49 protein-coding genes and 1 other RNA gene (2 of these 50 running past the window's edge) are annotated in these 57,671 nt (G+C 20.9%); 18 read left to right on the top strand and 32 right to left on the bottom strand.

The window, feature by feature from the left end; translation table 11 throughout:
- The 3 genes from pyrH to rpsB form a co-directional block, all read right to left on the bottom strand.
- Window positions 1–5: the start of a UMP kinase gene (pyrH, locus tag D9V81_RS00805; protein ID WP_158349424.1), read on the bottom strand. 715 nt of this gene lie to the left of the window's left edge; the window shows 5 of its 720 coding nt (coding positions 1–5); it begins with the start codon at window positions 3–5; its stop codon lies off the left edge, out of view.
- Between the two features lie 55 nt (window positions 6–60).
- A complete protein-coding gene (gene tsf, locus D9V81_RS00800) occupies window positions 61–855 on the bottom strand; it encodes a translation elongation factor Ts (protein WP_158349423.1) in 795 nt (264 codons plus the stop codon).
- A 96-nt stretch (window positions 856–951) separates the two neighbouring features.
- Window positions 952–1,632 (bottom strand): 30S ribosomal protein S2, encoded by a 681-nt coding sequence (gene rpsB, locus D9V81_RS00795; protein WP_158349422.1) that lies wholly within the window; start codon window positions 1,630–1,632, stop codon window positions 952–954.
- Window positions 1,633–1,878: 246 nt separating this feature from the next.
- Between rpsB and map the strand changes: the two genes are divergently transcribed.
- The 8 genes from map to erpA all read left to right on the top strand — a co-directional run bounded on the left by map (window position 1,879) and on the right by erpA (window position 9,786).
- Window positions 1,879–2,667: a type I methionyl aminopeptidase gene (gene map, locus D9V81_RS00790; RefSeq protein ID WP_158349421.1), complete on the top strand. Its 789-nt coding sequence runs from the start codon at window positions 1,879–1,881 to the stop codon at window positions 2,665–2,667.
- 60 nt (window positions 2,668–2,727) lie between these two features.
- Window positions 2,728–3,552, top strand: a complete 825-nt coding sequence (gene dapD, locus D9V81_RS00785) for a 2,3,4,5-tetrahydropyridine-2,6-dicarboxylate N-succinyltransferase (RefSeq protein WP_158349420.1) — start codon at window positions 2,728–2,730, stop codon at window positions 3,550–3,552.
- A 130-nt stretch (window positions 3,553–3,682) separates the two neighbouring features.
- Window positions 3,683–5,407, top strand: a complete 1,725-nt coding sequence (gene ilvB, locus D9V81_RS00780; RefSeq protein ID WP_158349419.1) for a biosynthetic-type acetolactate synthase large subunit — start codon at window positions 3,683–3,685, stop codon at window positions 5,405–5,407.
- A 1-nt stretch (window position 5,408) separates the two neighbouring features.
- Window positions 5,409–5,897, top strand: coding sequence for an acetolactate synthase small subunit (gene ilvN / locus D9V81_RS00775; RefSeq protein ID WP_158349418.1), 489 nt, complete (start codon window positions 5,409–5,411; stop codon window positions 5,895–5,897).
- 41 nt (window positions 5,898–5,938) lie between these two features.
- The gene (rsmH, locus tag D9V81_RS00770; protein ID WP_187306092.1) at window positions 5,939–6,883 is read left to right on the top strand and encodes a 16S rRNA (cytosine(1402)-N(4))-methyltransferase RsmH; all 945 of its coding nucleotides are present in this window, start codon (window positions 5,939–5,941) and stop codon (window positions 6,881–6,883) included.
- A gap of 141 nt (window positions 6,884–7,024) precedes the next feature.
- Complete coding sequence (gene ftsA, locus D9V81_RS00765; protein ID WP_158349416.1) at window positions 7,025–8,284, top strand: cell division protein FtsA; 1,260 nt, start codon at window positions 7,025–7,027, stop codon at window positions 8,282–8,284.
- A gap of 4 nt (window positions 8,285–8,288) precedes the next feature.
- Window positions 8,289–9,437 carry a cell division protein FtsZ gene (ftsZ, locus tag D9V81_RS00760; protein ID WP_158349415.1) on the top strand — a complete coding sequence of 383 codons (1,149 nt, stop codon included), beginning with the start codon at window positions 8,289–8,291 and terminating at the stop codon, window positions 9,435–9,437.
- Window positions 9,438–9,450: 13 nt separating this feature from the next.
- Window positions 9,451–9,786, top strand: coding sequence for an iron-sulfur cluster insertion protein ErpA (erpA, locus tag D9V81_RS00755; RefSeq protein WP_158349414.1), 336 nt, complete (start codon window positions 9,451–9,453; stop codon window positions 9,784–9,786).
- Between the two features lie 247 nt (window positions 9,787–10,033).
- Here the strand turns inward: erpA and lpdA are convergent, their stop codons facing one another.
- The 7 genes from lpdA to truA all read right to left on the bottom strand — a co-directional run bounded on the left by lpdA (window position 10,034) and on the right by truA (window position 20,104).
- Window positions 10,034–11,446 (bottom strand): dihydrolipoyl dehydrogenase, encoded by a 1,413-nt coding sequence (gene lpdA, locus D9V81_RS00750; RefSeq protein ID WP_158349413.1) that lies wholly within the window; start codon window positions 11,444–11,446, stop codon window positions 10,034–10,036.
- Between the two features lie 94 nt (window positions 11,447–11,540).
- A complete protein-coding gene (locus D9V81_RS00745; protein ID WP_158349412.1) occupies window positions 11,541–12,749 on the bottom strand; it encodes a 2-oxo acid dehydrogenase subunit E2 in 1,209 nt (402 codons plus the stop codon).
- Window positions 12,750–12,762: 13 nt separating this feature from the next.
- The gene (gene aceE / locus D9V81_RS00740; protein WP_158349411.1) at window positions 12,763–15,426 is read right to left on the bottom strand and encodes a pyruvate dehydrogenase (acetyl-transferring), homodimeric type; all 2,664 of its coding nucleotides are present in this window, start codon (window positions 15,424–15,426) and stop codon (window positions 12,763–12,765) included.
- A gap of 138 nt (window positions 15,427–15,564) precedes the next feature.
- Window positions 15,565–16,617, bottom strand: coding sequence for a GMP reductase (locus D9V81_RS00735; protein WP_158349410.1), 1,053 nt, complete (start codon window positions 16,615–16,617; stop codon window positions 15,565–15,567).
- Window positions 16,618–16,688: 71 nt separating this feature from the next.
- Window positions 16,689–18,998, bottom strand: a complete 2,310-nt coding sequence (gene secA, locus D9V81_RS00730) for a preprotein translocase subunit SecA (protein ID WP_261978191.1) — start codon at window positions 18,996–18,998, stop codon at window positions 16,689–16,691.
- On the bottom strand, window positions 18,995–19,156 hold the full coding sequence (locus D9V81_RS02135) for a hypothetical protein (RefSeq protein ID WP_261978189.1): 162 nt from the start codon (window positions 19,154–19,156) through the stop codon (window positions 18,995–18,997). The genes secA and D9V81_RS02135 overlap by 4 nt, the downstream gene beginning before the upstream one ends.
- Window positions 19,157–19,324: 168 nt before the next feature.
- The gene (gene truA, locus D9V81_RS00725; RefSeq protein WP_158349409.1) at window positions 19,325–20,104 is read right to left on the bottom strand and encodes a tRNA pseudouridine(38-40) synthase TruA; all 780 of its coding nucleotides are present in this window, start codon (window positions 20,102–20,104) and stop codon (window positions 19,325–19,327) included.
- A 200-nt stretch (window positions 20,105–20,304) separates the two neighbouring features.
- Here truA and thrA point away from each other — a divergent pair, with 200 nt between their 5' ends.
- From thrA to thrC, 3 genes are read left to right on the top strand one after another with little or no spacing between them, the layout of a single operon-like run.
- Window positions 20,305–22,752: a bifunctional aspartate kinase/homoserine dehydrogenase I gene (gene thrA, locus D9V81_RS00720; RefSeq protein ID WP_158349408.1), complete on the top strand. Its 2,448-nt coding sequence runs from the start codon at window positions 20,305–20,307 to the stop codon at window positions 22,750–22,752.
- A gap of 17 nt (window positions 22,753–22,769) precedes the next feature.
- The gene (gene thrB / locus D9V81_RS00715) at window positions 22,770–23,702 is read left to right on the top strand and encodes a homoserine kinase (RefSeq protein WP_158349407.1); all 933 of its coding nucleotides are present in this window, start codon (window positions 22,770–22,772) and stop codon (window positions 23,700–23,702) included.
- A gap of 5 nt (window positions 23,703–23,707) precedes the next feature.
- Window positions 23,708–24,994 (top strand): threonine synthase, encoded by a 1,287-nt coding sequence (gene thrC / locus D9V81_RS00710; protein WP_158349406.1) that lies wholly within the window; start codon window positions 23,708–23,710, stop codon window positions 24,992–24,994.
- Window positions 24,995–25,051: 57 nt separating this feature from the next.
- Here the strand turns inward: thrC and ychF are convergent, their stop codons facing one another.
- Entirely contained in the window at window positions 25,052–26,122 is a 1,071-nt protein-coding gene (ychF, locus tag D9V81_RS00705) for a redox-regulated ATPase YchF (protein WP_158349721.1), read from the bottom strand.
- A gap of 83 nt (window positions 26,123–26,205) precedes the next feature.
- Between ychF and rnt the strand changes: the two genes are divergently transcribed.
- The gene (rnt, locus tag D9V81_RS00700; RefSeq protein ID WP_158349405.1) at window positions 26,206–26,835 is read left to right on the top strand and encodes a ribonuclease T; all 630 of its coding nucleotides are present in this window, start codon (window positions 26,206–26,208) and stop codon (window positions 26,833–26,835) included.
- A gap of 22 nt (window positions 26,836–26,857) precedes the next feature.
- Here the strand turns inward: rnt and grxD are convergent, their stop codons facing one another.
- Window positions 26,858–27,172: a Grx4 family monothiol glutaredoxin gene (gene grxD, locus D9V81_RS00695; RefSeq protein ID WP_158349404.1), complete on the bottom strand. Its 315-nt coding sequence runs from the start codon at window positions 27,170–27,172 to the stop codon at window positions 26,858–26,860.
- 92 nt (window positions 27,173–27,264) lie between these two features.
- Between grxD and ssrA the strand changes: the two genes are divergently transcribed.
- Window positions 27,265–27,629, top strand: a transfer-messenger RNA (tmRNA) gene (gene ssrA, locus D9V81_RS00690).
- Window positions 27,630–27,728: 99 nt separating this feature from the next.
- On the opposite strand, the gene nadK is transcribed toward ssrA, so the two are convergent.
- Window positions 27,729–28,604: an NAD(+) kinase gene (gene nadK, locus D9V81_RS00685; protein ID WP_158349403.1), complete on the bottom strand. Its 876-nt coding sequence runs from the start codon at window positions 28,602–28,604 to the stop codon at window positions 27,729–27,731.
- A 114-nt stretch (window positions 28,605–28,718) separates the two neighbouring features.
- Between nadK and grpE the strand changes: the two genes are divergently transcribed.
- Complete coding sequence (gene grpE, locus D9V81_RS00680) at window positions 28,719–29,042, top strand: nucleotide exchange factor GrpE (protein WP_158349402.1); 324 nt, start codon at window positions 28,719–28,721, stop codon at window positions 29,040–29,042.
- 232 nt (window positions 29,043–29,274) lie between these two features.
- On the top strand, window positions 29,275–29,865 hold the full coding sequence (locus tag D9V81_RS00675; RefSeq protein WP_158349401.1) for a redoxin domain-containing protein: 591 nt from the start codon (window positions 29,275–29,277) through the stop codon (window positions 29,863–29,865).
- A 76-nt stretch (window positions 29,866–29,941) separates the two neighbouring features.
- On the opposite strand, the gene D9V81_RS00670 is transcribed toward D9V81_RS00675, so the two are convergent.
- Complete coding sequence (locus D9V81_RS00670; protein ID WP_158349400.1) at window positions 29,942–30,658, bottom strand: DUF2076 domain-containing protein; 717 nt, start codon at window positions 30,656–30,658, stop codon at window positions 29,942–29,944.
- 133 nt (window positions 30,659–30,791) lie between these two features.
- Between D9V81_RS00670 and gyrA the strand changes: the two genes are divergently transcribed.
- Complete coding sequence (gene gyrA, locus D9V81_RS00665; protein WP_158349399.1) at window positions 30,792–33,317, top strand: DNA topoisomerase (ATP-hydrolyzing) subunit A; 2,526 nt, start codon at window positions 30,792–30,794, stop codon at window positions 33,315–33,317.
- 24 nt (window positions 33,318–33,341) lie between these two features.
- Here gyrA and pta read toward each other — a convergent pair whose 3' ends face one another.
- The 4 genes from pta to prfA all read right to left on the bottom strand — a co-directional run bounded on the left by pta (window position 33,342) and on the right by prfA (window position 38,693).
- Entirely contained in the window at window positions 33,342–35,429 is a 2,088-nt protein-coding gene (gene pta / locus D9V81_RS00660) for a phosphate acetyltransferase (protein ID WP_158349398.1), read from the bottom strand.
- A 73-nt stretch (window positions 35,430–35,502) separates the two neighbouring features.
- A complete protein-coding gene (locus D9V81_RS00655; protein ID WP_158349397.1) occupies window positions 35,503–36,708 on the bottom strand; it encodes an acetate kinase in 1,206 nt (401 codons plus the stop codon).
- Window positions 36,709–36,782: 74 nt separating this feature from the next.
- Window positions 36,783–37,610, bottom strand: coding sequence for a peptide chain release factor N(5)-glutamine methyltransferase (gene prmC / locus D9V81_RS00650; RefSeq protein WP_158349396.1), 828 nt, complete (start codon window positions 37,608–37,610; stop codon window positions 36,783–36,785).
- Between the two features lie 6 nt (window positions 37,611–37,616).
- On the bottom strand, window positions 37,617–38,693 hold the full coding sequence (prfA, locus tag D9V81_RS00645; RefSeq protein ID WP_158349395.1) for a peptide chain release factor 1: 1,077 nt from the start codon (window positions 38,691–38,693) through the stop codon (window positions 37,617–37,619).
- Between the two features lie 181 nt (window positions 38,694–38,874).
- Here prfA and D9V81_RS00640 point away from each other — a divergent pair, with 181 nt between their 5' ends.
- Complete coding sequence (locus tag D9V81_RS00640) at window positions 38,875–39,852, top strand: ribose-phosphate pyrophosphokinase (RefSeq protein ID WP_158349394.1); 978 nt, start codon at window positions 38,875–38,877, stop codon at window positions 39,850–39,852.
- Window positions 39,853–39,867: 15 nt separating this feature from the next.
- On the opposite strand, the gene folC is transcribed toward D9V81_RS00640, so the two are convergent.
- From folC to ndhC, 14 genes are all read right to left on the bottom strand, one after another.
- Window positions 39,868–41,139 carry a bifunctional tetrahydrofolate synthase/dihydrofolate synthase gene (folC, locus tag D9V81_RS00635; RefSeq protein ID WP_158349393.1) on the bottom strand — a complete coding sequence of 424 codons (1,272 nt, stop codon included), beginning with the start codon at window positions 41,137–41,139 and terminating at the stop codon, window positions 39,868–39,870.
- A 58-nt stretch (window positions 41,140–41,197) separates the two neighbouring features.
- Window positions 41,198–42,646, bottom strand: a complete 1,449-nt coding sequence (locus tag D9V81_RS00630; protein WP_158349392.1) for a proton-conducting transporter membrane subunit — start codon at window positions 42,644–42,646, stop codon at window positions 41,198–41,200.
- Between the two features lie 37 nt (window positions 42,647–42,683).
- Window positions 42,684–44,162: a NuoM family protein gene (locus D9V81_RS00625; protein WP_158349391.1), complete on the bottom strand. Its 1,479-nt coding sequence runs from the start codon at window positions 44,160–44,162 to the stop codon at window positions 42,684–42,686.
- Window positions 44,163–44,271: 109 nt separating this feature from the next.
- Window positions 44,272–46,110, bottom strand: a complete 1,839-nt coding sequence (locus D9V81_RS00620; RefSeq protein ID WP_187306091.1) for an NADH-quinone oxidoreductase subunit L — start codon at window positions 46,108–46,110, stop codon at window positions 44,272–44,274.
- 2 nt (window positions 46,111–46,112) lie between these two features.
- Window positions 46,113–46,415: an NADH-quinone oxidoreductase subunit NuoK gene (gene nuoK, locus D9V81_RS00615; RefSeq protein WP_158349389.1), complete on the bottom strand. Its 303-nt coding sequence runs from the start codon at window positions 46,413–46,415 to the stop codon at window positions 46,113–46,115.
- Between the two features lie 31 nt (window positions 46,416–46,446).
- On the bottom strand, window positions 46,447–46,929 hold the full coding sequence (locus D9V81_RS00610) for an NADH-quinone oxidoreductase subunit J (protein ID WP_158349388.1): 483 nt from the start codon (window positions 46,927–46,929) through the stop codon (window positions 46,447–46,449).
- A gap of 10 nt (window positions 46,930–46,939) precedes the next feature.
- On the bottom strand, window positions 46,940–47,467 hold the full coding sequence (gene nuoI / locus D9V81_RS00605; protein ID WP_158349387.1) for an NADH-quinone oxidoreductase subunit NuoI: 528 nt from the start codon (window positions 47,465–47,467) through the stop codon (window positions 46,940–46,942).
- Between the two features lie 13 nt (window positions 47,468–47,480).
- Complete coding sequence (gene nuoH / locus D9V81_RS00600; RefSeq protein ID WP_158349386.1) at window positions 47,481–48,452, bottom strand: NADH-quinone oxidoreductase subunit NuoH; 972 nt, start codon at window positions 48,450–48,452, stop codon at window positions 47,481–47,483.
- A gap of 9 nt (window positions 48,453–48,461) precedes the next feature.
- Complete coding sequence (nuoG, locus tag D9V81_RS00595; RefSeq protein ID WP_158349385.1) at window positions 48,462–51,164, bottom strand: NADH-quinone oxidoreductase subunit NuoG; 2,703 nt, start codon at window positions 51,162–51,164, stop codon at window positions 48,462–48,464.
- Between the two features lie 69 nt (window positions 51,165–51,233).
- Entirely contained in the window at window positions 51,234–52,568 is a 1,335-nt protein-coding gene (gene nuoF, locus D9V81_RS00590; protein ID WP_158349384.1) for an NADH-quinone oxidoreductase subunit NuoF, read from the bottom strand.
- Window positions 52,568–53,047: an NADH-quinone oxidoreductase subunit NuoE gene (nuoE, locus tag D9V81_RS00585; RefSeq protein WP_158349383.1), complete on the bottom strand. Its 480-nt coding sequence runs from the start codon at window positions 53,045–53,047 to the stop codon at window positions 52,568–52,570. Before nuoE ends, nuoF begins: the two co-directional genes overlap by 1 nt.
- Window positions 53,048–53,079: 32 nt before the next feature.
- Window positions 53,080–54,819, bottom strand: coding sequence for an NADH-quinone oxidoreductase subunit C/D (gene nuoC, locus D9V81_RS00580; protein ID WP_158349382.1), 1,740 nt, complete (start codon window positions 54,817–54,819; stop codon window positions 53,080–53,082).
- 113 nt (window positions 54,820–54,932) lie between these two features.
- Window positions 54,933–55,604 (bottom strand): NuoB/complex I 20 kDa subunit family protein, encoded by a 672-nt coding sequence (locus D9V81_RS00575; RefSeq protein ID WP_158349381.1) that lies wholly within the window; start codon window positions 55,602–55,604, stop codon window positions 54,933–54,935.
- Window positions 55,605–55,649: 45 nt separating this feature from the next.
- Window positions 55,650–56,060, bottom strand: a complete 411-nt coding sequence (ndhC, locus tag D9V81_RS00570; protein ID WP_410051736.1) for an NADH-quinone oxidoreductase subunit A — start codon at window positions 56,058–56,060, stop codon at window positions 55,650–55,652.
- 287 nt (window positions 56,061–56,347) lie between these two features.
- On the opposite strand from ndhC, the gene dnaK reads away from it, so the two are divergent.
- On the top strand, window positions 56,348–57,671 hold the 5' portion of the coding sequence (gene dnaK, locus D9V81_RS00565; protein WP_158349380.1) for a molecular chaperone DnaK. The gene runs 590 nt beyond the window's last position; only the first 1,324 of its 1,914 coding nucleotides appear in the window; its start codon is at window positions 56,348–56,350; its stop codon lies beyond the right edge, outside the window.

Genomic DNA, 57,671 nt, shown 5'->3' with positions numbered 1-57,671 from the left:
TTCATTTTTAATATCACAATTTTATTTTTAAAATTATATTATTATATTATAAAATATTTTTTAAAATTCTTCACCTAATTCAAAACGAATAAAATTAAAAATTTTTCCATTATTTTCAAAAATGAAATCTTTAATTTTTTTTTCAATATTAAAAACACATTGTTGTTCTAATAAACATATTTTTTTAAAAAATTTTTCCATCCTTCCATCAACTATTTTTTTTGCTATAGATAAAGGTTTACCTGAAGATAAAGCTATTTCTAATTGTATTTTTTTTTCTTTTTTAATAACTTCACTTGGAATATCATTACGACTTAAATAATCTGGATTATTAGCTGCAATATGCATAGCAATTTTTTTAATATTATCTTTATTTTTAAAATTTGATTCTACTAATACACCAATTCTATTTCTATGAACATAAGAAGTAATTTTATTACTAAAAAAAGCTTGAAATCTACGAATAATAATATTTTCACTAAATTTAGAAACTAACATAATTCTTTGTTCTTCAAATATTTTTCTTAAATTTAATAAATCTTTAATTTGTTGATTATATGCTATTAATAATATTTCTTTTGAAAATTTAATAAAATCAATATGTTTTTCTACAAAATCAGTTTCACAATTTAATTCTAAAATACAAGAATATCCATTATTTATAGATGTTGAAATTATACCTCTTAATGCAATATTTTTAATTTTATTTTCTGCTTTAATATTTCCATTTTTTTTTAAAATAAAAATTGCTTTTTGAATATCTCCATTAGCTAATAATAATGCTTTTTTACATTCCATAATACCAATTCCTGATTTTAATCTTAATTTTTTTATAAGTTCAGAATTAATATGCATTATTGATTCCTTAATTTAAAAATAAAAAAGTTAATTAATTAAATTAATATAAATTATTAAAATTTGATATTTAATTTTATTAATTTATATTATATTTTAAACATTATTTTTAAATATAAATTTTATTATAGTATTTAAATATAAATTTACAGCACGAATAGCATCATCATTTCCTGGAATTACAAAATCTATACCATCTGGATCAGAATTAGTATCGACAATAGAAAAAATAGGAATTCCTAAATTATTTGCTTCTTTAATAGCAATACGTTCATGATGGGCATCAATGATAAAAAGAACATCAGGTAAACTACCCATATTTTTAATACCTCCTAAACTATTTTCTAATCTTAATAATTCTTTTGTTCTTAATAAACCCTCTTTTTTAGTTAATTTAGATAATGTTCCATCTTTTATTTGAATTTCTAATTCTTTTAATCTTTGAATAGATTGACGTACAGTTTTCCAATTAGTTAACATTCCTCCTAACCATCTTTTATTAACATAAAATTGATTACAACGTATTGCTACTTTTTTAATCATTTCACTAGCAGATTTTTTAGTTCCAATAAATAATATTTTTTTTTTTTTTAAAAAAATTTTTCGTAATTCTAATAATGCAGTATTAAACATAGAAATAGTTTTTTCTAAATTAATAATATGTATATTATTACGTTCTCCAAAAATAAATGGTTTCATTTTAGGATTCCAATATCGAGTTTGATGTCCAAAATGTACACCAGCTTTTATCATATCATTAACAGTAATTATATTCAAAATTATTACCTCATAAATTTTTAAATTTTTTTATTTTAATTAATTATTTAAAAAATAATATTATATATTTTATATAAAAAATATAATATATTATAGAAAAATATTATAAAATACTATTATATAATATATTTAATTTTATTAAAATATTAATTAATATAATAAAAATTTTTAAATATAAAATACTAATTTTATTGTAAAAAAATAAATTATTATTTTTTTATTAATCATAACTTAAATAAAATAAAAATGAATATTTATATAAAAAATAATCAAGAAATTGAAAAAATGAGAATATCTGGATATTTAGCTAGTGAAGTATTACAAAAAATTAAACCATATGTTGTTTCAGATATTACAACTTCAGAATTAGATCGTATTTGTCATAATTATATTACTAAAGAACAAAAAGCTATTTCAGGTTGTTTAGGATATAATGGATTTCCTAAATCAACTTGTATTTCTGTTAATGAAGTGGTATGTCATGGAATACCAAATGAAAGAAAATTAAAAAATGGAGATATTGTAAATATTGATATTACAATTATAAAAAATAAGTACTATGCTGATACTTCAAAAATGTTTATTGTTGGAAAAACAAATAAAATAGCAAAAAAATTATGTCAAGTAGCAAAAAAAAGTTTATATATTACATTTTCAGTAATAAAACCAGGATTACCATTAAATGTTATTGGTAAAACTATAGAAAATTATATTAAAAAAACACCTTTTTCTATTGTAAAAGAATATTGTGGACATGGTATTGGAATGAATTTTCATGAAAAACCTAATATTTTACATTATGATAATTATGATGATAATATCATTTTAAAAAAAGGCATGATATTTACTATTGAACCAATTATTAATGCTGGAAGTCAAGAAGTGTTTTGTATGGATGATCATTGGACTGTTTGTACTAAAGATAATTGTTTATCAGCACAATATGAACATACTATTTTAATTACTCAAAACGGATGTGAAATTTTAACAAAAAGAATAAGTGAAAAAATAAAAAAAATATATATTAATTTATAAATAATAAAAATTTATTATTTATATTTAAATAAATAATTTAATAGGAAAAAATTAATATTTATGGAAAAATTAAAAAATATTATTAATGAAACATTTAAAATAAAAGATAAAATAAATAATAAAAATATTGATATTAATATTTACAATGCAATAGAAGAAACAATTCATTTACTTGATTGCGGAATACTAAAAATATCAGAAAAAATATCCAATAATTGGATCACAAATCAATGGTTAAAAAAAGCTATTTTATTATATTTTTGTATTAAAAAAAATAAAATTATTCCTGGAATAAAAAATAATTTTTATGATAAAATTGATTTAAAATATAAAAATATTCAAAAAGATAAAATAAAAAAAAATAATATTCGAATTGTACCTCCAGCAACAATAAGAAAAGGATCTTTTATTGGCAAAAACAGTGTATTAATGCCTTGTTATGTCAATATTGGAGCATATATTGATGAAAATACTATGATTGATACATGGGCTACTATTGGTTCATGTGCACATATTGGAAAAAATGTTCATATCTCTGGAGGAGTTGGAATAGGAGGAGTATTAGAACCAATACAAAATAATCCAACTATTATTGAAGATAATTGTTTTATTGGAGCAAGATCAGAAATTGTAGAAGGGGTAATTATAGAAAAAGGATCAGTAATTTCTATGGGTGTATACATTGGACAAAGTACAAAAATTTATAATAGAGAAACCGATGAAATTACTTATGGAAGAATTCCATCTGGTTCAGTTGTTGTTTCTGGAACTTTACCATCAAAAAATAAAAAATATAATTTATATTGTGCAGTAATTGTAAAAAAAGTAGATGAAAAAACATTAAAAAAAGTAGGAATCAATCAATTATTACGCGATATTAAATAATTTAAAAAAAAGAATTCAGATCCAAAAAAAATATGGATCTGAACATATTATACAGATTATATTAAGATAATTATTAATATAATATATTTAAAATAAAAGAATATTTATTTATAAAAATTAAGGAAAAATAATGAAATTATTATCAGGATCAGAAATGGTCATTCATTCATTAATTGATCAAGGAATAGAATATATTTTTGGTTATCCTGGAGGAGCTGTTTTAGATATTTATGATGCATTAAAAGATAATAAATTCATTAAACATATATTAGTACGACATGAACAAGGTGCTACGCATATGGCAGATGGATATGCTAGAGCAACAGGAAAAATAGGAGTTGTTTTAGTTACATCTGGACCAGGAGCAACAAATGCTATTACAGGAATTGCAACAGCTTATATGGATTCTATTCCTATGGTAATTATTTCTGGACAAGTAGATGCGTCATTAATTGGATATGATGCATTCCAAGAATGTGATATGTTAGGAATTTCTAGACCTATTGTTAAACATAGTTTTTTAGTTCAAAAAACTGAAGATATTCCAATAATATTTAAAAAATCATTTTGGTTAGCTTCTACAGGCCGACCAGGACCAATTGTAATAGATTTACCAAAAAATATTTTAAATCAAAATAATAAAAAAATATATCATTGGCCTAAAAATATTTATATTAGAGCTTATAATCCTACTGTAAAAGGACATAAAGGACAAATTAAAAAAATAATACAAATTTTAATGAATGCAAAAAAACCAATTATTTATATAGGTGGAGGTATAATTTCTTCTAATAGTACTAAAGAAATAACTAAAATAGCAGAAATTTTAAATATTCCAGTAACTACTTCTTTAATGGCATTAGGTGCATTTCCAGGAAAACATCCTCAAAATTTACATATGTTAGGTATGCATGGAACTTATGAAGCAAATATGGCTATGCATCATTCTGATGTAATTTTTGCTATTGGAGTACGTTTTGATGATCGTACAACAAATAATTTAAAAAAATATTGTCCAAATGCAAAAATTTTACATATTGATATTGATCCAACTTCAATATCAAAAACTATAAAAGCAGATGTACCAATTGTAGGTGATGCAAAAAAAATTCTAAAAAATATACTCACAATATTAAATAAAAAAAAAAATACTATTATTTCAAATAATTTAAAAAAATGGTGGGATAATATAAAAATATGGAGAAAAATCAATAGTTTACAATATAATAAAAAACATATAAAAATTAAACCACAATATGTAATAGAAACTTTATGGAATTTAACAAAAGGAGAAGTATATATTACTTCAGATGTTGGACAGCACCAAATGTTTACAGCATTATATTATTTATTTAATCAACCAAGAAGATGGATTAATTCAGGTGGATTAGGAACAATGGGATTTGGATTACCAGCAGCTTTAGGTGTCAAATTAGCATTTCCAAATGAAATTGTTATTTGTATAACAGGAGATGGAAGTATACAAATGAATATACAGGAATTATCAACAGCGGTGCAATATAAATTACCAATATTAATATTAAATTTAAATAATAATGCTTTAGGAATGGTAAAACAATGGCAGGATATAATTTATAAAGGCAGACATTCACATTCATATATGAAATCATTACCTAATTTTATTAAATTATCCGAATCATATGGACATATTGGAATTTCTATTAAAAATAATAATGAAGTAGAAAAAAAATTAAAAAAAGCTATAAAAAAATTATTATATGGATATTTAGTATTTGTAGATATTATAGTTGATCCTTTAGAAAATGTCTATCCTATGCAAATAAAAGGTGGAGGAATGAATAAAATGAGATTAAGAAAATTAGGAAATACATAATATGAAACATATATTATTAATACTATTAGAAAATGAACCAGGTTCTTTATCAAGAGTAATAGGATTATTTTCACAACGAGGATATAATATAGAAAGTATTACGGTATCTCCAACAGAAGATACAACACTTTCTAGTATGACAATACAAACTAATGGAGATAAAAAAACAATTGAACAAATTGAAAAACAATTGCATAAATTAATTAATGTATTAAAAGTTATTCAAATTAATCAAAATAATTATATAGAAAGAGAAATTGCATTAATTAAAATAAAAAATTCAGGATATATATCTAAACAATTAAAACTTATAATTGATGTTTTTAATTCAAAAATTATAGATATAACATCTAATATATATATAATTGAAATTATTGGTTCTAGTAAAAAAATTAATAATTTTTTAAATATTATTAAAAAAATATCTAAAATTATTGAAATATCAAGATCAGGAATAATTGGAATAATAAAAGAATCAACAAAATTTTAATTTTTAAATAATATATTTATAATTTATAAGATAATAGTATTATGAATAAAAAAATACATGAAACAGTTTTATTAAATGAATCAATAAATTCTTTAAAAATAAAAAAAAATGGTATATATTTTGATGGAACATTTGGATGCGGGGGACATTCTAAAGAAATTTTAAAAAAATTAGGAAAACATGGAAAATTATATGCAATTGATAGAGATCCTCAATCCATTGAAATAGGTAAAAAAATATCAGATCCTAGATTTTATATCATTCATGGAAATTTTTCTAATATAGATATATTATTAAAAAAATATAATTTAAAAAATAAAATTGATGGAATGATATTGGATTTAGGAATTTCATCACTACAAATTATGTCTAAAAAAAGGGGTTTTTCTTTTTATTTAGATGGTCCATTAGATATGCGTATGAATCCAAATGATAAAATCTCAGCATTTAAATGGATTAATTCCAGTAATACAAAAGATATTTATTATGTTTTAAAAAATTTTGGAGAAGAAAGATTTGCAAAAAAAATTGCTCATAAAATTTCTATAATTAAAAAAAAAAAATTAATATCTACAACAAAAGAATTATCACAAATTATTGAATCTATAGTACCAAGAAAAAATAAACACCCAGCAACTAAAAGTTTTCAAGCAATTCGTATTTTTATTAATAAAGAATTAGATGAATTAAATATATTTTTAAAAAAATCATTAAATTTCTTAAATCATAAAGGTAAAATATCAATTATTAGTTTTCATTCTTTAGAAGATCGTATAGTTAAAAGATTTATTAATAAATATAATAAAATACCTAATATTCCAGTTGGATTACCTATATCAGAAAACCAAATTAAAAAAATGTATAATATAAAATTTAAAAATATTCATAGAATCTTTCCAAGCTTAAAAGAAATTAAAAAAAATATTAAATCTAGAAGTGCTATTTTAAGAACAGCTACATTTAAATCACAAAATATTAAAAAATAAAATAAAATATTTTTTTAAATAAAAAATTTTATTATTAATATAATTAATATATTTAAAAATATTTTAATATTAATATTATAAATAATATTATTAATATGAAATATATTACATATTTTACATTATAAATAGGTTAAAGATATCATGATAAACAATAAAAATAAAATATTAATTGCTGGTTTAGAAATAGGAACAACTAAAATAGTTGTTTTAGTAGGAGAAATATTATCTAATAATATGATACATATTATTGGAATAGGACAATGTCCTTCTAAAGGAATAGATAAAGGAAATATAAATAATTTAAAATCTGTTATTTCTTGTATAAAACAAGTTATACATGAAGCTGAAATTATTGCAGAATGTAATATTAAATCAATATATTTAGCTTTTTCAAATCAATATATAAAATGTAAAAATGAAATTGGTATCGTACCCATTAATAAAAATGAAGTTACAGAAAGTGATATAAAATATGCTATATATACAGCAAAATCTATTAAATTAAATCATGATTATAATATATTACATATTATACCTCAAGAATATTCTATTGATCAAAATCATGGAATAAAAAATCCAATTGGATTATCTGGTTATAGAATGCAAGTCAATATACATCTTATTACTTATAAAAATACTTTAAAAAAAAATTTAATTAAAGCTATTCAAGAATGTAATCTTAAAATAAAAAAAATTATATTTTCTGGATTAGCATCAAGTAAAGCAATATTAACTATAGAAGAAAAAAAATCTGGTGTTTGTGTTATTGATATAGGTAGTGGAAATATTAATATTGTAATATATATTAATGGATCTATTCAACATAGTGAAGTTATACCATATGCAGGTAATACTGTTACTAATGATATAGCATATGCATTTAATACATCTTTTCGAAACGCTGAAATAATTAAAAAAAAATATGGATCAATTATATTTTCATCTCTTACAGCATCAGAATTAATTGAAATATCAAATCTTTATGGTATTAGTACAAAAAAAATTCAAAAAAATATTTTAATAGAAGTTATTGAATCAAGATATTCAGAACTATTAAATATTATTAAAAATATTATTCTTAAAATACAAAAAAAATTACATAATTTAGGAAAACCGCATATTATTGGATCAGGAATTGTTTTAACAGGAGGAGGAGCAAAAATAACATCATTAAAAATTCTTGCAAAAAAAATTTTTAATATGAAAATTCGAATTGCAAATCCAATTCAAATTAAAACATACAATGATCATATTATTGATCCTAGTTATTCAACAGTAATAGGATTATTAAAGTACGGATTAGAAATATATTATAAAAAAAAAAAAAATATAAATAAAAAAAAAATATTAAAAAAATGGTTTTATTATCTTCAAAATTGGATTAAAAAAATAATAGGATAATTTTATGTTTGAACCCATTGAATTAAGTAATGATGCAATAATTAAAGTATTAGGAATTGGAGGTGGAGGTGGAAATGCTGTAGAACATATGGTAAGAGAAAAAATAGAAGGAGTAGAATTTTTTGCAATAAATACTGATGCTCAAGCATTAAAAAAAATTGAAGTAGGGCAAACAATTCAAATTGGAAGTAATATTACAAAAGGTTTAGGAGCTGGATCAAATCCAGAAATTGGTAAACATGCTGCAGAAGAAGATCGTGAAACAATTAATGCTGCATTAGAAGGAGCAGATATGGTATTTATAGCTGCTGGAATGGGGGGAGGAACTGGAACTGGAGCTGCTCCAGTAGTTGCATCTATTGCAAAAGAAATGGGTATCTTAACAGTAGCTGTAATTACTAAACCATTTATTTTTGAAGGAAAAAAAAGAATGATATTTGCTGATCAAGGTATTCTAGAATTATCTAAATATGTTGATTCTCTTATTATAATACCAAATGATAAATTATTAAAAGTATTAAATCGAGGTATTTCTCTTTTAGATGCATTTAGTGCAGCAAATAATGTACTTAGAGGTGCTGTTCAGGGAATTGCAGAATTAATTACTAAACCTGGATTAATGAATGTAGATTTTGCTGATGTTAGAACAGTAATGTCTGAAATGGGTTATGCAATGATGGGAACAGGATTATCTTCTGGAGATAATAGAGCAGAAGAAGCATCAGAAATTGCTATTTCTAGCCCATTATTAGAAGATATTGATTTATCAGGAGCAAGAGGAGTTTTAGTTAATATTACAGCTGGAATAGATTTAAGATTAGATGAATTTGAAACTGTAGGTAATACTGTAAGATCATTTTCATCAGATAATGCGACTGTAGTTATTGGAACATCTCTTGATCCTGATATGAATGATTCATTACGAGTTACAGTAGTTGCTACTGGTATTGGATCAGAAAATCAAAATAAAAATAATATTTTTTCAAATAAAAATATTTCTAATAAAGAAAAAAAATCAACAGACTATCGATATCAAAATTTCAATTTAGGGATAAAAAAAAATAATCAAAAAAATATAGAAATTAAAAAAATAAAATCAAATTATTTAGATATTCCGTCTTTTTTAAGAAAAAATAATATTCTCAAAAAATGAAAAAATTTAAAATATGATAAATTCAATAAATTTAAAAATAAAATTTACTCAATCAGCAAATTATAAAATTTTAAAATTAATAAAAAAAAATCAAACATTAAAATTTCGAATATATATTATTGGTGGGGGATGTAATGGATTTCAATATCAATTTAAAATAGATAATAAAATTAATAAAAATGATATCATAATAAAAAAAAATTTTAATATTATTATCGATGCTATTAGTTTACATTATATTAATGGAGGAATAATTGATTATCAAGAAACATTATCAGGATCAAAATTTATAGTATATAATCCAAATGCAAAAACAACATGTAGTTGTGGTTCATCTTTTGGTATATAATATAATTTATATTAAAATAAAATGTTAAAAATGAAAATTATTAATAATATAAATAATATATTTAACTTAAAAAATTTTAAATTTATTATAATAAATAAAATATATAATAATATTTTATTATTTTATATTAAATAATTGAATATATGAAAATAAAATAATTGTATAAAATATTATAAAGAATTATTTGAATAAAATTACAAATAATTCTTTATTATATAATATAATTATTTCAAATTAAAATATTAAATTAAATTTTTAAATTCATTAAATCTGTAACAGTACCTTGTAAAATTTGTGCTGTTAAACCAATTGATTCACATAATGTTGGATGAGGATGAATAGTTAATGAAATATCTTCTATATCACAACCCATTTCAATAGCTAATGTAATTTCAGATAATAATTCACCTGCTTGTCTACCAACAAGTATTCCTCCAATAACTTTACGATTATCTTTATTAATAATTAATTTAGTTATACCATTTGAACAATTTGAAACAATTGCACGTCCAGAAGCATTCCAGGGAAATGTTGCAACTTCATAATTTATATTTCTTTTAATTGCTTCATTTTCATGTATACCTACCCATGCAATTTCAGGATCAGTATAAGCTACTGATGGGATTGCAATAGGATCAAAATAATGTTTATAACCAGAAATAACTTCTGAAACAATATGACCTTGATGGATTCCTTTATGAGCTAGCATTGGTTGACCAATAACATCACCAATAGCATAAATATTAGGAATGTTAGTTTTAAATTGATCATCTACTATAATAAAGTTATTTTTATCAACGATAACTCCAATCTTATCTAATGATAATTCTTTTATATTTGGAATTCTTCCAACTGCTATTAATATAGCATCATATATTTTTTTTTCTTTATTAATTTTATTAGATAAAGTAACAAAAACTTGATTATCTTTTACAAAGATATTATCAATATTAGTTCCTAATAAAATATTAAAATTATTTTTTATTTCTTTTAAAAATATTTTAATAATATCTTGATCTAAAAATGGTAAAACTTGATCACACCGATCAATAACATCAACTTTTGAACCAATTGCACTATAAAAAGTAGCCATTTCTAAACCAATAATTCCTGACCCAATGATTAATAATTTTTTTGGAATAGTATTAAGAGATAATGCTTGAGTGGAATTCCAAATATAATTAGAATCATTAGGTATATTAGGTAATGTAATAGGTTTAGATCCAGTAGCAATAATTACATCTTGAAAATGAATATGTATATTTTCTTTATTATTTTTTACTAATACTGTTTTTGAATCTATAAAAGTACCTATTCCATTTATAATATCTACTTTTCTCATTTTTGATAGTGATTTTAATCCATTAGATAAAGTATTAATTATTTTATCTTTATTTTTTTTTATTAAATTAAAATCAATTTTTGGATCACTAAAAACAACACCTTGTTTAGATATTTCTTGTGATTCTTTAATTACTTTAGCAATATGTAATAAAAATTTTGATGGAATACAACCAACATTTAAACAAACACCACCTAATTGATTATATTTTTCAACTAAAATTGTACTTAATCCTAAATCAGCACTACGAAAAGCTGCTGAATATCCTGCAGGACCGGATCCAAGAACTAATACTTGAATATGAATATCTCGAATCATTTTCACCCTTAAAAATAAAATAATAAAATATATTATATTAATATAAATATAATTATAAAATTAAATATTAAATTATTAAAAAAATTTAAAAAAATTATATTAATAATAATCTAATATCAGATAATAATGTATTAATAAATGTAATAAATTGTGCACCTTCTACGCCATCAATAATACGATGATCATAAGATAAAGAAAGCGGTAAAATTAATTTTGGTATAAATGATGTTCCATTCCAAACTGGCTTATAAGTAAATTTAGAAACTCCTAAAATTGCTGCTTCAGAAGAATTAATAATTGGAGTAAAATTTATACCTCCAATACCACCTAAACTAGAAATAGTAAAACACCCTCCTTGTAAATCAGATATTTTTAATTCACCTTTACGGGCTTGATTAGATTTTTCTAATATTTCAATAGCAATATCAGATAATGTTTTTTTATTAACATGTTTTATAACAGGAACAAGTAATCCATGAATAGTATTAACTGCTATACCAATATTAATATATTTTTTTAAAAAAATTATCTCATCTTCTATAGAAATCGAACTATTGAAGTAAGGAAATTTTTCTAATCCTTTAGAAACTGCTTTAATAATAAAAGTTAATAATGTTAATTTATTATTTTTTTTATGATTTATAGTTTTATTATATTTAATTCTAAAGTTTTCTAAATCGGTAATATCTACTTCATCAAATTGTGTAACATGAGGAATAGTAGTCCAATTTTTTGATAATAATTTTCCAGATATTTTTTTTATTTTATTTAATTTAATTATTTCAACTGAACCAAATTTACTAAAATCAAAATTTTTTGAAATATTATTATTATTATTATTAAATGTACTTGAAATATTATTTTTACTAATATTTTTAATATATTTATCAATATCTTGTTTAATAATTCGATTTTTTCTACCACTTCCAGAAATATTCTTCAAATCAATATTTAAAGAACGTGATAATCTTCTAATTAAAGGTGAAGCATGTATTATATAATTAGTATTATTTAATTCTAAAGATTCATTAACGACACAATTAGATGCATCTTGATTAATAATAGAATTATTAATATTTTCTATTATCATAATAACAGAATCTTTTTGTACAATATCAGAAACCTTTACTTTAATTTCTTTTATTTTACCTTCATAAGGAGACGGAATCTCCATAGAAGCTTTTTCACCTTCTATAACAATCACACTTTGTTCTTTTTTAATGATATCATTAACGCTGACTAAAATATCTACTATTTCAGCATGATCTATACCAATATCTGGAATTTTAATTTCAGTATCCACTAAATTTAACCTCTTATGCTAAACGTGGATTAATTTTTCTTATATCAATATTAAATTTTAATATTGCATCAAGAATAATTTTTTTATCTATTATATTACAATTTAATAATTCTGTTAATGCAGCAATAACAATATAATGAGAACTTATTTCAAAATAATTACGTAAATTTTCACGACTATCAGAACGTCCAAAACCATCAGTTCCTAAAACACGATATTTTATAGCAGGAATATAATTTCGTACTTGATCAGCAAAAATTTTCATATAATCAGTAACAGCAACAGCAGGAGCAGAATTCATAATTTTTGTAATATAAGGAATTTTAGATTTTTTATCTGGATTTAACATATTCCATCTCTCACAATCTTGTCCATCTCTTGCTAATTCTGTAAAAGATGTGACACTATAAACATCAGAACCAATTTGATAATTTTTATATAAAATATCAGCTGCTTGTCTTACACTTCTTAATATTGCTCCTGAACCCATTAATTGTACTTTTCCTTTTGTGTTAGTTAATGAATATAACTTATAAATTCCTTTTTTTATACCTTCTTCAACATTTTTAGGCATTGCAGGCATAAAATAATTTTCATTCATAGTAGTAATATAATAATAAATATTTTCTTGATTAGGTCCATACATTCTTTGTAATCCATCTTGAATAATTACAGCCATTTCATAAGAATATGATGGATCATAAGAAATACAATTAGGAACAGTTAAAAAATGAATATGACTATGACCATCTTCATGTTGTAAACCTTCTCCATTTAAAGTTGTTCTTCCTGATGTTCCTCCAATTAAAAAACCGCGCGCTTGTTGATCACCAGCAGCCCAACACAAATCTCCAATTCTTTGAAAACCAAACATAGAATAATAAATATAAAATGGAATCATTGGAAAATTATTACTACTATATGAAGTAGCTGCAGCTAACCATGATGCAGCAGCTCCTAATTCATTAATACCTTCTTGTAATATTTGACCATTTTTATCCTCTTTATAATATGATAATTGATTTTTATCTTGAGGAATATATTTTTGTCCATTAAAATTATAAATCCCAATTTTTCGAAATAAACCTTCCATACCAAATGTTCGAGCTTCATCAGCAATAATTGGAACAATTCGATCCTTTAAAATAGGTAAATTTAATAATATATTTAATATACGAACAAAAACTATAGTAGTAGATATTTTTCTTTTTTGTTCTAAAAATAATGATTTAAAATCTTGCAACGTTGGTAATATTAAATTTTCAGTAAATTTTTCAATTCTAGATGGAAGATAACCACCTAATTGACTTCTTTTTTGATGTAAATAAATATATTCAGGAGAATTTTTAGGAAATATAATATATGGAAGAGAAGAAATATTTTTCTTTTCAATAGGTACATTGAATCGTTTACAAAAATATATTAAATCTTCTGTATTCATTTTTTTAACTTGGTGTGCAGTATTTTTTCCTTCTGCTATATTTCCCATTCCATAACCTTTAATTGTATGTACTAAAATTACAACAGGTTTATCTTGTGATTGTTTTGCTTTTTTAAAAGCAGAAAAAATTTTTTTCGGATCATGTCCACCGCGATTTAATGACCAAATATCTTGATCAGACATATTTTTTACTAATTCTAATGTTTCAGGATATTTTCCAAAAAAATGTTTTCTAATGTATGCTCCATTTTTTGATTTAAAATTTTGATAATCTCCATCTAAAGTCTCATTCATTAATTTAATTAATTTACCACTACAATCTTTTTTTAATAAAGAATCCCAACGATCACCCCAAATAACTTTAATTACTTCCCAACCTGCACCATAAAATAAACTTTCTAATTCATTAATAATTTTACCATTACCTATAACTGGACCATCTAATCTTTGTAAATTACAATTTATTACATAAATTAAATTATTTAATTTTTCTCTAGAAGCAATATTAATTGCACCCTTAGATTCAGGTTCATCCATTTCTCCATCACCTAAGAAAGCATATACTGTTCTATTTTTAGTATCTTTTAAATTTCTATTCTCAAGATATTTTAAAAATTTAGCTTGATAAATAGAACTAATTGGACTTAAACCCATAGAAACAGTTGGAAATTGCCAAAAATTAGGCATAAGTTTTGGATGAGGATAAGAAGATAAACCATTACCTGAAATTTCTTGACGAAAATTATTCATTTGTTCTTCAGTTAATCTACCTTCCAAAAAAGCTCTAGAATAAATTCCAGGTGAAATATGTCCTTGAAAATATATTAAATCACCATCAAAATTTTTATTTGCAGCTTTAAAAAAATGATTAAAACAAACTTCATAAATAGTAGCAGAGGATTGAAAAGAAGATAAATGTCCCCCAAGTTCTAAATTTTTATTTGAAGCACGTAATACCATAACTATAGCATTCCATCTTATAGCTGATCGTATTTTTTTTTCAATATCTAAATCTCCAGGATATTTAAATTCTTGATCAACTGGTATGGTATTAATATAATCTGTTACAAAATTATCGATAATATAATTTATATTATGTTTTTTCATTTTTTCTATTAATTTTTGTATTATAAATTTAGCACGATCTTCTCCTTCCCTTAAAATAATTGATTCGATAGAATCTATCCATTCAATTGTTTCAATAGGATCAATATCATACTGAGAATAATTAGACATTCTTAATATTCCTTTATTTATTTTAAATTAATGTTAAATTGATTATATGAATAATAATTTTATAATAATACAAAAAATAAAAAATTAAAAGCTTCTATACATATAGTATTTCATATAATAATCATGTCAAGTAACATATTAAAATAATTGATTATTATTGAAAATTTTATTCTCTTGTTCTAAAACACGAATAAATGTAGTACGTTTAGTTAATTCTTGTATTTTTTTTGCACCCACATAAGTACAAGATGATCGTAAACCTCCTAATATATCAAGCACTGTTTTGTTTACTGATCCTTTTAATAATAATTTTACTGATTTACCTTCATCAGTTCTATAAACTTCAACTTTACCCATATGTAATTTCATAGCATTTTTTGAACTCATTCCATAAAAAATCATAAATTTTTTATCATTTTCTTCTATGATATTACCTTCACATTCATTATGACCTGCAAAAATTCCACCCAACATAACAAAATCAGCAGCTGCGCCAAATGCTTTAGCTATATCTCCAGAATTAGTACAACCACCATCACTAATAATTCGACCATGTAATCCATGTGCAGCATCTGCACATTCAATAACTGCAGATAATTGAGGATAACCAATTCCTGTTTTGGATCGAGTAGTACATACTGAACCTGGTCCAATACCAATTTTAACAATATCTGCTCCAGAAAGAATTAATGCTTCTACCATTTCTCCTGTTACTACATTTCCAGCACAAATTATTTTTTCTGGAAAATCTGTTCTTACTTTTTTTACAAAATCTAAAAAACATTCAGAATATCCATTTGCTACATCAATACAAATATATTTTAGTAAAGATGATAATGAAAGTATTATTTTTAATTTAATATAATCTTGATCTGAAATTCCTGTAGAAACCATAATATAATCAAAAACATATTTAGATGTATTAAAAATAAAATTTTTCCAATTTTGAATACTATAATATTTATGTATAGCTGTTAAAATATTAAATTTTGATAATTTAACTGCCATACTAAATGTACCTACAGTATCCATATTTGAAGCAATAATAGGAACTCCTAAATAATTAAATTTAGAGTATTTAAAATTTATATTTCTAAATAAATTGACTTCTGAACGACTTTTTAATGCAGATCTTTTAGGTACAATTAAAACATCTTTAAAACCTAATTTAATATCTTCTTCAATACGCATAATTATATTCCAAATAATATGATAATTTTATATATTTAATAATTTATACAAAAATAAAAATTAAATAAAAATCATAAATAAAATATTTTCTTTATTATATTTGAACTAATTTCATATTTTAATATATTTAACATATTTGAAAATATAAAAAATGATTCTTTAATATATTCTTGTTTAGGATCTTTTTGCGAATATCCTCTAAAATGTATTCCTTGACGTAAATATTCCATAAATAATAAATGTTCTTTCCAAAAAAAATCTAAAATATTTAATATAATTTTTTTTTCAATTTTTCTAATATTATCATATCCAATTTTTTTTTCTATTTTTTTATAATTATATTGTATTTTTTTATATATTTTATTTAAAATTAATTTTTTAGAAATTAATAAATTATTTTTTAATAATTTTTTAAATGAAAATATTAAATTAAAATCATTTTTAAAAATATTTTCTAAATTTATAATATCATTATGATAATTATTATAATTATCTAAAATATTTTTAATTATATCAATTAAATTTTTTTTTATAAAATATTTAATATTTTTAATTTTTAAAATATTATTTCGTATAAGGTAAAAAATATTTCTTTGTGTATTTAAAATATCATCATATTCAATTAATTGTTTACGAATTTCAAAATGATAATTTTCTACTTTTTTTTGAGCAAATGATATTGCACTTGTGATCCAATGATGTTCTATTGGTTCTCCAAATTTTAAATTAAAATTTAAAATAATTTTTTTTATATTTTCTGAAATAAAAATACGTATTAATGAATCTTCTAACGATAAATAAAATCTAGAAGAACCAGGATCTCCTTGTCGTCCTGTTCGTCCTCTTAATTGATTATCAATACGACGAGATTCATGTCTTTCAGTTCCAATAACATGTAAGCCTCCTAATAAAATAACTTCATTATGTTCTTTCTGCCATTTTTTTTTTATATCATTTAATTTATATTTATTTATTTTTTCATTAATTACACCGCCTAATATAATATCTGTACCTCTTCCAGCCATATTAGTAGAAATTGTTACAGCTTTTAATTTTCCAGCTTGTGAAATAATAGATGCTTCTTTTTTATATGATTTAGCATTTAAAATATTATGTTTAATACCTAAATTAAATAATTTTTTAGAAATTATTTCAGATTTTTTTATTGAAGTTGTACCAACTAATACAGGTTGTTTTTTTAAAAAACAATTTTTAATATCTTCAATAATAGCATTTATTTTTTCTTTTTCAGTCATATATATTAAATCAGGTAAATCTTTACGAATCATCGGATTATTTGTAGGTACAACTATTGTTTTTAAACCATAGATTACTTGAAATTCAAAAGATTCAGTTTGCGCAGTTCCTGTCATACCAGAAATTTTTTTATACATTTTAAAATAATTTTGTAAAGTAATTGATGCTAATGTTTGACTTTCATCTAAAATATTTACATGTTCTTTTGCTTCTATTGCTTGATGTAAACCATCTGACCATCTTCGATCTAACATCATTCGTCCAGTATGTTCATCAATAATAATAATTTTATTATCTTTTATTATATAATCAATATCACGATTAAAAATAAAATGAGCACGTAAAGCAGCAATAATATATTGAATAAAAATAAAATTTTGAGTTGAATATAAAGATTGATCTTTATTAATAAAATTAAATTTTAATAATAAAAATTCAAATTTTTTTAAACCATTTTCAGTTAAAAAAACTTGTTTATTTTTCTCATCAATAAAAAAATCACCATCTTTAGATGAATAATTTATTTTTTGTGTTTTTTGTTTAACAAAATAAGGAACCATTTTATTAAAAATATTATATACTTCAATATTTTCTTTTGAAGACCCAGAAATAATTAATGGAGTACGTGCTTCATCAATTAATATTGAATCTACTTCATCAATTAATACATAATGTAAAGTTTTTTGAACTTTTTTTTTAGAAGAAAATACCATATTATCACGAAGATAATCAAAACAAAATTCATGATTTGTACCATAAACAATATCAGAATGATACGCCTTTTGTTTTTCTATTATAGACATACCTGATAAATTAATACCAACTTTTAATCCTAAAAATTCAAATAATGGTTTATTTTTTTTAGCATCACGTTGTGCTAAATATTCATTCATTGTTACTATATGAACTCCATTTCCACTTAAAGCATTTAAATATGCAGGTAAAGTTGAAGTTAAAGTTTTTCCTTCACCAGTACACATTTCAGCAATACAATTTTGATGTAAAATCACTCCTCCCATTAATTGAACATCAAAATGTCTCATATTAAAAATTCTTTTACTAACTTCTCTTACTGTTGAAAAAGCTTCAGGTAATAATTCATCTAATGATTTTCCATTTTTTATACAATTTCTAAAAAATTGAGTTTTTTTTTTAATTGATCATTTGTTAATTTACTAAAATAATTTTCTAAATTATTAATATTATATACAATGTTTTTGATTTCTTTTGATATATAATTATTTTTTTTATTAAACAATTTTTTTATTATTTTTAAGAACATATTATTAATCTCATATAATTTTATTAATATATAATTTATTATAAAAATATATTATAAATAAAAAATTAAAATTTATAATTAATTATATTATAAAATAAAATATAAAAATACAATTAAAATAAAATGATTTATTATTTATTTTTAATAATATTGTATTTTATAATAATTTTAAAAATTATATACAGGAATTTTAAAACAATTAGGATATTTAATTGATAAAAGATATAATCCATAAGGATTAGCAGTAGAAGAACAAAAAGAACGATTTTTTTTTTTTAAAACATATATTATCCATTTAAAATTTTTTTTCATCTTACCAATATCAATTAAACAACCAATAATATTTCTTACCATATATTGTAAAAAAGAATCAGCCTCTATATCAATAAAAATAAATTTTTTTAATTTAAATATATTAATATTAATAATTTTTCTATATGGAGAATTAGATTGACAATAATTAGATCTAAAAGAAGTAAAATCATATTCTCCAATAATACATTGACTAGCTTTATACATTTCTTTTATATTTAATTTTTTACTAATATAATTAACACGATTATTAAATAATGCAGATCGAAATTTTGAATTATAAATAATATATCTATAAGAACGAGATACTGCACTATATCTTGCATGAAATATACTTGGAACATTTTTAATCCATTTAACAGAAATATTTTTAGGTAAATAATTATTTATTCCAAAAATCCAAGAAAAATTTTTACGAATTGCAGTAGTTTCAAAATGAATTACTTGACCAAAACTATGTACTTTAGAATCTGTTCTACCAGCACAAAAAATAGATACATTATGATTTGCAACTATAGAAATTGCTTTTTCAACTTCTGTTTGTACATTTAAAAAACCTGATTTTTGACTTTGCCATCCATGATAATAACTACCATCATATTCTAATCCTAAAGCAAATTTTATAACTTTGATCATAAATAACCTTTATTAACAAAAAATAAATATAATATAATTTATATCATAAAAATAAAAAATTATTTTTAATATTTAAAATCAATATTAAAATTATATAATATAAATTATGTAATAAAAAAATTAATTATTTAATTTTAATAATAAAAAAATATTAATATAATAAAAAATATAAATTTTAAAATAAGGAAAATATAAATTCAATGAGAATACTTAAATTTGGAGGAACATCATTATCTAATTCTAAAAAATTTTTAGAAGTATCAAAAATCATTGAAAAAAAATTTAAAAATGATAATATTGCTATTGTTTTATCTGCACCTGCAAAAATAACTAATTATTTAGAACAAATTAATAAAAATATAACATTTAATAAAAACTCAAAAAATATATTTCAAAAAATAGAAACAATTTTTTATGAATTAAGTAATGGAATAAATAAACAACAAAATAATTTTCCTAATAATAATATTAATAAATATATTACAAATACATTTGATGATTTAAAAAATAAAATTAAAAAAATAAAATTATTAAATGATAATTCAAAAAAATTATTTTCAGAAATTATTTCAAAAGGTGAAATAATTTCTATTAAAATTATGCAACAATTATTAATTTCTAAAAATTATTTAACATTTTATATTGATCCAATAAAAAATATTGTTACTAATAATGATTATTTTGAATCAGATGTAAATATTTCTAAAACAAAAAAAAATATTCAAAAAATAAAAATACCAAATAAACATATTATTTTGATGCCTGGATTTATTGCTGGAAATAAAAATCATGAATTAGTAACTCTAGGTAGAAATGGATCTGATTATTCTGCAGCAATTTTAGCAGTTTGTTTAAATGCAAAAGTATGTGAAATTTGGACAGATGTTGATGGAATTTATACATCAGATCCTAAAATTATTCCTACTGCAAAATTATTAAAATCAATTTCATATCAAGAAGCTATAGAACTATCATCATTTGGAGCCAAAATTTTACATCCAAAAACCATACTTCCGTTATTTAAATCAAATATAAAATGTATAATTAAAAACACATATTTTCCAGAAAAAACAGGAACTATTATTCAAAATATTTTTGAAGAACAATCTACAAATATTAAAGGTATTACATATTTAAATAATATTGTAAATATTGTTATTAAAATTAATATATTTAAAAATATAAATTTTATAATTGAAAAAATATTTTCAATATTTTTAAATTTTGATATTCAAATATTATTTCATGTAACATCTTATTTAGAAAATAAAATTTATTTTTATATAATACAAAAATATAAAGATCAAATTAAAAATATTTTAAAAAAAAAACTACAAAAAGAATTAATATATGATATTATTAATATAATTAATATTGATCAAACATTAAAATTAATAAATATTGTTGGTAACAATATTAATAATAATATTAATGTTCAAAAAAAAATTTTTTTATCATTAAAAAATACAAATTTAAATATTATTTCTACAAATACTACATTTTCAAAAAATTCTTTTATAATAATAACAAATAATAATAATATTCATGAAAATATTAAAATTATTCATAATAAATTATTTTATAAAATAAATATTATTGAAATTTTTTTAATTGGAATTGGAGGAGTAGCAAAAGCATTATTAAAACAAATTCAAAAACAAAGTCAAATATTAAAAAATAAAAATATAATATTTAAAATTTGTAGTATATCAAATTCAAAAAAAATGTTAATTAATTTAGATGGTATTAATCTAATCACTTGGAAAGAACAATTTCATACTACTCATAAAAAATTTTGTATAAAAAAAATTATTAAATATGCAAAAAATATTTCTTTATTTAATCCCGTAATTATAGATTGTACTGCAAGTCAAGAAATAGCTAATTTTTATTATGATATTTTAAAAAATAATATAAATATTGTAACTCCAAATAAAAAAGCTAATACAAATACTTGGAAAGAATATGCAAACATTAGAAATATTGCAATAAAAAAAAATAAAAAATTTTTTTATGAAACTAATGTTAGTGCTGGATTACCAATTATAAAAACATTAAAAAATTTATTTGATTCAGGAGATGAATTAATTAGTTTTGAAGGTATATTATCTGGATCTTTATCATTTATTTTTGGAAAATTAGAAGAAGGATTATCTATTTCAGAAGCTACTATTATGGCAAAAAAATTAGGATTTACAGAACCAAATCCAAAAGATGATCTATCTGGATTAGATGTCGCAAGAAAACTACTTATATTAGCTAGAGAATCAGGATATAAATTAGAATTAGAAGATATTAAAATTATACCAATATTACCAAAATATATGTTAAAAATAAAAGATAAAAACACTTTTATATCTGAATTATCAAAATTAAATGAATATTTTTACAACAAAATAAAATTAGCAAAAAAATATAAAAAAGTATTAAGATTTATTGGAACAATAAAAAAAGGAGGATTATGTAAAGTAGAATTAACAGAAGTTGATAAAAAAAATCCTTTATATAATGTTAAAAATGGTGAAAATGCATTAATAATATATAGTAAATATTATCAACCAATACCATTGGTATTAAAAGGATATGGTGCAGGAAATAATGTTACAGCAGCTGGAATTTTTTCTGATTTATTACAATTATTACCATAATAATTAGGAAATTAAATATGATAAAAATTTATGCACCTGCTTCTATTGGTAATATTAATGTTGGTTTTGATTTATTAGGTGCAGCAATTTCACCAAAAAATGGAAAATTATTAGGTGATACTGTTACTATTAAATCAAATAATACTTTTAATTTAAATAATACAGGAAAATTTGCATTCCAATTACCAAAAAATATTAAAAAAAATATTGTTTGGAAATGTTGGAATCATTTTTGTAAAATTATTGGAAAAAAAATATTAATCTCTATTACTTTAGAAAAAAATATGCCAATTGGATCAGGTTTAGGATCTAGTGCTTGTTCTATTGTTGCAACATTAGTTGCTATTAATAAATTTTGTAATAAACCATTGAATTCACGACAATTATTATATTTAATGGGTGTAATAGAAGGTGAAATATCTGGAGACCCTCATTATGATAATGTAGCTCCATGTTATTATGGAGGTTTACAACTTATTATTAATGAAAACAATTATATCAGTCAATCAATTCCCTTTTTTAAAGATTGGATATGGATTGTTGCATGGCCAGGTATTAAGATATCTACATCATCAGCTAGATCAATTTTACCTTTAAAATATGATAAAAAAATATGTATTGAACATAGTCGATTATTAGCAGGTTTTATACATGCTTCATATACTCAACAATCAAAATTAGCTTTAAAATTAATGAAAGATATTATAGCAGAACCATATAGAATGCAATTAATTCCAAATTATTTAAAAATAAAAAAACAAGTATTAAATCTTGGAGCTATAAATTTTGGAATATCTGGATCAGGTCCAACAATTTTTGTAATTTGTAATAATGAAATTATTGCTAAAAATATATCAAAATGGTTATCAAAAAATTATTTAAAAAATAATCAAGGATTTGTTCATATTTGTGAATTAGATACAAAAGGTACTAGAATTATAGGAGAATAATTGATATGAAATTATATAATTTAAAAAATTATTGCGAACAAGTAGATTTTTTAAAAGCTGTAAAAATGGGATTAGGAAAAAAACAAGGATTATTTTTTCCAATCGATTTACCTATAATACCAAAAAATCAATTAGAAGAAATTATTGAAATGGATTTTTTAACGCGTAGTATTAAAATTCTTTCTATGTTTATAGGAAATGAAATTAAAATTAATGATTTAACAAAATACGTACATAATGCTTTCTCTTTTTCTAAACCTAGAATTATTCCAGTAACAAAAAATATATCTTGTTTAGAATTATTTCACGGACCAACATTAGCATTTAAAGATTTTGGAGCTAGATTTATGGCTCAAATAATATCACATTTAAATAAAAATAATGATATTACTACTACAATACTTACTGCAACTTCAGGAGATACTGGAGCAGCTGTAGCACATGCTTTTTATAAAATCAAAAATGTTAAAGTAATAATATTATATCCTAAAGGAAAAATAAGTAAACTACAAGAATCATTATTTTGTACTCTTGGTGAAAATATTACAACAATAGCTATTAATGGAAGTTTTGATGAATGTCAAGAATTAGTAAAAAAAGCTTTTAATGATGAAAAATTAAAAAAAAAAACAGGTTTAAATTCAGCTAATTCAATTAATATTAGTCGATTATTAGCTCAAGTATGTTATTTTTTTGAAGCTTACGCTTTACTTTCAAAAGAAAATCGTAAAAAATTAATTATTTCTGTTCCATGTGGAAATTTTGGAAATTTAACCGCAGGATTGTTAGCTAAATCTATGGGTTTACCAATTCAATCATTTATTGCAGCTACTAATATTAATAATACTGTACCAAGATTTTTAAAATCCAGAAAATGGAAACCTTATAATTGTATTTCTACTATTTCTAATGCCATGGATATTAGTAGACCAAATAATTGGCCAAGAGTAGAAGAATTATTTTCAAGAAAAAAATGGAATCTTAATACATTAGGATTTGGAAGTGTATCAGACCAAATTACTACTGAAACTTTATTAAAATTAAAAAATATAGGATATATTTCTGAACCACATGCAGCAGTGGCATTTCAATTATTAGAAAAAAAAGTAAAAGAAGACGAATTTGGACTATTTTTAGGAACAGCACATCCATCAAAATTTAAAGATGTTGTTGAAAATGTATTAGATATTAAAATAAAACTACCAAAAAAACTCAAAAAACCATCTAAATTACCTATATTATCACATTATATGAAACCAAATTTTGAAAAATTAAAAACATTTTTAAAATAATAAATATATTATTTATTACTTAGAGGAGAAAATGATATTTTCTTCTCTAATAAAAAATTATACTTTAAATAAAAATTCAATAATATCACCATCTTGTATTATATAATTTTTACCTTCAATACGAATTTTACCAAATTTTTTTAACTCATGTTCATTTTTAAATTTAATAAAATCAACATAACTAATTATTTTAGATCGAATAAATCCTCTTTGAAAATCTGTATGTATTTTTTTAGCAGCTTGAATACTTGTTGTACCTATAGGTATAGTCCATGATCGTATTTCTTTTTTTCCAACTGTAAAAAAATTTTGCAATTTTAAAATTTTATATCCTGTTTGAATAATATCATTAATTTTAGATTTATCATTTTTTACTAAATTTAAATAATTATTATTTTCTAATTTTAAATATTCATTTTGCATTTCTTCTAATATTTTTATTGTAATAAAAATATTATTTCTTTTATTCATATAATTTAATAATTTATCAAAATAAGATTCTTGTTTACTATCTTCAGAAATATTAAATATATATATTACAGGTTTTAATGTAATTAAATTAATATCATATATAATTTTTAATTCTATATTACTTAAATTCAAATCTCGTAACATATTACCATTTTGTAAAAAATGTATACAATTTTCTAAAATAATAATTTTATCATTATGTACTTTTTTTTTTTTTAATTTTAATATTTCTTTTTGACATAATTGTAAATCTGATATTATTAATTCCATATTAATTATTTCAATATCATATATTGGATTTACATTATTATGTACATGAATAATACTATCATTATTAAAACATCTAACTACATGAATAATTAAATTAGTTCTTCTAATATTATCTAAAAATTGATTACCTAATCCTAATCCTTTTGAAGCTCCTTTTACTAATCCAGCGATATCTACAAATTCCATAAATGTAGTTGTAATTTTATTTGGATTAACAATACTTGAAATGACATTTAATCTATCATCAAATACTGGAGCAATACCAAAATTAGATTTAATAGTACAAAATGGAAAATTTTTTGCTGGAATGTTAGAATTAGTTAAAATATTAAATAAAGTTGATTTACCTACATTAGGTAAACCAATTATTCCACAATGAAAACCCATATTATACTCCAAAAAAATATATTAATAATAATTATTTATTTCAAATAAAATATAATTTAAATTCATAAATTAAAAATAATAAAATGAAAGCTCAATATAATAATTTAAATAAAAGATTTAGAAATTTTTATCCTGTAGTAATAGATATTGAAACTACTGGATTTAATCATAAAATTCATGCTTTAGTTGAAATAGCAGTGGTTACATTAAAAATGGATACAAATGGTTGGTTAAAAAAAGCAAAAACAATACATTTTCATATTAAACCATTTCCAGGATCGTTAATTGAAACATCCTCTTTTTTATTTAATAAAATTGATCCATTTAATCCTTTAAGACAAGCTGTACATGAAAAAGAAGCTTTAAATTGTATATTTGATATCATATATCAAGAAATGAAAAATAATAATTGCAAAAAAAGTATTATTGTAGCTCATAATGCAAATTTTGATTATAATTTTCTCATGGAAGCTATAAAAAGATGTAATATTATTAATCATCCTTTTCATCCATTTGTCACTTTTGATACAGCAACATTAAGTGGATTAGCTTTAGGACAAACTGTTTTAGCAAAAGCATGTAAAGCTATTGGATTATCATTTGATAATCAACAAGCACATTCTGCTTTATATGATACTTTACAAACAGCAAATTTATTTTGTACATTAATTAATAAATGGAAAAAATTAGGAGGATGGCCTCCTAAAAAATAAAAATTTAAAAAATTAAAAAAAATTATTTAATTGCATCATTTAAAATTTTTTTTAATTCTCCATTCTCTAACATTTGTATAATAATATCACATCCACCAATTAATTTACCTTTAACCCATAATTGAGGAAATGTTGGCCAATTGGCATATTTAGGTAATGTAAAACGAATTTTTTCATTTTCTAAAACATCAACATATGAAAATCGTACCTTACAATGAGATAATGCTTCTACTGCACGAGCAGAATAACCACAACTTGGAGAATCAGGAATACCTTTCATATATAATAAAATTGGATTATCTTTAATTTGTTTTTTTATTATTTCTAAACAATTCATATGTATCCTTATTATTTAATATATTTATATAAAAAAAATATTTTACAAGTATTATTATATAATATAATATATATTTTATAAATATTAAATTTGGGGCTGATATTGGATTCGACAAAATTTTTGAAAACTATTAGTTCATGCCGAGGTTCGGTTGCCTCGATAAAAACCGAAAATTTAATAAATGCAAAACAAGAACAATACGCTTTAGCAGCTTAATAAACTATTAAAGTCCTTTTTTTATTCTTATTTATTCTTTTAAAAGAATAAAATATTTAAAGGTTAAAAAAAAGAAATCCAATATAGGAATTTCTCATATCTTATATGGAAAAAAAATTGAGATAGGTATTTAAAAAAGTATTGTCTTTTATACTAAAATACTAAAAAAAATAAAAGAATAAGCATGTAATACTATAGTTGTAAATATTTTGGACGCGGGTTCGAATCCCGCCAGCTCCAAAAAATTTTTTATATAAAATATATTATTTAAAATAATAAAATATTTTAAAAATTATTAAAAAAAAATAAAAATGTATTTAATAATAAATATCATTTAAAATTAAAAAAAATTTTTTGACCAATTTAATTTTTTTCTTAATACATTTAAATAATGATAATTATTAGGATGAATAAAATTTACAAAATATTTACTTTTATAAATATAAATTTTTTTTTCATTAAAAATAGATAATTTTACTTGACCATCACAACTAATTTTTAATTTATTTTCTAAATTAAATAATTTTAATTTAATAATATCATTATTGCTAATAACAATTGGACGAGCAGATAATGTATGAGGTAACATAGGAACTATAACAATTGATTTTGAAGATAATGATAAAATTGGACCACCAGCAGAAAGCGCATATCCAGTAGAACCAGTCGGAGTAGAAATAATTATTCCATCAGATCTTTGATAAAATGCAAATTTTTTACTAATATAAACTTCAAATTCTATCATTTTTGATATCTTTTCTGGATGTAAAACTATTTCATTAATAGCAAAACTTTTTTTTTTTATTTTTTTATCAAAAATATTTACTTCTAATAAAAATCTTTTTTCTATATAATAAAAACCAGATAAAATTTCTGATAATTTTACAATCATATCATCAGGATTTAAATCTGCTAAAAATCCTAAATTACCACAATTAATACCAATAATTTTAATTGGATAAGAAAATAATTTTTTTAAAACACATAACATATTTCCATCTCCACCAATTACAATACCTAATTCACATTTTTCTCCAATTTGTATTAATGTTGCAATATTTGGATTTTTTAAATTAAGAAATTTAGAAATACTTTTTTCAATAACAACATTATATCCTTTTTTTATTAACCAATCATATAAAATTTTATGATTTAAAAATAAATTTAAATCACGAGGATATCCTAAAATTGCAATTGACTTAAATTTTATTGTCATTATTTGAATATTCCTTAAATAAAAAACAAAAAATAATAATATATTATTGAATAAACTATAAAAATATTTATAATAAAATTATCAATATTAATATTAATAACATTATAAAATAACATGTTGAATAAAATAAATATAGAAGAAATTAATAAATTAAAAAAAAAATTAAATCATCTGATTAAAAAAAAAAAAGAAAAAAAATTAAGAATACAAGCCAATATTGAGAATATTAAAAAAAAATCTGAAGAAACGATAAAAAAAATTAAATATGATAACTTAAATAATTTTTTAAAAGAATTATCTAACATAATAAATCAATTTGATAAAATATTTGAAATACCAAAAATAAAATTATTAAAAGAAGATTCCATTATAAAAGGAATAAAATTAATTCAAAAATCTCTTTCTAATACTTTTCAAAAGTTTAATATTAAAAAATAAATTTTTAATAAATTGAAATAATAATATTAATTAAAAATAAAAAAAATAAAAAATAAAATTCATTATTTATAATATTTAAAAAAAATAATATATTAATTGTAATTAATATATTTATTATAAAATATTTAATATTTTTTTCTTTATTAAAAAATAATTATAATTAAACATTATATAATTAATAATATAAAATTAAATTATAATATAAAAAATAATTCATTAATAAGGAAAAAAAATGAATTTAGTTTCTCAATATGCACCAAATTTTATTGCTCCAGCTATTTTAAAAGATGGATCTATTATTGATGAATTTAATTTTAAAGAAAACATAAAAAATAAAATAGCAATTTTATTTTTTTGGCCAATGGATTTTACATTTGTTTGTCCAACAGAAATTATTTCATTTAATAAATTATATAATGAATTTAAAAATAAAAATACAGAAATTATTGGTGTATCTCGTGATTCAGTTTTTGTACATCAAGCATGGCAAAATATTGAAATTAAAAAAGGTGGAATAGGAAAATTAAAGTATACTTTAATATCAGATATTAAAGGAGAAATTCAAGAATCCTATGATATTGCTCATCCTACATTAGGAATTTCTTTAAGAGCATCTTTTTTAATTGATACTAAAGGTATTGTTAGACATCAAGTAGTAAATGATTTACCATTCGGAAGAAATATTAAAGATATGTTAAGAATGATAGATGCAATACATTTTTATGAAAAACATGGAGAAGTATGTCCAGCAAATTGGACAAAGGGAAAAAAAACTATGCATCCATCAAAAGATGGTTTAATAAAATATTATCATAATAATTAAAAAAAATAAAACCAGCAAAATATTAAAGCTGGTTTTATTAAAAAATATAAAAAATTAAAAATAATAACACAATATATTAAAAATTATCATTAAAATCATTTGTATCATCAATATCATCTATATTTAAATCTTGAGAATTATCATCATGAACATTATTATCTACATTAAAATCATCTGATGTATCAGGATTTAAAAAATTATTATGAATAGAATTATCAATATGATCTTTAGTATCTATATGATCTGAATTATTTTCATGATTTGATATATCATGTTCTTTATCATGATTTTGAAAAAAATCTGTTATCATATTTCCAGCAACCATACCTCCTGCTACACCGACTGCTGTTTGTAAAGCATTACCAAGAAAACTAGATATACCACCGCCACTAGTATTACTTCCAGAATAATTATTTTTATTATTTAAATAATTAGTATCTAAAATATTAGATTCAAATTTTTTATAAGTATCATATTTATTATTATATAATGAATTATTTTGAATAGGCATATCTAAAATTTTATTTTTTAAATGATCAGATAAAAAACTAGAAGATTGTGAAAAAGAATTATTTGTTTGATTTTCTATTTTTTTTATTTTATCATTTAATTCCTGAATAATTATTTCTTGTACTAAAATTGTTTGTACCATATAATAAACTGCATTATTTTGATTATTTAATAAAAAATTAATTAATTTTTCCGCTTCAATATCTTTATTAGGTGTTTGTAATTCTACATTTTTTATTTTCTTAAATAAATCAATAATTAATTTTTTTTCTGTTTCTTTCATATAAATCCTATTTTAAAAGATATTTTTAAATATTATAAAAAAATAAAAATATTATTTTAATACCTTTATATTATTTTAATATAATATATTTTTATATTAAATACAGTTATATTACTTTATGAGAAATAAATATATGAATAAATTTTTAAAAAATATTCATCAAATTGATATTGAAAAAGAATTAAAATCTTCTTATCTTGATTATGCAATGTCAGTAATCGTAGGAAGAGCATTACCTGATGTAAGAGATGGATTAAAACCGGTACATAGAAGAATATTATTTGCTATGAAAATTTTAGGAAATGATTGGAATAAACCTTATAAAAAATCTGCTCGAGTTGTAGGTGATGTAATTGGAAAATATCATCCTCATGGAGATTCAGCAGTATATGAAGCAATAGTCAGAATGGCTCAATCATTTTCTTTGCGATATGTATTAATTGAAGGACAAGGAAACTTTGGATCAATAGATGGTGATTCAGCAGCAGCTATGCGTTATACAGAAATAAGAATGTCAAAAATAGCACATGAATTATTAGATGATTTAGATAAAAATACTGTAAAATTTTTACCAAATTATGATGAAACAGAAAAAATTCCTGAGGTATTACCAACAAAAATACCAAATTTATTAATTAATGGTTCTTCTGGTATTGCAGTTGGAATGGCTACAAATATTCCACCACATAATTTAAATGAAGTAATTAATGCTTGCCTTGCATATATTAATAATAAAAATATATCATTAAAAGAACTAATGAATTATATACCAGGACCAGATTTTCCTACTTCTGGAATTATTAGTGGATATCAGGGAATCGAAAATGCATATCGTACTGGTAAAGGAAAAATTTATATTCGTGCTAGACATAAAATAGAAAAAAATATTAAAAATAAACGTGAAACTATTATAATATATGAATTACCATATCAAGTTAATAAATCTATATTAATTACAAAAATTTCAGAATTAGTAAAAGAAAAAAAAATCGAAGGAATCCATGCTTTAAGAGATGAATCAGATAAAGATGGCATGAGAATCGTTATTGAAATTAAAAAAGATGTAATTAAAGAAATATTATTAAATCAATTATATGTATTAACACAAATGCAAATATCTTTTGGTATAAATATGGTAGCATTATATTATGGACAACCAAAAGTAATGTCATTAAAAAATATTTTAAAATGTTTTTTATTACATAGAGAAAATATTATTACAAAAAGAAGCATATTTGAATTAAAGAAAACAAAAAAAAAAGTACATATATTACAAGGACTAGCTATTGCATTAAATAACATAAATAAAATTATTGAAATTATTAAAAATTCTGTTCAACCAAAATTTGCAAAAGAAAAATTATTATCTGAAAAATGGAAACTTAATTCTCAATTATATAATAATTTAAAAATAAAAAATAAAACATTACAAAAAGATAAAAAACCTTATATAGAATATCAATTTACTGAAAAACAAGTACAATCAATTCTTGATTTAAAATTACAAAAATTAACTACATTAGAAAATGAAAAAATTTTTAATGAATATAAAAAATTATTAAAACATATTCAATTATTATCAAAAATTTTAAATAATCATAATTATATGTTAAAAATTATTAAAGATGAATTAATAATTATACAAAATAAATTTGGAGATAAAAGAAAAACAGAAATTATAGAACATAATACTGAAGTTGAAATAGAAGATATGATTACTAAAGAAGATGTAATTGTAACTTTATCATATTCAGGATATGTAAAATATCAACCATTATCAGATTACGAAACACAACATCGAGGCGGTAAAGGTAAATCTGCTGCTAAAACTAAAAAAGAAGATTATATACAAACTTTATTAATAACAAATACTCATGATACTATATTATGTTTTTCAAATAGAGGTACTCTATATAGAATTAAAGTATATCAATTACCAGAATCTAGTAGACATGCCAGAGGTAAACCCATTATTAATTTAATTCCATTAAATAAAAAAGAACGTATTACAGCAATTATAAATTTAAATAAAACAAAAAATAATAAAAATATTTTTATGTTAACAGCTAATGGTGTTGTTAAAAAAACTGCATTAAATGTTTTTAAAAAACCAAGATCTACAGGAATTATAGCTATTCATTTAAAAAATAAAGATGAATTAATTGGAGCTGAAATTACAAATGGTAAAAATAACATTATGTTATTTAGTAAAAAAGGAAAAGTTGTACATTTTTCAGAAAAAGAAGTAAGAAAAATGGGACGAACAGCATATGGTATTCGGGGTATTAATATTAATAAAGATGATCAAGCGGTATCATTACTTGTACCTCAAAAACATGGTACAATTTTAACAGTTACAGAACATGGTTATGGAAAAAGAACCAAAATTGAAAATTTTCCTATTAAATCACGAGCAACTAAAGGAGTAAGATCAATTAAAATTACAAAAAAAAATGGAGGAGTGATTAGTGCAATACAAGTTTCTGAAAATGATCAAATTATGATGATTACTAATGCAGGAACATTAGTTAGAACAAATGTATCAGAAATTAGAATATTAAGACGAAATACTCAAGGAGTAATTTTAATCCGAACAACAAAAAATGAAAAAGTAGTAGCATTACAAAAAATTTCTCACAATAAATTTAATACACCCTAATTCATAAAAATAAAAAATATAAAATTAACTAATATTTGATTGAATAATTGTAACAAGAATAGTATATACAATATCATCAATCGTTGCTCCTCGAGATAAATCATTAACTGGTCTATTTAAACCTTGTAAAATAGGACCAATAGAATATGCATTTGCAGATTGTTGAACAGCTTTATAAGTAATATTTCCAGAATTTAAATCAGGAAAAATAAAAATATTTGCGTTTCCTTTTAAAGGAGATAATGGGGCTTTAATATTTGAAATTACTATATTACTTGCTGCATCATATTGAATAGGACCATCAATAATAAAATTTGGTTTTATTTTTTTGACTAAATTAGTAGCATGTTTAACTTTTTCAACTGTATCACCAGACCCGGAACACCCGGTCGAATAAGAAAGCATAGCTATTTTAGGTTTTATATTAAATAACATAGATAAATTAGCAGTTTCAATGGCAATATTAGCTAATTGATGTATATTAGGATTAATATTTACAGCACAATCACTATATATTAAAACTCGATCTTTTAATAACATAAAAAAAGAAGATGATACTAAAGAGTTAAAATATTTTTTTTCAGTATCTTTTATCCCAATTATTTGTATAGCAGTACGTAAAACATCAGCAGTAGTATATTTAATACCACAAACCATTCCATCTACTTGACCATAACGTAATAATAATGATCCTAAAATCATATTATCTTGAACAAGATGTTTAGCTGATTTTAAATTCATTCCTTTGTGAGATCTTAATAAAAATAATTTCTCAATATAATCTTGATAAATATCTGTTGGATTAATAATCGTAATATTTTTTGAAATATTTATTTTATTATTTTTAGCAATATTATATATAATATTAGAATTTCCTAATAATGTACAATGTGCAATATTTAAATTTGATATTATATTTGCAGCATGTATAATACGCTCTTCATTTCCTTCAGGTAACAAAATATTACAATTAATATTTCTTGCTTTTTCTATTAAATTTTTTTTAAATAAAATAGAAGAATAATGAGTATGAATAATTTTATTTTTAAATGAATTATCTAAAAAAATAATTTTATTAATATATTTACTAATATAATTAGTAATATATTTAATTAATATTTGATCATTTTTTAAAGAATTAATATTAAAATTTTTAATAATATTCATTACTTTTCTAAATATTAAAATAGTGTAAAAAAATGGAATATGAATATTATATTTTTTCTTTATTTTTTTTAAAATGCATATGTTATATTTATTACAATTTGTAAATATAATAGAATGAAAAATATTATTATTTAATATAAATTTTACAAATTTATCATATTTTTGAATAAAAATATTTGAAGAAAATAATATAGAAAAATTATTTATATAAATAAAATTATTTAATAATTGTTTTTTATATAAAATAAATGATTTTATTAAATGTATATTATATTCTTGTTTTATCTTATTTATTATTTTAATAGATTTAAATATTTCATGTATTGGAAAAAATATTAATTTTTTATTCCATGGAATATTTATTAAATTAATTTTATTTTTATAAAATATATATTTATCAAAATATTCTTTTTTAAAAATAATATTATTATATAACTTGCAATTAGAATTACAAAAATTATTAATAATACCTAAAATATTATTAAATATATTATTTTTTTTATAAAATTCAATTTGTTGAATAAAATGAGAAATATTATTATTAGAATTATAAAATAATAATTCAACATTAATTTTATTAGAAAATATTATATTTAAATTATGAATATAATAATTATTATTATTATTTTTTTTACCTTCAATAAGAATAATATCATATTTTTTTTTATATGAATAATATAATTCTAAATTATCTTTAATAATTTTTTTAATATATATTTTTTTTGATAAAAATTTTTCTTTTTCATGTAAAATAGGTTGAATAGAAGAAATAGAAAAATATTTTTTTAAAATATAAGTAGTATTATAAATATTATGAGAAGAATCAGGAAAAGGTTTAAAAAAAATAATTTTCTTCTTAGGATAAAATAATTTTACTAAACTTAAAATAACAGATGTTAGTCCAAAACTATTTCCTAATGGAATTACCATAATAGTTCTTGTCACAAAAAAATTCCTAAAAATAATTGTTAATAATATAATTATATTATAATTAATTATTATTTATAAATAATTAAAATTATAAAAATAATTTTTTTGTTTCTTTTGCAATTACTAATTCTTCATCAGTTGAAATAACTAATATTGGAATAGTATTATTTTTATTAATAAAAAAATAATCTTGTGAATGTTTTTGATAATTTAAAATATTATTAATTTCTACACCTATTAATTTTAATTTTGATAAGGTTAATTCACGAACTAAAGCAGAATTTTCACCAATTCCACCTGTAAATATAATAGCATCTAATTTTCCATTTAAAGTAGAAGTATATGCACTAATATATTTAGATAATCTATAACAAAAAACATTTACAGCTCGATATGATTCAATATTAGAATAATATGTTTTTTCAATATCTCGAAAATCACTAGTAATACCATTTGTTAAACCTAAAATACCAGATTGATTAATTAAAATTTTTTGAATTTCATTTATATCTTTTCCTAAAATATTATGCATAAAAAATATTATTGAAGGATCTATATCACCACTTCTAGTTCCCATAACTAAACCCTCTAATGGTGTTAAACCCATAGATGTATCTACACAAATACCATTTCGAATAGCACTAATTGATGAACCTCCACCTAAATGACAAGTAATAACATTTAAATTATTTAATTTAATATTTAAAATTTTAGATGTTCTTTTAGAAATATAATAATGACTAATTCCATGTGCTCCATAACGTCTAATACGATACTTTTTATAAAATTTATAAGGTATTGCGTATAAATATGCAAATTCTGGAATATTATGATAAAAAGAGGTATCAAAAACAGCAACATTATTTTTTCTTAATTTTGGAAAATATTTAATGGCAGCATCAATTCCTAATAAATTAATTGGATTATGTAAAGGAGCAAAAATACTATTTTTTTTAATTTCTTTTATTACAATATCATTAATAATAATTGGTTTAATAAATTTTTCTCCACCATGAACAACACGATGTCCTATATATTTAATTTTTGAAATTAAATTATTTTTATTATTAATAATAATTTTTATAATAAATTTTAAAGATTTGATATGAGAAATATAATCTCCAATAAGTATTTTTTTTTTTATTTTATTCTCAAACCAAATGATATAAGAATTAGATAAATATAAACGATCAACTAATCCAAATAAATATTTTTTAGAATTTTTAGGATCTAAAATTGAAAATTTTAAAGATGAACTACCACAATTTAATACTAAAACCAAATTATTTAACATAAAATATACCTAACTTTCAATTTAAAAAAAATAAAAAATTAATTAAATATTAAATTTATATAATATATTATAAATTAATATTTTTTTTGACCTAATGTTATTCTATTATAACCTAAATAATCTTTATAAGATCTAATATTATAAAAATTATTTTTTTTAAATATTTTTTGAACAATATTTTTTTGATTCCATCCATGTTCTATTAATAACCATCCATATACAAATAAATATTTTTGAGAATGATGAATAATATATTCAATTTCTGATATACCATTTTTTTTTGCAAATAAAGAATTATAAGGTTCAAAAAATAATTCTTGTGAAATATAAAATTTTTCATTTTTACATAAATAAGGTGGATTACTAACAATTAAATTAAATTTTTCTTTAATACAAGAAAACCAATTACTATAAAAAAAATAAGCATTTTTTATATTTAATTTTTTTGCATTTTTTTTTGCAATTTTAATTGCTTGATGATTATTATCAATACCAAAAACTTTACATGTTAACATTTCAAATGCTATAGATAAAGATATAGCTCCGCATCCTGTACCTAAATCTAAAATAAAATCTTTTTTATTTAATAAATTTAAGGCATGATAAACTAAAATTTCTGTTTCTGGTCTTGGAATTAAAGTATATTTTGAAACAAAAAATGATAAAGACCAAAATTCTTTTTTATTAATTATATAAGCAATTGGTTCACCATTTAATCGACGAAATAATAATTTCTTAAATAATACCACTTGTTTATTTGTTAATTCAAAATTATTAAAAATATTAATCCAAGTTCTTGTTTTTTTTATAACATAACTCAATAATAATTCTGCATCTAATCGAGGAGTATCATAATTATATAATATTTTTACTGCATAATCTATTAAAGAATAAATCTTCATAATTATTTATTTTACAATTTGTAATAATAATTTTGTATTATATTCTTGCATTATTGGAGTAATTAAAATATCTAAATTACCATTTAAAATGTCATTTAAGCAATATAAACTTAAATTAATACGATGATCAGTTACTCTATTTTTTGGAAAATTATATGTTCTATTTCGATCTGAACGATCTCCTGTTCCTAATAAATTTTTTCGAATAAGAGAATTTTTTTGATTTTGTTTTTTAATTTTATTAGCATGAATTCTAGAATATAAAATAGACATTGCTTTAGATTTATTTTTATGTTGCGAACGTTCATCTTGACATTCTACTACTGTTCCTGTAGGAATATGAGTAATTCGAATTGCAGAATCAGTAGTATTAACATGTTGTCCCCCAGCTCCAGAAGAACGAAAAGTATCAATTTTTAAATCAGAATTATTAATTACAGTTTTTATTGATGATTGTACTTCTGGAATTACAGCTACAGTACAAGTTGAAGTATGAATTCTACCTTGAGATTCTGTTTGGGGTATACGTTGAACACGATGCCCACCAGATTCAAACTTTAATTTACTACATGATCCTAATCCAGTAATTTTTAAAATAATTTCTTTAAATCCACCTTTTTCTCCTTCATGACTACTTATTATTTCTGTATCCCAATTATTATATTCTGCATATTTACCATACATTCTAAATAAATCACCAGCAAATATTGCCGCTTCATCACCTCCTGTTGCAGCTCTAATTTCAATAAAACAACTCTTTATATTATTAAAATCATCCGGTAAAAGCATTGTTTTAATTTTATTTTTTAAAGTAATTTTTTCAAGATTTAATATTTTTAATTCATCTTGTGCTATTTCAAACATATCAGGATCATTTAATAAAATTTTTGTTGATTTTATTTCTTTTTTTATTTTTTTCCATTTTAAAAATATAGAAATTAAATTAAATAATTTTAAATGTTCTTTTGAATATTTTTTTAATTTTTTTTGATTAGAAATTATTTTTTTAGAAGATAATAATTTTTCAAGTCTAGTTAATTTAATTTGTAATTTTTCTAATTTATCTATAATAGATTTTTTCAAATTTATTATTCCTATATTAATTAAATTATTTAAATAATATTTATAAAAATTTAATTTTCTATTATAATTTTATTATCTTTTAATATAAATACATATATTATAAATTAATATTATTTTATAATAATAAATATAATTATAAAAATAAAGATATATTCTTTAAAAAATCATATATGAGATTTTTATGTTAAATATGAAAATATTTTCTGGTAATTCTATTCCAATATTATCAAAATTAATTGCAAATAAACTATATAGTAATCTTGGAAATGCAACAGTAAATCGTTTTAGTGATGGAGAAATTAGTGTAAAAATTAATGAAAATGTTCGAGGATATGACATATTTATAATTCAATCTACATGTTATCCTACTAATGATAATATTATTGAATTAGCAGTAATTATAGATGCTTTAAGACGGGCATCAGCTGGAAGAATCACAGCAGTAATTCCTTATTTTGGATATGCTAGACAAGACCGAAGAGTTAGATCAACAAGAGTACCAATAACAGCAAAAATAGTTGCAGATTTTTTATCTAATGTAGGAATTGATCGTATTTTAACAGTAGATTTACATGCAGAACAAATACAAGGTTTTTTTGATGTACCAGTAGATAATGTATTTGGAAGTTTTGTTTTATTAGAAGACATGTTAAAATTAAATTTAAAAGATCCAATTATTGTATCACCTGATATAGGGGGGGTAATCAGAGCACGAGCTATTGCTAAATTATTACATGATTCTGATATGGCAATAATAGATAAACGAAGACCAAGAAAAAATATTGCTCAAGTTATGAATATTATTGGAGATGTTGAAAATAGAAACTGTATCTTAGTAGATGATATGATTGATACAGGAGGCACTTTATGTAAAGCTGCACAGGCATTAAAAAACCATGGAGCAAAAAAAGTATTTGCTTATGCAACACATCCTGTTTTTTCTGGAAATATTTTAAAAAATATTCAAAAAAAATATATTGATGAAATAATTGTATGTGATACTATTCCATTATCAAAAGAAATACAAAAACAAAAAAAAGTAAGAACATTAACATTATCAACAATGTTGGCAGAAGCAATTAGAAGAATTAGTCATGAAGAATCAATTTCAGCAATGTTTGAATATAAAAAATATACAAATTTTAATTTAAAAAAATAAAATACTAAATAAATATTACAAATTTAAGGTACGCATTGCTGTTATTGCTTCAGAAACAGTAAAAAATGAACCAAATATTAAAATAATATCATTTTTTTGAACTTTTTGAATTAATTGATATAATGCTTTTTTTACACTAATGCAATAAATAGCATTTTTTGGTAAATGTTTTTTTAAATCATTTATTGTAGCTGTTTGATGAGTATTTAAAATAGTATAATACCAATAATCAATAATATTAATTAAACTAGAAATAGTACCCTTAATATCTTTCTTAGATAACATACCAATTAAAGCATATAATTTAATATTACCTTTAATATAAAGTAATTTTTTTAACCTCTGTGATAAATAAAAAGTTGCATCTGAATTATGTGCAACATCAACTATAATAATAGGTTTTTTATAAATAATCTGAAATCTACCCATTAAAAAAACTGTATTAATAGATTTTAAAATAACATTTTTATCAATTTTAAAAGAAGAAACTCTTAATGCTGCTATTGCAATGGCAGCACTTAAAAAAGAAACTTTAGGAATAGGAATATTATTTAATATTCCATATTGATCATAAAAATTCCAATAATTTTTCAATTCATACCAATTCCATTCATAATTTTTTCGATATAAAATCACTTTAAAAATATATGCCATTTTATAAATTGAATTAGGAATATTATCATCTCCAATAATAACTTTTATACCTTTACGAAATATTCCTGATTTTTCATATCCTATATCATCTCTACTATTTCCTAAAATAGATGTATGATCTAAACCAATATTCGTAATAATAGCTATATTTGGATTAATAATATTTGTTGCATCTAATCTACCACCTAAACCTACTTCTAAAATAATAACATTTAAATTTCTTTCTTTAAATAATAATAATGCAGAAAGAGTAATAAATTCAAAATATGTTAATTGATTATTTTTTCTAGCTAACTCTACTTTTAAAAATGCATTAATATGCATAAAAGATTTTTTTATATATTTTCCATTTATCCGTATTCTTTCATAATAATTAAATAAATGAGGTGAAGTATATAATCCTACTGTATAACCAGAATTTAAAAAACATCTTTCCAAAATAGCACATGTACTACCTTTACCATTTGTTCCAGATACTGTAATAACAAAAGAAGATAATTTTAATATATTTAATTTTTTTGCAACTTTTATAATATTAAACATAGAAAAATTATATTTTTTTTTACAATTTTTTTTAATATATTTTAACCATTTTATTAATAATATATCTTCATTAAAAAAATATTTTTTCATAAAATATATCTATTATTAATTATTAATATATTAAAATATTATATGTAATAATAAATAATTATATTTTTATTTTAAAAAAATCAAAAATAATTTTTGGATAAATTCCAATAAATAATATTATTATACTAATTAAAAAAATAAATATTTGAATTACTGTATATGATTTTTTATTTGAAATATTCTTTGATAAATTATTTCTATATAAATTTAATATAATTTTTAAATAATAATATATAGAAAATCCAGAATTAATTAAAATAGCATATAATATCATCCATAATTTTGCATATAAAATAATAAAAAAAATACAAAATTTAGAAATAAAACCAAATGTAAATGGAATAGATAAAAAAGAAAAAATAATAATAAAAACAGAAATATGAAAAATAATTTTTTTCCATAAAACAAAATTATAAACAAATAAATTATTTAAATTAAAATTTGTATTATGATCTAGTAATAATAATAAACTTAATAAACTAAATATTCCAATATTACTTATAGTATAATTTATTAAATAAATTAATGCGATACTATTATTAAAATGATAATTATTTATTGAAAATAAGGTAATTAAAATATAACCCATATGTACAATAGAAGAATAACCAAATAATTTTTTTATATTATTTTGAAATACTGTCATAAAACTACCAAAAATAATAGAAGATATAGAAATTAATTCTATTATTAAATATAATACCTTAGATTTTTCATAAGGAATATACATAAAAATTTTCATTAATACTGAAAAAGTTGCAACTTTTATCACTGTAGTAGAATACATTAATAAAAATGGAGATATATTTTTATAAATATCAGAAATCCAAAAATGAAATGGAAATAATGATAATTTAAAAAATAATGATATCAATAATAATCCTAAACCAATCAATAAAATTTTATTATTTTGTATATCATTAATTAAAAAAGAAATTTTAATATTATTTAAATTTAAATTACCACATATCAAATATATTAATGAAATTCCTAAAAATGAAAATATAGTAACAATACTAGATAATATTAAATATTTTAATATTATTCTAATATTTGTATGTTTTTTTAAAGAATATAACATTAAACCTAAAATAGGAAATGACATTAATTCTATTCCAAATAATATAATAAATATATGATTTGCTTCTATTACAGTAATAGCTCCAATAATAGAAGATAAAATTAATAAATAAAATTCTTCTTGATAAAAAAAATATTTTTGTAAATAAAAATAATTAATGAAAATTGTAAAAATACTAGAAAAAATAATAATATATAAATATATAATAGAATAAAAATTAATACATAGTAATGTCGAAAAATAAATAGGAATATATTTATAAATAAAAAAAAAAGATAATAAAATAAATATTAAACTAAAAAATGATATATAAAAAGAAAATAAATGATTCCTTTTGAAAATAATAGATAAAATAATACAAATAATAGATGTTATTAAAATAAGAAATGGAATTAAAATCATTACTTTAGGATTTAATATAAACATATTTAATAACCTTATAAAAATTGTAAAATAATCTATTTTATGACATCAAAAATAATATATTATGTAAGATGATATTAGGAAAAAAACCAAAAAATAATAATAATAAAGATAAAATAAATATAATTGAAAATTCAAGATAATTAATTTGTTTATTATTATTAATATATTCTTTTTTTAAAGATCCATAAAAAATATTATGCATCATATGTAATGAATAAATTACTGAAAATAATAAACTAAAAATTAATATACATGCAATATAAGGTTTATTTATAAAAATTCCATTTAATAAAATTATTTCTCCAACAAAATTTATTGTTCCTGGAAAATTTAAATTCGAAAATAAAAAAAATAAAAAAAAACTAGGAATCCAATTAATACAAGAATATAAACCACTAATCTCAGTAATATTTTTAATATTAGTAATACGATATAATTGACTAAATAAAATAAATAATGCAGATGTAGTAATAGAACCAAAAATCATTTGAATAATTGATCCTGAATATGAAAAAATATTATTACAATATATTGCTACTAAAATAAAACCCATATGAGATATAGAACTATAAGCAATAATTTTTTTTATATTTTTTTCTATAAATGCCATCCAAGAACTATAAAAAATCGTTAATATTCCTAAAAAAATCGCAATATAAGAAAAATTATAAGAAGAATTTTTAAATAAATTTATATTAAATCTTAATAATCCATAAGCAGAAACTTTAATTAACATACCTAATAAATCTACAGAACTATCAATTGGAGCATGATTATGTGCATTAAGTAACCAACTATGAAATGGAACAATAGGTAATTTTACTGCAAACGCAATAAAAAAACCTAACATAATAATATATTCTAATGATATAGGAATAAAACAATGAAGTAAATTATTGTAATCAAATGTCCAAACATTTGTTTGATTATAATAAATAAATGAAAGTAATATAATTGAAAATAACATTATCATACTAGATAATTGTGTATAAATTAAAAATTGATTAGCAGTATATATTCTTTCTTTTTTTTTATATCTTTGATTACCCCAAAAAATTATTAAAAAATACATTGGAAATAACATAATTTCCCAAAAACAAAAAAATAAAAATAAATCAATAGATATAAAAACACCAATTGTTCCAAATAAAATAATTAATAAATTTAAATAAAATAAACCTTCATTTTTCTTTTTTTGATTAAAAGAACATAAAATAGAAATAAAACCTAAAAAAATTGATAATGTTATCATCATTAATGATAATTTATCTATAGCTATATGAAATGATATTCCTAATTGAGGTATCCATGGAAATATAAATTCTTCATTCCAGTGATCATGATATAATATAGTATTATTAAAATAACAAATTTTTAACCAAAAAAATAAAGATAAAAAAATCATTGATATAATAGAAAATAATGCAATAAATTTACAAAATTTAAAATATTTAAATTCAAAAAATAAACAACAAAACGCACCTAATAAAGGAATAATAAGAAATAAAATTAACATATTATAAATCCCATAAATTTATTATTAAATGTAATATGTAATTTAATATTAAAAATAATGAATAAAAATTTATAATAATTTATCATAAGAATATTAATAAATGTTTATATTAATAAAAATTAATCATCATTATTAAAATAAATACACTAAAAATTATTATAAAAATTTGTAAATTAATTAAACTATTTTCAGTATATAAAAAAAATAAATTAATTTTTTTTATTAAAAATAATAAAAAGATATTAATTTTTTTAAATAATTTTAAAGATAAAAAATCTGCTATTTTTAAATATAAATTAATAAATATTAAATTGTAAAAATAAAAAAAACCAAAACCATCATTTACTATTTTTATTGGAAAATATACAATTTTTAATAAATTAATTTTTGATAATAAATCAGTATTTAAAATATTTAAATAATATGATATAAATATTCCTAAAAAAACTAATATACTTGAAATTATTTCTAAATATAATTTAATATAATTTTGATTAATTATAATCTTAGGAAATATATTAGATATATCAGGAATAATATAAATACCAATAATAGTAGACAATAAAGATAATATACTTAATGGAATATATTGTAAAAAATTTAAAGAGGAATATAAAATATTCTTATTAGATTTACTATGAAATACTATAAAAATAAGACGAAAAATATATAATGTTGTTAATAATATTGATAATATTGCAATCATAAAAAATAATATATTATGACTTTGATATATATAAAATAAAATACTATCTTTACTATAAAATCCTGCAGTTAAAATTGGAAACCCTGATAATGAAAAACCACCAATTAAAAAACAAAAATATAAAAAAGGAAATTTTTTATATAATTGATTACCCATATAAAAAATATTTTTTTCATTATTACAATTAACAATTAATATACCAGCAGATAAAAATAATAAAGCTTTAAAAAAAGCATGTATTGTTAAATGAATAATCGCACTATTCCACGCACCTATACTTAAAGCTATAAATATATATCCAATTTGACCAATTGTAGAATATGCTAAAATTTGTTTTATATCCGTTTTAATTAAAGCTAAAAAACTAGACAATATTAAAGTAATACTTCCTATAATACCTATCATATATAAAATATTTGGCGTTAAAGTAAATAAGTTATAATTTCGAGTAATTAAATAAACTCCTGCAGTAACCATAGTAGCAGCATGAATTAATGCAGAAACTGGAGTTGGACCAACCATTGCTTCAGGTAACCAAATATGTAAAGGTATTTGTGCAGATTTTCCAATAACACCAAATAATAATAAAATATTAATTATATTTAATAAAAATGTATATTTAATAATATGAATTTTAATTAAAAATTGAATATCATAAAAATTTAAAGTATGATAATGAATATATAATAATATTATTCCTGCTATAAGAAATAAATCGCCAATTTTAGTAAAAATAAAAGCTTTAAAAGCTGATATATTAACATCAGATTTTGAAAAATAAAAATTAATTAATAAATATGAACAAATACTAATTCCTTCCCATCCTAAATACATTAAAACAAAATTATTAGATAATACTAAAATTATCATACTTCCTACAAATAAATTAATTAATGCAAAAAAACTTGCATTATCGAATTTATTTTTCATATACCAAATAGAAAATAAACAAACTAAACATGAAATAATTGTAATCATATTTAAAAATAAAAACGTTAAATTATCTAATAAAAAACAAATATTAATATTAAAATCCTGGAAATTCCACCAATTCCATAATATTATTTCTATAATATCATTATGATGATATAAAAAAAGTATTCTTAATAAAATAACTACTATAGTAGACAAAAATATTGAACTAATACCAAATAAAATAGTTAATTTATATGATAAAATATTTTTAAAAAAAAATAAAAAAATAAAACTAATTATTGGAAATAATACTATCAAATAAATCATGTTCATTCAACAATCTCACTTAATTTATTAATATTTAAGGTATATACTTTTTTAAAATGTTGTATTAATAATGCTAAGCTAATACTAGCTTCTATTGCTGATAAAGTTATTATAAAAATATACATTATTTGTCCATCTATATGATTCCAATAATCACTAATAAAAACAAATAATAAAGAAATAGAATTTATCATAATTTCTAAACCAATAAGAATAAATAATAAATTTTTATTAAAAAGAATAGCGCTTAAACCTAATAAAAATAATAATATAGATAAAAAAAAACAATTTAATAAAGAAATCATATATTATGTACCTAAATAATAAATTAAAAAATTATTTTTTATTTTTTGTAATTAAAAATACTATTAAAACAATAGATAATAATAAAATTGAAATTAATTCAATAATAAAAAGATAAGGTTTAAATAAATTTATTCCTAAAATATGTAATGTATCTGTAATATGAACAATATATTTTATTTTTAAAATAAAAAATATTTTATATAATACACAAAAAAATAAAGAAATTAAAAATGATAAATATAAATAATTAAATTTCATATTATGAATTCCATTTTTTACTACATCATAATTTAATAACATAATAACAAAAATAAATAATACTAAAATAGCTCCAGAATAAATAATAATTTGTAATGAACCTATAAAATAATTACCTAATAAAAAAAATATAAAAGAAGTAGTTAATACTGACATAGAAAAATAAAATAATGAATACATTAAATTACTTTGTATAATAGTTAAAAATGTAAAAAGTATTGTTAAAAAAGAAAAAAAATAAAAAATTAAATACATTATATTAATCCTAAGGTAATAAATCTTTTACGTTAATTGGTATATTATACATATATTTTTTTTTTATTGATACACCACAATGATCATAAAAATTATATTTATGATCTTTTCCAGTTCCAGATATAGTTAAATATTTTTTTTTATATAATAAATTTTTTCTATCAAAATCGCTTAATTCAAAATCTGGTATTAATTGTATTGCAGAAGTTGGACAAGCTTCTTCACATAAACCACAAAATATACAACGCGAAAAATTAATTTTAAAAAATTTAGAAAACCAACGACCATATTTATCTTGTGATTTTTGTAAAGAAATACAACTTACTGGACATACAACTGAGCATAAATTACATGCTACACAACGATCTTTTCCATTTGGATCTTTTGTTAATACTACTCGACCTCGATATCTTGGAGATAAATATATTGGATTTTCTGGATATAATCTAGTTTCTCTCATATCAAACATATGTTTAAAAGTAATAAAAATACTTCTAATTTGAGTAAAAAAATCAAAAATAATACTTTTAATATTCATAAATTTCCTAAAATTAATATAATAGTATTAAAAAAGCAGTAAATATTAAATTTAATAAAGTAATTGGAAGACATATAATCCATCCAAAATATAATATTTGATCATAACGAGGTCTAGGTAAAGATGCCCTTAATAAAATAAAAAATAATATTAAAATAAATGTCTTGAAAAAAAACCATAAAAATTTAGGTAAATATGGACCATACCACCCACCTAAGAATAATACTGTTATCATAGAAGCAATAACAATCATAGATATGTACTGTCCAATAAAAAACATACCAAATTTCATTCCAGAATACTCAATATGATATCCATCAGCTAATTCTTGTTCTGATTCAGGTTGATCAAAAGGATGACGATGACATAATGCTAATCCAGCAATAAAAAATGTAATAAAACCAAAAAATTGTGGAAAAATATTCCATATTTTTTTTTGAGAATATACAATATCAAATAAATTAAATGAATGAGATTGCGCTACTACCCCCATTAAAGATAAACCTAAAAAAACTTCATAACTTAAAGTTTGTGCTATAGCACGTATTGATCCTAATAAGGCATATTTATTATTACTAGACCATCCAGCAAATAATATTGAATATACTGATAAAGCAGACATAATTAAAAAAAATAAAACTCCAATATTTAAATTAATAATAAATTTTTGATCAGTAAATGGAATAATAGACATTACTAATAATAAAGAAATAAATGAAATAATTGGAGCTAATATAAAAAGAAAAGATTTACTAAAACTGGGAACCCAATCTTCTTTAAATAACATTTTAATCATATCAGCAACTATTTGTAATAAACCAAACCAACCAACTCGATTTGGTCCATACCTATTTTGAAATAAAGCTAAAACTCTACGTTCAATAAAACTTAACATTGCTCCACAAAAAACTATAATAAAAACAATAAATAAAGTTTTAAAAAAACAAAAAATAATATTAATAAAATTATAATTTATACTTGTCATAATATTTTTTTATATTACACCTCTAATATTTTTTACTGTACAACCTAATAAAATACGAGGAACATTAGGAAATCCTATAGGTAATCCTAATTGTTTTAAAGGAATTTTAACAGAAAACTTTACAGATAATTTAAAAAATTCACCTAAACATTTAAATTCAATTGTAGAATTATTTTTTAAACCTAAAATTTTTTTATATTTAATATTAATTAAAGCATAAGTAATAAAACATTTTTTTTTTATAATTTCAGATTTTTGACTTAATTCTTCACTTCCAAATAAACAATAATACGGAATAATTTTCCAATAATTAGATAATTTATTAGAATAATTTATATCATTTTTAAAAAAATATTTTGTTTTTAAATGATATGAATTAAAAATACGAACCCCAGAATCATAATGATCATTATTCATTATATATTTATTCCAAGACTGTATAGAATTCCAACCAGGAAACCAGGTAAATGGTAAATATTCAATATCTTGATTAGGTTGCTGAATACCTTCCATAGAAAAAGTAAACATTGTATTATTATCATATTTTTGCTTTGGTTCATGAATATTTAATTCAGAAAATATTGCAGTTCTACTACTTAATCGATGAGGCGATCTAGCAATTTTTTTACCCATAATTCTATATTTTGAATTTGGAGCAACATTGTTTATAACATTAAATATTGGAAAAATTTTTATATAATCTTGAATTACATTATCTAATGTAATATTATGATTAATTTTATGTAATTTATTATAAACTTTATACATCCATTTCCAACCTTCCAAAATACAAGAATTAGAATCATAAATACTAGTATTAAAAACAGAAAAAAATCTTTGTGCTCTACTTTCGTAATTAATAACTGTTCCTGAACTTTCAGAAAAATTTGCAATTGGAAATAAAATATTTGCTTTATTAGTAGTTAATGTATATTGATGATCAAAAACAATAATATTTTTTAATTTATTTATTATGAAATCAATTTTATTTTTAATATCATGACGATATAAATCATTTTCTAAAATAATTAATGTATCAACTTGATTATCATTAATTTTATTAAATACTTTTGTTAAAGATAAATTAGATAATATTCCAACACCAATACTATTTACAGATGAAGTTAATAACATTAAACCTACATCTTTTTTTAAAAATTTTAAACCCATAGCAATATTAGTAGTAGATTTAATTAAATTCATACTTCCAGAATGTACACCAGAAATAATTAAGGGTCTTTTACAAGATAATAACACATTATAAATAATAGATATTTTTTTTAAAATATCAGGTTTTATATTTTTTATTGTATTTGATACATTATTAATTTTATCAGAAAGAATAGAAGAAAATATTTCTTGATCTTTAATTGAAGCATAATAATTTAAAGACGAAATATCATCTAATTTAGTTTCATGAGTATGTATAATATAAACAAAATTTTTATTATTAGATATGCTTAACATTGCTGAACTATTCCATTCTGGAATATTATGTACTTGATTAATATCTCTTCGTTGTTTTTTATTTAATTGTCTAATAGCTAAATCTAATCTTGGAGATGTTTGAGTAACATCTTCACCTATAATTAAAACAACATCATAATTTTCTACTTCAAATAATGTTGGTATATAAATACCGCTATTTTCTAAAATATTAATAATTAATTTTATACAATTATGATCATTTTCTAACATACCACTAGAAAAATTTTTTTCTCCTACTAATTTTCTTAACGAAAAATTATTTTCTAAACTAGATCGAATTGATCCTATTCCAATAGTACGATTTTTTTTTAATATTTTTGATAATAATTTAATAGCATTATTTTTATTTAAAAATATTTTTTTTTTTTTATCAAATTGAATTGGTTGTTTTAAACGATTATTATTTAAATAAGTATATCCAAAACGACCTAAATCACATAAAAAATAACGATTAATATTTTTATGATATCTATTTTCTATTTTACTAATTAATCCATACTTTTCTCCAACAATAATATTACATCCTATATTACAATGTTGACAAATACTAGGAGCATATTGTAAATCCCATTTTCTGTTATAATTTTCAGAAGATAGTTTATCTGTAAAAACACCAGTAGGACATATTTCAATTAAATTACCTGAATGTTCACTTTCTAAATCACCATCTTCAAATCGACCAAAATAAATATTATTACTTATTCCATATACTCCAAAATCAGTACCACCCGCATACTCCTGATAATATCGAACACATCGATAACAACCAATACATCTATTCATTTGATGCGATATAAAATCTCCTAAATATTGATTATAATGTACTCGTTTAGAATATTTATAACGACGTAAATTATGACCAGTTAATACTGTCATATCTTGTAAATGACAATTTCCACCTTCTTCACATACTGGACAATCATGTGGATGATTAGTCATTAATAATTCTATAATTCCTTTACGAAATTTTTTAATTTCTGAATCATCTGTTGAAATAATCATATTTTTTACAATAGGTGTTATACACGACATAATAATTCTTCCTGAAGATTCATTAAGATTATTATGTTGCTTAACAGCACATAATCTACAAATTCCAGCACTTCCTAAATCAGAATGCCAACAAAAATATGGTATATTCATATTTAATGATAAACATATTTTTAATAAATTTTCTGATTTACATACATTATATTTTTTTTTATTAATATAAATATTCACCATATAATTTATTCCAAAATAATATATAATTTATATTAATAAATTATATAAATTAATTTATTAAAATTAAGATTATAAATTTAACTTAAACATATTTTTTTTATTTATCATTTCAATATTACTAAAAGAATTTTTTCTAATACATTGTTCAAATTCTGATCTAAATAATTTAATTGCACTTTGTAATGGTTCCATTGCTCCAGGAGCATGAGCACAAACAGTTTTTCCTGGACCTAATTGCACACATAAATCTTCTAAAATATTAATATCTTCATTTTGTGCAAAACCATCTTCAAAAGATTGTAAAATTTTAACAATCCAGGGTAATCCTTCACGACATGGTGTACATAAACCACAAGATTCACGAGAAAAAAATTTTTCTAGATTTAATACTAATGATACTATATTCACAGTATGATCCACTGCCATTGCAATACCAGTTCCAAATCTACTACCAACCTTTGAAATACTATCAAAATCCATTTTTACATCAAGATTTTTTTCAGTTAAAAAATCCGTTCCTGCTCCTCCAGGTTGCCATGCTTTTAAACGAAATCCTTTTTTCATACCTTTAGCATAATCTTCTAGTAATTCTCGTGCAGATATTCCAAAAGGAACTTCCCAAACACCAGGATTATTTACTCGTCCAGAAAATCCCATTAATTTTGTTCCTCGATCTTTACTTAAAGATATTTTTTTATACCAATTAGATCCATTTAAAACAATTGCTGGAATATTTGATAAAGTTTCAACATTATTAACACATGTTGGTTTACCCCATAATCCAACAATAGCTGGAAAAGGTGGCTTAATTCTTGGATTTGCACGTTTTCCTTCTAAAGAATTAATTAATGCTGTTTCTTCTCCACAAATATATCTTCCAGCTCCTGTATGTAATACAATTTTAAAAGTAAAATCACTACCTAAAATATTTCTCCCTAAATATCCACAATTTTCAGCTTCTATAATTGCTTTTTTTAAATTATTTTCAGCACTTATATATTCTCCTCTTAAAAAAATATATGCCATAGTAGCTTCTATAGCAAAACCAGAAATAATCATACCTTCAAGTAATTGATGTGGAAGTTGTTCTAATAATAACCTATCTTTATAAGTTCCAGGTTCCATTTCATCAGCATTACATAAAAGATATCTTGGTATATTATTTTTTTTAGGCATTAAACTCCACTTTATACCAGTATAAAAACCAGCACCTCCTCTTCCTCTTAATTCAGAATCTTTTACTAAATTAATAACATCTTTAGGCGTCATATTATTTAACATAAATTTTAATGCAGAATATCCATTTTTTTTATGATATTCATTTATCCAAATTGGATTTTTATTAATTGTATCTAAACGCCATGTTAATGGATGAGTTTCAGGATACTTAATAATATGATTCATTAATATTTCTCTAATAAAATAGGTATATAAGAAATTTTAATATTTGAATAAGTTTTATTATTAATCATTATAACAGGAGCTTTATCACAATTTCCTAAACATGAAATCGGTAATAAAGTAAATTTATTATCATTAGTAGTTTGTCCAATTTTAATCTTTAATATATTTTCTAATTTACATTTTATATTATCAGATCCCATCATATAACAAACAACACTATCACAATATTTTATAATATTATAACCAACAGGTTTACGATATATTTGACTATAAAATGTTGCTATTTCTTCAAGTTGACTTTCTGAAATATTTAATATTTTAGAAATTTCTGTTATTAATTCATCAGAAACCCAACCTCTTGAACTTTGTACAATTTTTAATGCTTCAATAGATATAGATTTATTATCTTCATAATTTTTTTTTTCTTCTTCAATTTTTTTTAATTCTAAATCATTTAATTTATTTTTCATCATATTCATAATATTAGTTAATATTAATATTTAAAAAAAGATTATCGATCTACATCAGACATAACAAAATCAATACTACCTAAATATACAATTAAATCTGATATTAAACTACCACGAATTACATATGGTATTTGCTGTAAATGAGGAAAACTTGGAGTACGAATTCTAGTACGATAACTCATTGTATTTCCATCACTAATTAAATAATAACTGTTAATACCTTTAGTTGCTTCAATCATTTGAAAACTTTCATTAGCAGGAATTACTGGACCCCAAGAAACATTTAAAAAATGAGTAATCATAGTTTCAATATCTTTCAATGTTAATTTTTTATTAGGAGGTGTAGTTAATGGATGATCAGATTTAAAAGGTCCTTCAGGCATATTATTTAAACACTGTTTTAAAATGATCAAACTTTGTTTTATTTCTTCTACTTTTAAACATACTCGAGTATAACAATCACTAATACCGCTACCAATAGGAATTAAAAAATCAAAATTTTCATAACCTGAATACGGTCTTTGTTTTCTAACATCAAAATCAATTCCTGTTGCACGTAATCCAGCACCAGTAATACCCCAATTTAATGCATCTTCTTGATTATAACAAGCAATACCTTTAGATCTTTTAATTAAAATACTATTTTTTAAAGCAACATTAATATATTCATTTAATCTTTTTGGCATCCAATTTAAAAAATTTAATAATAATTTATCCCAACCATTAGGTAAATCATTAGCTAATCCACCAATTCTAAACCAAGCTGGATGCATTCTAGCCCCAGTAATTGATTCAATTATATCATATATTTTCTGTCGATCTGTAAATGCTAAAAAAACTGGAGTCATAGCACCTACATCTTGAATAAATGTTGAAATATATAATAAATGACTATTAATTCTAAAAAGTTCAGATAACATTACACGAATTACTTGAACTCGATCAGGTACAACAATATTAGCTAATTTTTCTACTGCTAATATATAAGGCATTTCATTAACACAACCACCTAAATATTCAATACGATCTGTATATGGAATATAACTGTGCCATGATTGTCTTTCTGCCATTTTTTCTGCACCTCGATGATGATATCCAATATCTGGAACACAATCTATAATTTCTTCACCATCTAATTGTAAAATCATTCGAAAAGCACCATGTGCAGAAGGATGATTAGGACCAAGATTTAAAAACATAAAATCTGTATCTTTTCTACTAGTTGACATACCCCATTGCTCTGGATTAAAAGATAAAGATTCCATATAAAGATCTTCTTTTATTTTATTTAAAAAAAAAGGTTCAAATTCAGTTGCTCTAGCTGGATAATCTTTTCTTAAAGGATGACCAGACCATGTTTTTGGCATAATAATTCGAGTTAAATTAGGATGTTTATTAAAAACTATTCCAAACATTTCCCATGTTTCTCTTTCATACCAATTTGCATTTGGAAAAATATTTGTTATAGTTTCTACATTTAAATTATTTTTTAATAATGGAACTTTAATTAAAATATCTTTATTATATGTAATAGAAATTAAATGATAAAATACTGAAAAATCAGAATTAGGTAAATTATCTTTGTTTTTTCTAAATCGTTCATCAATACCATGTAAATCAAATAACATATTATATTTTGTAATACTCTTTTTTAAAAAAGATATAACTTTTAATAATATTACTCGATCTACCCAAATTACTGGACAATTAATTAATGTATTTTGTATAGTAAAATATTCACTTGAAAAGTGATTACATAACTCTCTAAAAACAGTATTCATAATCAAAATAACTCAATAATAAACAATAAAAATATAAAATATATAATATAAAAATTAAAAATTAATAAAAAATTATTTAATTAATAAATATTTATTATAAATAAAGATTAATATTAAATATCATTTGGCATTCGTAATTCATATACTTGTAATCTATCAGAATATTTTTTCTTTCTTTGTGATTCCATATTAGCTTTGTAAACACCCTGATCTCCAACAACCCAGGATAATGGTCGACGTTCTTTATCAATTGAATCTTGTAATAACATTAAACCTTGTATATATGCTTCTGGTCTTGGGGGACATCCAGGAATATATACATCAACAGGTAAAAATTTATCAACTCCTTGTACGACAGAATAAATATCATACATACCTCCTGAATTAGCACAAGAACCCATTGAAATAACCCATTTTGGTTCTAACATTTGATCATATAATCGTTGTATTACTGGAACCATCTTAATAAAAGGTGTTCCAGAAATAACCATAACATCTGATTGTCTAGGAGAAGCTCGAAGTACTTCTGCACCAAATCTAGAAATATCATGAACAGAAGTAAAAGATGTTACCATTTCTACATAACAACAAGATAAACCAAAATTATAAGGCCATAAAGAATTTTTTCGACTCCAATTTACTATTTTATGTATTAATTGTGTTAATTTTCCAGTAAATATATTATTTTTAATTTTTGATTTTATTGGATCATCAACTATTATCTTATCTTGAAGAGGATATTTATCTGTACTATTAAGATTAACTTTTGTTAAAGTATATTTCATTATATTGTCCAATATTTATTAAATGTTATAATTAAAATATTTAAATTATAAATTATTAATTGATTTTTTGGGAATCCAATTAAATATTTTTTGTTTTACAAGATATATTAAAGTCAATAATAATATAAAAATAAAAAGTAATATTTCAAAAAAACCTAACCACCCAATCTTTTTAATATTAATAACCCAAGTATATAAATATAATGATTCAATATCAAAAATTACAAATAAAACAGCTAATAAATAAAATTTAATTGAAAATCGTAAATTTGTATTACCATAAGAAATAATACCTGATTCAAATGGAATATTTTTATTTCTAGAAATAGTACGTGGTCCTAATAACCAACCTCCAAGTAACATAAATCCACATACTAAAAAAGAACATAAAATAAAAAATAAAAAATAATAAATTTCAAAATACAAATTTAATTTCCTTATTATAATTAATGTTATATTATAATATAATAATTTTTAAAATTAGTATATTATATGTAATAATAAAAATAAAAATAAATTATTAAAATTTATAATATATATTATGTTATAATTTATTTTTATATTAAAATAATAAAAAAATTTAAAAAAATACTTGATGCAATATAAAAAGACCATATTTTATTATATATAAACTTTAAATTTATTTTTATTAATAAAATTTTAAAAAAAATACTTTTATAATTTAACATTATAAATAATTTAATGAATAAAATTAAAAAATAATAAAATAGGAAAATAACATAATGGGAAAAATTATAGGAATAGATTTAGGAACTACAAATTCTTGTATTGCAATCATTGATGGAAAACAAGCTAAAGTTTTAGAAAATGCAGAAGGAGATCGAACAACACCATCTATAATTGCATATACTAAAGATGGAGAAATATTAGTAGGACAACCAGCAAAACGTCAAGCTATTACTAATCCAAAAAATACATTATTTGCAATTAAAAGATTAATTGGTAGAAAATTTCAAGATGAAGAAGTACAAAAAGATATTAAAATTATGCCATATGAAATAATAAATTCTGAAAATGGTGATGCATGGATTAATATTAAAGGCAAACATATGGCACCTCCTCAAGTATCTGCTGAAGTTCTTAAAAAAATGAAAAAAACAGCAGAAAATTATTTAGGAGAACGAATTACAGAAGCAGTAATTACTGTTCCAGCATATTTTAATGATGCACAAAGACAAGCTACAAAAGATGCAGGAAAAATTGCAGGATTAGAAGTAAAAAGAATTATTAATGAACCAACTGCTGCAGCTTTAGCATATGGTTTAGATAAAAGTGAAGGAAATAAAATTGTTGCTGTATATGATTTAGGTGGAGGAACATTTGATATTTCAATTATTGAAATAGATAATGTAGATAAAGAAAAAACTTTTGAAGTACTTGCAACTAATGGAGATACTCATTTAGGAGGTGAAGATTTTGATAATAGATTAATTAATTATTTAGTTCAAGAATTTAAAAAAGAACAAGGTATAGATTTAAGAAATGATCCTCTTGCTATGCAACGATTAAAAGAAGCTGCAGAAAAAACAAAAATTGAATTATCATCTGCACAACAAAGTGATGTTAATTTACCTTATATTACAGCAGATGCTAATGGACCAAAACATTTAAATATTAAAATTACTAGATCAAAATTAGAATCATTAGTTGAAGATTTAATTACAAAATCTATTACACCAGTACAAATTGCATTACAAGATGCTAAATTATCTATATCAGATATTAATGATGTAATATTAGTTGGTGGACAAACTCGAATGCCTTTAGTACAAGAGAAAGTTGCTAAATTTTTTGGAAAAAAACCAAGAAAAGATGTAAATCCAGATGAAGCAGTAGCTGTAGGAGCTGCAGTACAGGGTGGAGTACTTTCTGGTGATGTAAAAGATGTATTATTATTAGATGTTACCCCATTATCATTAGGAATTGAAACTATGGGTGGAATTATGACTTCTTTAATTAAAAAGAATACTACTATTCCAACTAAACATAGTCAAGTATTTTCAACAGCAGAAGATAATCAATCAGCAGTTACTATACATATATTAC

The sequence above is a fragment of the Buchnera aphidicola (Therioaphis trifolii) genome, from assembly GCF_005080705.1.
GTDB lineage: Bacteria > Pseudomonadota > Gammaproteobacteria > Enterobacterales > Enterobacteriaceae > Buchnera_L > Buchnera_L aphidicola_X.
This window is presented reverse-complemented; position numbering and strand designations above follow the sequence as displayed.

Excerpts from the sequence above, each read along its gene's own strand:
- ychF (WP_158349721.1), bottom strand. The coding sequence starts at position 26,122 with ATGGGTTTTCATTGTGGAATAATTGGTTTACCTAATGTAGGTAAATCA.
- D9V81_RS00675 (WP_158349401.1), top strand. The coding sequence starts at position 29,275 with ATGAATTTAGTTTCTCAATATGCACCAAATTTTATTGCTCCAGCTATT.
- D9V81_RS02135 (WP_261978189.1), bottom strand. The coding sequence starts at position 19,156 with ATGTTCTTAAAAATAATAAAAAAATTGTTTAATAAAAAAAATAATTAT.
- D9V81_RS00670 (WP_158349400.1), bottom strand. The coding sequence starts at position 30,658 with ATGAAAGAAACAGAAAAAAAATTAATTATTGATTTATTTAAGAAAATA.
- D9V81_RS00620 (WP_187306091.1), bottom strand. The coding sequence starts at position 46,110 with ATGATTTATTTGATAGTATTATTTCCAATAATTAGTTTTATTTTTTTA.
- nuoE (WP_158349383.1), bottom strand. The coding sequence starts at position 53,047 with ATGAATATGATGAAAAATAAATTAAATGATTTAGAATTAAAAAAAATT.
- rnt (WP_158349405.1), top strand. The coding sequence starts at position 26,206 with ATGAAAGCTCAATATAATAATTTAAATAAAAGATTTAGAAATTTTTAT.
- ftsA (WP_158349416.1), top strand. The coding sequence starts at position 7,025 with ATGATAAACAATAAAAATAAAATATTAATTGCTGGTTTAGAAATAGGA.
- thrB (WP_158349407.1), top strand. The coding sequence starts at position 22,770 with ATGATAAAAATTTATGCACCTGCTTCTATTGGTAATATTAATGTTGGT.
- D9V81_RS00640 (WP_158349394.1), top strand. The coding sequence starts at position 38,875 with ATGTTAAATATGAAAATATTTTCTGGTAATTCTATTCCAATATTATCA.
- nuoG (WP_158349385.1), bottom strand. The coding sequence starts at position 51,164 with ATGGTGAATATTTATATTAATAAAAAAAAATATAATGTATGTAAATCA.
- grxD (WP_158349404.1), bottom strand. The coding sequence starts at position 27,172 with ATGAATTGTTTAGAAATAATAAAAAAACAAATTAAAGATAATCCAATT.
- nuoI (WP_158349387.1), bottom strand. The coding sequence starts at position 47,467 with ATGAATATTAAAAGTATTATTTTTGATTTTTTTACTCAAATTAGAAGT.
- thrA (WP_158349408.1), top strand. The coding sequence starts at position 20,305 with ATGAGAATACTTAAATTTGGAGGAACATCATTATCTAATTCTAAAAAA.
- truA (WP_158349409.1), bottom strand. The coding sequence starts at position 20,104 with ATGATCAAAGTTATAAAATTTGCTTTAGGATTAGAATATGATGGTAGT.
- folC (WP_158349393.1), bottom strand. The coding sequence starts at position 41,139 with ATGAAAAAATATTTTTTTAATGAAGATATATTATTAATAAAATGGTTA.
- nuoF (WP_158349384.1), bottom strand. The coding sequence starts at position 52,568 with ATGAATCATATTATTAAGTATCCTGAAACTCATCCATTAACATGGCGT.
- nuoK (WP_158349389.1), bottom strand. The coding sequence starts at position 46,415 with ATGATTTCTTTATTAAATTGTTTTTTTTTATCTATATTATTATTTTTA.
- gyrA (WP_158349399.1), top strand. The coding sequence starts at position 30,792 with ATGAATAAATTTTTAAAAAATATTCATCAAATTGATATTGAAAAAGAA.
- D9V81_RS00610 (WP_158349388.1), bottom strand. The coding sequence starts at position 46,929 with ATGTATTTAATTTTTTATTTTTTTTCTTTTTTAACAATACTTTTTACA.
- map (WP_158349421.1), top strand. The coding sequence starts at position 1,879 with ATGAATATTTATATAAAAAATAATCAAGAAATTGAAAAAATGAGAATA.
- erpA (WP_158349414.1), top strand. The coding sequence starts at position 9,451 with ATGATAAATTCAATAAATTTAAAAATAAAATTTACTCAATCAGCAAAT.
- nadK (WP_158349403.1), bottom strand. The coding sequence starts at position 28,604 with ATGACAATAAAATTTAAGTCAATTGCAATTTTAGGATATCCTCGTGAT.
- ilvN (WP_158349418.1), top strand. The coding sequence starts at position 5,409 with ATGAAACATATATTATTAATACTATTAGAAAATGAACCAGGTTCTTTA.
- grpE (WP_158349402.1), top strand. The coding sequence starts at position 28,719 with ATGTTGAATAAAATAAATATAGAAGAAATTAATAAATTAAAAAAAAAA.
- aceE (WP_158349411.1), bottom strand. The coding sequence starts at position 15,426 with ATGTCTAATTATTCTCAGTATGATATTGATCCTATTGAAACAATTGAA.
- dapD (WP_158349420.1), top strand. The coding sequence starts at position 2,728 with ATGGAAAAATTAAAAAATATTATTAATGAAACATTTAAAATAAAAGAT.
- D9V81_RS00625 (WP_158349391.1), bottom strand. The coding sequence starts at position 44,162 with ATGTTAATTTTATTTCTTATTATTCCTTTATTAGGTGCGTTTTGTTGT.
- thrC (WP_158349406.1), top strand. The coding sequence starts at position 23,708 with ATGAAATTATATAATTTAAAAAATTATTGCGAACAAGTAGATTTTTTA.
- lpdA (WP_158349413.1), bottom strand. The coding sequence starts at position 11,446 with ATGATTCGAGATATTCATATTCAAGTATTAGTTCTTGGATCCGGTCCT.
- prmC (WP_158349396.1), bottom strand. The coding sequence starts at position 37,610 with ATGAAGATTTATTCTTTAATAGATTATGCAGTAAAAATATTATATAAT.
- D9V81_RS00655 (WP_158349397.1), bottom strand. The coding sequence starts at position 36,708 with ATGTTAAATAATTTGGTTTTAGTATTAAATTGTGGTAGTTCATCTTTA.
- ftsZ (WP_158349415.1), top strand. The coding sequence starts at position 8,289 with ATGTTTGAACCCATTGAATTAAGTAATGATGCAATAATTAAAGTATTA.
- D9V81_RS00630 (WP_158349392.1), bottom strand. The coding sequence starts at position 42,646 with ATGTTTATATTAAATCCTAAAGTAATGATTTTAATTCCATTTCTTATT.
- D9V81_RS00735 (WP_158349410.1), bottom strand. The coding sequence starts at position 16,617 with ATGCGTATTGAAGAAGATATTAAATTAGGTTTTAAAGATGTTTTAATT.
- rsmH (WP_187306092.1), top strand. The coding sequence starts at position 5,939 with ATGAATAAAAAAATACATGAAACAGTTTTATTAAATGAATCAATAAAT.
- tsf (WP_158349423.1), bottom strand. The coding sequence starts at position 855 with ATGCATATTAATTCTGAACTTATAAAAAAATTAAGATTAAAATCAGGA.
- ilvB (WP_158349419.1), top strand. The coding sequence starts at position 3,683 with ATGAAATTATTATCAGGATCAGAAATGGTCATTCATTCATTAATTGAT.
- nuoH (WP_158349386.1), bottom strand. The coding sequence starts at position 48,452 with ATGACAAGTATAAATTATAATTTTATTAATATTATTTTTTGTTTTTTT.
- D9V81_RS00575 (WP_158349381.1), bottom strand. The coding sequence starts at position 55,604 with ATGAAATATACTTTAACAAAAGTTAATCTTAATAGTACAGATAAATAT.
- nuoC (WP_158349382.1), bottom strand. The coding sequence starts at position 54,819 with ATGAATACTGTTTTTAGAGAGTTATGTAATCACTTTTCAAGTGAATAT.